This is a genomic window from Pseudomonas lundensis, from assembly GCF_001042985.1.
Taxonomy (GTDB): domain Bacteria; phylum Pseudomonadota; class Gammaproteobacteria; order Pseudomonadales; family Pseudomonadaceae; genus Aquipseudomonas; species Aquipseudomonas lundensis.
The window spans coordinates 57,672-99,557 of sequence record NZ_JYKY01000020.1; the positions used below are offsets into that span (position 1 = coordinate 57,672).

Consider the following 41,886-nt stretch of genomic DNA (forward strand, 5'->3'; position numbering starts at 1 on the left):
GTTTGCGCTCACGGCCCAGATCATAGAGGCCAATGGCACCCCGCACCCGGTCCTCACCAAGGACTACATCAAGACGCTGGTCCGCCAGTTGGATGTGGGCGACAGCTATATCAAACACTTGAATCATGTGTTGGTGACGTCGTCACAAGCCGGCTGGCGTAAAGAACGCTACGTAGCGCTAAAGCGGGCACAACTGAGCCTGGACCTGCTTGAAGCCAAATTGGCCGGCACCCTGAACGCCACGCAAGTGGCCATCGTACAAGCCGTGCTCGATCAGCCCGATGACGCAACACGTGCAAAGGTCGAGGGTGCGCAGGTCAGGGCACAGCTATTGATCGTGAATAAGAACGTGCTGCCCGGCGTGATGGTGTTCAGTTCGACCGCAAGCACCGAGCTGCTCTGTTACCTGCCTGATGCGCCCGACAATAGCCGGTTTCTGGTGGCGAACGCTCGTCAGGCGCTGGGGCAGTTAATGTCCCGCGAGCATTTGCACAGCTATGTGCAACAGCGTGTGACATCCGCTCGCCAGCCTTACCTCACGCCCGTGTTGAAAGCAGGCCTGGATGAATCCAGCACCCAGCTGCAGATCATCTATGACCATGCGTTCGAAGCGTCATACAACAATGAAGTGTCCTACGCGTTCCGGGACGCGGATGAGCAAACGACCTCCACCTACGAAAGTAACGTCAACACTGCCAAGGACGCGGTGCTGGCCGTCGTTGATGTGGTGTCCTTCGTATTGCCTGTCCGCGTGCTGCTGCCCATTGTGGCGCTGCGCTTCATTTATCAAATCACGCTGGGGGTGGACGCACTCGCACGCGAAGAAGAACACGAAGCCTTTTTGCACTTCATGGGGGCTATCGCCCATGTGACCGATGGCGCTTCAGATTTCGCGGGCTCCTCTGTTTTCGCACGCGCCATCCGCCAGCGTGTCAAACCCCCAACGGCAACACTCAGTCCCGGCGCGGCATGCGCGAAGCCCGGCAGCGACCTGCTTCTGAAAACGGGCGGGGCCTATGGCGGCGGTGTGTATGAGTCAGTTGCAAGCGCAACCGGGCCAACGCGGCACTATATAAAGGACGAAGCCGGCAACGTGTACCGCGCTCGCTACGACACGCTGGAGAACACCTGGCGCGTGATTGATGAACGCAACCCCAACGCACCGTATCAGGCGCCTGTGCGGGAAGTCTCGGCCGGGCGCTGGGGCGTTAATGTGGTGGCACCATTCTTCCAACGAAAGAGCGCCCCTGTACGCCTCGTGGAAAGTGCACGGGTGACTGGCGTGAACCTGTCAGCTCATACGGCTGACAGCCAGGGCATCTATCACCTCAATAACAAGCGTTACATACAGGAAAACGGCCATGTATATGAGGTGTACAAAGGTTGGCTGGGCCGCAACGTGTATGTGCAAACACCCGGCGGATCAGCACAGCGTGCCGGCCCGTACAAACTGCGTAAAACTGCGGAGCACTGGGAGATCAAGCTGGGGCCAAACTGCTGGCGGTCACTGCGAAACCCCGATATCGAACTGCCTGCTGCCCTGCCCGTAGTGCCTGAAGGTCATTACGACGTACCTGCTCAATACAACAAAGCCCTGCAACTTCATATTGAAAACACGCCCAAGTTTCTGGACAGCCACTATATTTTTCCCAATCCCGAAATCGCACGGCTGGCTAAGTTCTTCACTGAGTTTCGGCTTAAGTTGCTGGCCGACGCTCAACACTTTTTCGCAAGCAACCCTATAAAGCCACGACCTGCACGCCCCACGTTGCCGGCGCCCATGGCGCCACAGGATTTTTTCAAGCGGTTACATGAAGACTTCAACGGCATCGTGGTCGGTGAATGCCACTCGGACATCGGCGCCAAAAAGATTCTTATCGAGAGCATGAAGTCTCTGTCTAAAAACAAGGTGAAGGTGATTTATCTCGAACACCTTCAAACCGACGCGCATCAACCGTTGCTCGATAAATACTTTAAAACCGGAAAGATGGATCGACCGTTAAAGCAGTTTCTTAAAAACCAGGATGCGGGTCACCAATTGCCCGAGGGCACCCCCTATACCTATAGCAACCTGATACGAGAGGCGAGGCGTTACGGGATTGAAATGAAAGCCCTCGATTGCATGGCCAGTTACTACTCGCAGGACTTGCCAATAACCGCCTTTAATCTGGAACGGTATGAAATGTTCAGTTACGTCGCTTCTCGTGTTATCCAAAAACATATGGCAGACACCGGCGGACACAAATGGATCGCCTTGACAGGCAATTCACACGCCAACACGTTCAAAGGTGTACCGGGCCTGTCAGAACTTGAAGGGGCTGTTGGAATACGAGTGACCGATGCCGCTTGCGGCACACCCTACACCCTTCGCCAAGACATCAGTGACCTGATAAAGAACAGGCCCGGCGCTGACTATAAATTGCTGAAAAACGATTATTGGCTTGAAGTAAACATCCAAGGTGCCCAGCCCAACAGGCCACCCTTGAGCGTAGAGCAGCTTGAACATCAACTGGATAAACCCGGCACATTCCTGCTCGACAACTCCCCGCAAGGCGCACGGTTAATACATCGATCCACTTCCAATGAAATCGTTTACACGCCTTTGAAAACAACCGAATCAGGGCACTTTTTTATCGAGCGCCCTCGCTGGCAACCCGTTCATGAAAAGCGCTACGTTTTCGTCAAAGATTTGATAGAAGACCTTCACGCTATCGGCCTGCGGCATGCCCCGTAAATTAACTACATAGCAGTCTGGCACGGCGCCTGTCTGTCAGGCTCCGCCGAAAGGGGCGGGGCCTTGCAGAGGGGCGCGCGGGTCAACCCACATCGATCAGCACGTAGGCAGGCGCTCGTCCAGCAAACGATGCAACGCTGAAGCCTGCGGCCAGTTGCGCATAAAACGCGCCCTGTCACGGGCGTAGGCCGCGGAGAAGCTGGCAGTGCTGCGGTGCTGGCACATTGAGTCCAGATCAATCAGCGCCCAACGTCCGGGCGCCCGTGATGGGTCCCAAAACACGTTATGCCCCTTCAGATCACCATGGCTGATGCGCTCACGAATCAAGTCAGCAAACAGCTGATCCAGCGCCTGCAACTCGGCTTCTGGGGCATCGCCGCTCTCAACGTAAGGCGCAAAACGCTCAATGATGTCCGGCCCGGGCAAGTATTCAGTGACCAGATAGGCCTTGGTGCGCAACCACAAAAACCGGGTTTCCAGCAGTGCCAGCGGCTTGGGCGTGGCGATACCGAGAAACGCCAGCCGATTGCCTTCACGCCATGAGTGCCAGGCGCGGCTCGGGCGCCAGAAGCGTTTAAGCCAATGGGCAACGCCCTTGATGTTGTAGCGTTTGATCACCAGCGTGCGACCGTCTACTTCAACCTTGCCGACACTCGCTGCGCCGCCGGTTTTGTAGAGATGGCCCTGATCGAGCAACGCATCAGCCCTGGCCAGCACCGGCAGCATCGCGGCCTCTTCTTCACGTCGCACAGCTTGAAAGGCCATCGTCCCACGTTGCACGCTGAACAACGAACAGTCGCGGCCGACCTTGTCGAGAAAGTCGTTCAGACGCCAGGCGCGCACTTTTTCGACGTGCTTGAGCAATGCTTCCAGCGGCAAGGCGTGCTCACCGTTACTGAGCAGGTAATGCACCAGCAACTCTTCGATAAACGGCTCAAGGTTTTTGGGCAACTGAGCGAAGAACACCCCCAGGTTTTCCAGTACCTTTTGTCGAGACAACGGCGTGCCCGCGGTTTCAACGCAAATACCGCCACCGTCGATGACGAACAGTTTGCCGTTTTGACGCAACAGGTTGTCCAGATGCAGGTCTTGCTGCCACACGCCTTTGAGGTGCATCCGGGCAATGGCTTCCAGGGCTTGCGCCAATACAGCTTGTTGCTCGTCTGCCAGCACCGGCAAATCCTCAACGGCGCGCCACGCGTCGCCCAGGCTCTCGGCGTGCTCCAGAAACTCAAACAGCAACCAGCCGCCCTCACCTTCCTGCAACCCGTCTGCCAGCAACAGCGGTGTAGTCAACCCCTGCTCGGCCAGCACGCGGACACCCGTCAGCTCACGTTCAAAGTTGCGCGCAGCCTTGCTGCCGACCATCAATTTGGCCAGCACGGTGCGACCACGCCAGACACCGGCGCCGACATAGCGCTGGCCCGGCAAGACGCGCAACAACGTCAGCAGTTGCAAGTGCGCGGGCCCGGCAGCGTCCGCCAGCTCAATACTCAGCGGCAATCCCGGGGCACGCCCGGTTTTTTGCAGTTCGGATAGACGCATCAGCGGTTCTCCTTTTGATTACGACGCACATTCAGACGTTGATACCACGCCTCGACCAAACCGCTGTCCAGGGGCTGATCGAGATAAGCCGCCAGCATCGTGCGCACGTCTGTTTCAGTCCAGACCTGCGCGCGGCGCAGTAACGGCTCAATATCCTTGACCCGGTCGCGCTGGCCCAACAGCAACGGCCGGGTTTTTTCAAGGTCGATCAACTGCGCGCGGTACGCCGGGCCATCAGGCTGCAAAAAGATGTGCTTGGGGTAGAAACAGCCATGCACCTGACGCACCTCGTGCAGACGCCGCGCCAGTTGGCCGCAGGCCTGCAAGATCGCCTGGCGCTGGGGTGCGCTCAACTGGGGCCATTGCTCCAGCAACGAGTCGAGGTCATTCCAGCCATCCAGCGCACGGGTCATCAGAATGGCCCGACGCTCGCCCCCGACTTTGCGCTCACCAAAAAACACCGCTTCCAGCGCGGGAATGCCTAACTGCTGATAGCGCTGAATATTACGGAACTCGCGGGCGAAACTCGGCTCACCCAACGGGCTGTGCAGCGTGCGGGTCAGGTAGTTGCTTTGACGTTTGAGGTAAAACCCCTGACCGTCGAGGTCCATGCGAAACACGCTGCTCCAGCCACCGCGACTGGTGTTGGGTTCGTCCACCGCATCGAGTTGCAGGTTCCACAACGCATCGAAATCCGCCAGTCCATTGCGTTCCAGCAAGGCGCGATCAGCGTCTGCCACAAAATCAGTCATTCCCGGCCCTCAAAAAAACGCACGATATGACGGACGCGTTCCTTGTCCGCCCCAGTGAGCGTCGTCCGCCCGGTGTATTGGAAATAAAAGCGCAGGCGCTGGGTGGCCGACAGGTGGTATTTGGCCACTTTGTCGAGGCAGGCCAGGTCTTTGGTGATGCGGTACTTGAGCCAGAAACCGCGCCAGAAGTCGCCGTTGGGGCAATCGATCAAATACAGCTGCGCCTGATCGTCGATCAGCAAGTTGCGCCACTTCAAATCGTTATGGGTGAAGCGGTGGTCATGCATGGTCTTGGTGTAACGCGCCAACTGGCGGCTGACTCCATCGACCCAACGCCGGTCCTTGAGCAACGGGTCATTGTTGTCGGCCAGCTCCGAGAGGTCGCGGGTGTTCGGCAGTTCGCGGGTAATCATGGCGCCACGGGCGTAGGCGAGGCCTTTACGCTCAAGGCCCCAGGCCACCACGTCAGCCGTCGGAATGCCCCACTTGGCGAACCGCTTGAGGTTCTGCCATTCGGACTTCACGCGCGGGCGGCCCAGATAGCGACGCAGCCCTTTGCCCGCCCCGGTGTAGCGCTTGACGTAATAATTCACGCCCTCGCGCTGAACGCGGATCACCTCCGACAGCGGATCGCGGGTCAGGTGTTCGCCCTTGAGCGCAAACACCGCGTCCAGGGTGCCAAAGTCTCGGGCCAGCGCGCTGTAGGCCGGGTCCAGATTCCAGCCCGCCATTACAGTGCATCCCCATAACGCACTTTGCGTTCGTAGAGTTTTTTCGCCTTGCCTTCCAGCCAGGCCAACAGACGGGCTTCATCGCGCAAGATCTGGCGCAGCGGCATCTGGAAATAACCACGCAAAAAACGCAGCTTGTCGCGCGGGGTCAAGCCGATGTCCAGCGCCGAAAAATACAGCGCTGCCAAGTCTTTGTTGCGCCAGCGGCGGCTGATGACCGGGCGGGTCTGGGCGCGGTGCAAATCGATGATCGACAGACGGAAATTGTCCGGCGTCACCGGTTGGTCGGTGTGCAGCAAAAAGTGGCAAATGTAGCAGTCGCGATGGTTGACGCCTGCGCGGTGCATCATGCCGGTCATGCGCGCCACTTCAGCGATCAGCGCGTGCTTGAGCCGGGGCTGAGGCGGTTGCTTGACCCAGTTGATGCTGAAATCTTCAAGGCTGACCGTGGGCGCCAGTTCTTCGGTGATGATGAACGAGTGCTGTGCGGCCGGGTTGCTGCCTTTCTCGCCATAGGCCACGGCGGTCATGGTCGGAACGCCGACCTCATGCAGACGATTGATCGCCCGCCACTCCTGACCTGCGCCGAGCACGGGCAATTTGGCGGTCAGCAGGTTCTTGAACACTTCGCCCCAGCCAATGCCCCGGTGGATTTTGACAAAGAAACCACGCCCGTCGACCTCAGTACGCAACGTGCGTCGGCCTTCCAGCTCGCGGTAAACCTCGCCTTCCAGACGCTCGACTTCGGTGAACGCATCGCGCCCGGCCCATAAGCGCTTGAACGGTTCGGCAAGTATCAATTTCATCAGTGTTGCTCCGCCAGAATCACATCCGCAGCGTGCTGCGGCATGCTATAGAGGTCGGCCGTCTGCGCGAAGGCCAGGCCGTTTTGGCTCCAGGCCGCGCGCGCAGCATCATCGGACAACATGTGGGTCAGGTACTCATTGAGTTGCGCCTGCTCGAACGGCTCATCCAGCACACGCCCCGCATCCGCTTCGGCAATGTAATGGGCGTAACCGCATACCGCGCTGACCAGCACCGGCAAGCCGGCCACCAGCGCTTCAAGCAGTACGGTGCCGGTGTTTTCGTTGTAGGCCGGGTGAATCAGCACGTCCGCGCCCAACAAAAAGCGCGGGATGTCGCTGCGTCCTTTCATGAACTGCACGTGCTCGCCCAGCCCCAACGTGGCACTTTGCAATTGAAAGACTTTGGGGTCGTCCTGACCGATGACAAACAGGCGGGTGCGTTTTTTAAGGTCCGCGGGCAATGCCGCCAGCGCTTTAAGGCTGCGATCCACGCCTTTGGTCTTGAAGCCAGAGCCGATCTGCACCAGCAACAAATCATCGTCTGCCAGCTTGAACTCACGCCGGAAATCCGCCCGAATGTCAGCCGCATTCGGCGGCGCACGGCGATCCAGCGCAATCCCCGGCGGCAGCAAATGGAAGCGCTCGATCGGGGTGCCGTAGTGCTTGATGAACAACGGTTGCTGGACTTCGGAAATCATCAGGATGTCGGTTTTAGCGTGCTTGTCGAACACCGCGCGCTCGTACTCGGCAAAGTGCCTGTAGCGCTTGAAATAGCGGTACATCGAGTGCCGCAGGTTTTGCGCCTTGTCTTCAAAACAACCGTCAGCGGCGTAATAGACGTCCAGCCCTGGCATTTTGTTGAAGCCAATCAGACGATCCACCGGGCGCTTGGCCAGGTCAGCCTGCATCCAGGCGAGCATTTTTTCATTGCGCGTGTGGTTGAAGAACGCCTTGACCGGGGCCACCAGCACTTCAAAACCCGGCGGGATATCGCCTTCCCAGATCATGGTGTAGACGCGGATCTGGTGCCCGCGTTTCTGGCACTCCAGCGCAATGCGCATGAAGTCCCGTTGCAGACCGCCAAACGGAAAGTATTTGTACAGGACAAAAGCCAGTTGCATCAGCGCAGTTCCTCAGCCAGTAACAACGTGCTTAATCGACTTGCGACACGCTCAGGGTTCAAACGAGTGAAGCACAAGGGCCACTCGGTTTTCAGGTCAAACCGCTGCTGGTCCTGTGCAGTCGGTGGGTATGTGCATTTTTTCTGCAGGCAAGGCGCGCACGGGAAATCGCTGGCGAGGTGGATTTGCGACTTGCCATAGGCGCCCGTCAGACCGGGGTTGGTCGGCCCGAACAGGGAAATGGTGGGCACATCCAGTGCCGCCGCCAGATGCCCGAGGCCCGTGTCCACCGCCACGCAGGCACTGGCGCCGGCCAGCACTTTGGCGACGCCTGCCAGGTTCAACTTGGGCAGTACCACCACGTGAGGCAACTCCCTGGCGATACGTTCCGCGCGGGCCTTCTCGGCCGGGTTGCCCCACGGCAAACGCACCTGAACGCCCAAGTGCCCCATGCGAATGGCCAGGTCGCGCCAGTACACTTCGGGCCAGTGTTTGGTGTCCCACGTGGTGCCGTGCAGGAACAGGACAAACGGCTTCTGACGCGGCAACTCGACCAAGCGGTCGACATCCAGCCCGTAATCGCCCAAGCCTTTGGGCAAGTCGTAACCCAGCGCAACGGCAAACAGCTGACGCAAACGTTCGACGGCGTGCTGGCCGCGCGCCACAGCCAGGCGGCGCTGGTAAAAACGGCTGGCCAGCGGCTCCCGGGCCGAGTCGCGATCAAACCCTGCGACGGGCGCCTTGACATAGCGGGTCAGCCACGCACTTTTGAGCAAACCTTGCGCGTCGATGACCAGGTCGTATTTTTCAGCGCGCAAGCGTTGCTTGAAACGTCGCCATTCGCCGCTTTTGATGGTTTCCCAGAGGTTCTTGCGCCAGCGGCGGATGGCCACGGGAATCACGTTGCCCACTGACGGGTGCCAGGTCGGAATCTCGGCAAAGCCTTCTTCCACCACCCAGTCAAACGTGATGCCCGGAATCGCCCGCGCGGCGTCGGTCAGCGCGGGCAATGCATGAATCACGTCCCCAAGGGATGAGGTTTTCACCAACAGGACGCGCACCTAGTGAACCTCGACCGGTGAGCCCTGCAAACGCTGCAAGGCGTCTACGACGAGTTGCGGCATCAGTTCGCGCAGGCAGTTGTAATGACCGAAACGGCAGGTGCGTTCAAAGCACGGGCTGCATTCGAGCCCCAGGCGCACGATCTCGACCTTGTCGGCCAGCGGCGGGGTGAAACCCGGCGAGGTTGAACCATACACGGCCACCAGCGGGCGATTCAGCGCAGCCGCCACGTGCATCAGGCCCGAATCGTTGGACACCACGGCGTCGGCACAAGACAACAGATCAATGGCCTCGGCCAGCGAGGTGTCGCCGCTGAGGTTGACGGCCTCTTCACGCAAGCCGGGGATCAAGCGTGCGCGGATGTCTTCGCCCACCGCGTGATCGTTTTTCGAACCGAACAGCCACACCTGCCAGCCTTCGCGGATCTTCTGTTCAGCGACGTTGGCGTAGTGTTCAGACGGCCAGCGCTTGGACTCACCGAATTCCGCACCTGGGCACAGCGCCAGCACCGGACGGTCGAGGGTCAGGCCAAAGGTGTTGAGTGCGGCGTCGCGGCTTTGCGGGTCAATTTGCAAGGCCGGGCGCGGGTACGGCGTGGGCAACGCGGCGCCCGGCGCATACGCCAGCGCCATGAAGCGCTCGATCATCAGCGGGTAGCGTTCTTTGTCGAGCGTGCGCACGTCGTTCAGCAGGCCGTAGCGAAATTCGCCGCGCCAGCCGGTGCGCTTGGCGATCCCGGCGAAAAACGGCACCAGCGCCGATTTCAATGAATTGGGCAGCAGGATGGCCTGATCGTACTGACCCTTGAGGGACTTGCCGATCTTGCGCCGCGTGACCAGTTCCAGTGCGCCGTGGCCGAGCGGAAAGCTCAAGGCCTGGCGAACTTCAGGCATGCGCTCGAGAATCGGCCGGCTCCACTCAGGCGCCAGCACATCGATTTCGCACTCTGGGTGACGCTGTTTCAGGCACTGGAACAGTGTCTGCGCCATCACCATGTCACCGACCCAGCTGGGCCCAACGATCAAAATTTTCATAAGTTTCCATAAACAAGCAAGGGAGGCATTCGCCTGATGCTCGCCAGTCAAGGGCCATCAGCCGCAAGAGTGAGCGAACTCGCTCGTGCAGGGGCAGCCTGTTCTTAACTGGCGGGTCTCAGGCTTTCGCCTCCCCGCTGTGATGCCATTTCGCTTTATTTGACCAGTGTACGCCACTCGGCGTGGGCCGACGTTTTGCCGGTAACCAGATCAAAGTAAGCCTTTTGCAGTTTTTCAGTGATCGGACCACGACGGCCGATCCCGATTTGACGCCCGTCGACTTCACGAATCGGCGTCACTTCAGCGGCCGTGCCGGTAAAGAACGCTTCGTCGGCGATGTACACCTCGTCGCGGGTGATGCGTTTTTCAACAAATTTGTAACCCAGCTCGGTGGCCAGGGTCAGGATCGTGCTGCGGGTGATGCCATTGAGGCACGCGGTCACGTCCGGGGTGTAGATGACGCCATCCTTGACCAGAAACACGTTCTCGCCCGAGCCTTCGGCCACGAAACCTTCCGGGTCCAGCAACAGCGCTTCGTCGGCACCGCCGGAAATCGCTTCCTGCAGGGCCAGCATCGAGTTGATGTAATGACCGTTGGCCTTGGCACGGGTCATGGAAATGTTCACGTGGTGGCGGGTGAAGGAGCTGGTACGCACCTTGATCCCGACTTCCAGTGCTTCGGCGCCCATATAGGCACCCCAGCTCCACGGCGCGATGATCACGTGGACTTTCAGCCCGGTGGCACGCAGGCCCATGGCTTCAGACCCGTAGAACACCATCGGGCGAATGTAGGCGCTGTCGAGGTTGTTTTCACGCACCGCCACGCGGGTCGCTTCGTTGATTTCGTCTTTGCTGAACGGGATCTTCATGCCCATGATATGGGCCGAATCGAACAGGCGGTCAGTGTGCGCCTGCAGGCGGAAAATCGCGGCGCCCTGCGGGGTTTCGTACGCACGCACGCCTTCAAACACGCCCATTCCGTAGTGCAGGGTATGGGTCAGCACGTGGGTTGTTGCGTCACGCCACGGCACCAATTTGCCGTCATACCAGATCACACCATCACGATCAGCCATCGACATCATTACGCTCCTCAAAGAATCCAGCACCTGCGCCTTGAGACGACAGGCAAATTGGACGGACCTTATGGGCCCGCCGGATACGTTTTACAGCTTTAACTCTGTGTTCTGGCTGACCGGGCCCAGGCCCAGCTCAGACCAAATGCGCCGTACGTTCTGACGTTCGACGACAAACTGATCGCCCGTGACCACCCCGGCTTCCTTCTGCAAGGCCTGGCGGTGGGCAACAGCACGAAAGGCCTTGTAAGCCTCACGCAGCAGGCTGGCATCGGCGGCGGGCATTAACCCGGCCTCTTCCAGCCCTTCCAGAATGCGGATGTTATCGGTGAAACGAAGCAACTGCGGGTAGTCCCGCGCCCATGCAAGGGTCGCGTATTGCACCATAAATTCAATATCGACGATACCTCCGGCGTCCTGCTTGAGGTCGAACGGCACCGTGGCCTCGAAGGCGTTTTCACCCAGGCCGGCGGCGGTTATGCGCGTGCCGAGGTTGTCGCGCATCTTGGCCCGCATCTCGCTGACCTCCTGACGCAACGTGGGCAAGTCCCGCTCGCGGCCCAGCACGCTGGCGCGCACTTGCTCGAATGCACTGCCCACTTGCTTGCAGCCCACCAGCACACGGGCGCGCACCAACGCCTGATGCTCCCAGGTCCAGGCTTCGTTTTGCTGATAGCGCTCAAAAGCACCGAGGGAGCTGACCAACAACCCGGAAGCGCCTGACGGACGCAAGCGCATATCGACGTCATACAACTGGCCAGAGTTGGTTTGCGCGGTGAGCAAGTGAATGATCCGCTGCCCCAGGCGGGTGAAAAACTGTGCGCTGTCGATGGGTTTTGGCCCGTCGGTATCGGCGTTCGGGTCGCCATCGTGGATAAACACGAGGTCCAGATCAGAGCCGTGCCCCAGTTCGATACCGCCCACTTTGCCGTAGCCGACAATAATAAAGCCGGGGTCGCACAGGCTGCCGTCGGTGCGCTGCGGCGTGCCGTATTTGGCAACCGTCTGACGCCAGGCCAGCGCCAGCACTTGTTCCAGAATGGCCTCGGCCAGCCATGTCAGGTAATCGCTGACCTTCATTAAAGGCAGGCTGCCCGCGATTTCCGACGCCGCCACGCGCAAACGGTGCGCCAGTTTGAAATTACGCAGCGCTTCCATCTGCTGTTCCAGGTCATCTTCCGGAATGCGCGTCAGGCGCTCACGCAACTCCGCAGCCAGCTCCGGTGCCAGGGGCGGCTTGAACAGACGGCCTTCATTCAGCAACTCATCGAGCAGCAGCGGAAAGCGCGTGATTTGCTCAGCGATCCACGGGCTGGCCGCACACAAGGTCAACAGACGGCGCAGCGCGTCGGGGTTTTCGGTCAACAACACCAGATACGCCGAGCGACGGGCCACGGCTTCCACCAGCGGCAACACCCGTTCCAGCACCAAATCCGGGTTGGCGTGTTCAACCGCCTGGGCCAGCAGGCGCGGGATAAACGCGTCGAGACGTTCTCGCCCCAAGCGCTGCATCGCGCGCAATTGCGGACTGGAACGCAGACTGGCCAGTTGTTTCAGTGCCTTGGGCGCGTCGACAAACCCGGCCTCTTCAAGTTGAACGCACGCCGCTGCATCGTCCTGAACTTCTTCCCACAGCGGCAACCATTCCCCGCCGACAATCAGCTCACCGTCATCGATGTCTTCTTCGTCGTCCGGGTCGGCAATCACCTGACGGAAATGCCAGTCAATTCGCCCTCGCCACGCCATCAGTTGCGCGTGAAACGCGGCCCAACTGTCAAACCCCATCATGAACGCAATGCGCGCTTGGTCCAGCTCGCTGTCGGGCAGCATCTGGGTCTGGCGATCGGCAATCGCCTGAATCGCGTGCTCGGTGTAGCGCAAAAATTCATAGCCTTCGCGCAATTCAGCGACCACAGCGGCAGGTAAATAGCCTTGCCCCTCCAGAATGCTCAGCACTTTGAGCAGCGGGCGCTGTTGCAGGCTCAGGTCTCGCCCCCCGTGAATCAACTGGAAGGCCTGAGCAATGAATTCAACCTCGCGAATCCCGCCCGCCCCCAGCTTGATGTTGTCGGCCATGCCTTTGCGCCGCACTTCCTGCTGAATCAGCTGCTTCATGGTGCGCAGCGCTTCAATCGCCGAAAAATCGAGATAGCGCCGGTACACGAACGGGCGCAACAGATCGAGCAATTGCGCGCCCATGACTTGATCGCCTGCCACCACGCGGGCCTTGATCATCGCGTAACGCTCCCAGTCGCGGCCCTGATCCTGGTAATACTGCTCCAGCGCATTGAAGCTCAGCACCAACGCCCCGGACGAGCCATACGGGCGCAAACGCATGTCGACGCGGAATACAAAACCGTCGACGGTCATGGGGTCCAGCGCTTTAATCAGGCGCTGGCCCAACCGAATGAAGAACTCCTGATTGTCCAGCGGGCGCTTGGCGCCGACCGTTTCGCCCCCTTCGGGGTAGGCGAAGATCAGGTCGATGTCCGACGACAGGTTCAGCTCCACCGCCCCGAGCTTGCCCATGCCCAGAATCACCATCGGCTGGGGCTCGCCGCTGCGCTGCCCGATCGGTGTGCCGAACTGCTGGCAATGACGTTCGTACAGCCAGCGATAAGCCTGATCGATGCAGGCATCGGCCATGTCCGACAGGTCGCGGCAGGTTTCGATCAAATCCGCCTGGCGGGTCAGGTCGCGCCAGATGATGCGCACTTGCTGCCGCGTGCGCTGGCGACGCAACACGCGAGCCAACTCCTCATCGGTTTGCGCCTGCTGCACAGCGGCAGCAATTTGCCCGCACAGCTCGCCAGGCGCGAAGTTACGGTCCAGCTCACCGAAGCTCGCCAGCTCCAGCAACATCAACGGGTCGCGCAACGCCTGCTCAATAAAGAAGTCGCTGGCCGCACTGACGCGACTGAACGCTGCCCAACGCGCGTCAGACCAATCGTCCAGCCCCGGCCCGCCGTCAAGCCCGGCCACTGCAGCGCGCCAGGACTGTTCGGCACGGTTCGCAACGGGCATTAAAAGGGAGGGGATTGGAGCAAGCGACGGAAGGCTCATGGTCTATCCTTGATCGGCGAAGGGAATGCCGGGTACGGTGACAGGAAGAAACAGCGGTTTAATCCGACTGTCGAACAAAGGTTATAAATAGCTGACAATTGTTTTTTATTGGCACAAAACCTGCGACAACTCGGCAAAAAGATAAATTTCGCACCAACAGTATCGATTTTTCACACAAGCAAACAGGGGGCCGTTGAAGCCTATCCTGTAGTTTTACTACTGACTCACCCATTTGAAAGGCTGAAATGGCCAACGATTTGTAGTAAAACTACACAACCCCGGAATCTACTTCCGGCTATCCAAGAATTTATGTCGTCTGCCCACAAGGCCAGTCGCAAACTCAGGCAACCGATTCTGGAAGCCTTTCCGCCCTGGAGCAAGCCATGCAAGACCTCGATCCCGTCGAAACCCAGGAATGGCTGGACGCCCTGGAATCGGTTCTCGACAAAGAAGGCGAAGACCGTGCTCACTATCTGATGACCCGTATGGGTGAGCTCGCTACTCGCACCGGTTCGCAGCTGCCGTACGCCATCACAACGCCATACCGCAACACCATTCCCGTGACCCACGAAGCACGCATGCCTGGCGACCTGTTCATGGAACGCCGCATTCGCTCGTTGGTTCGCTGGAACGCCATGGCCATGGTTATGCGCACGAACTTGAAAGATTCTGACCTGGGCGGTCACATCTCCAGCTTCGCTTCCAGCGCAACCCTGTATGACATCGGCTTCAACTACTTCTTCCAGGCCCCGACCGAAGAACACGGCGGCGACCTGATCTACTTCCAGGGCCACACCTCCCCGGGCGTTTACGCCCGTGCGTTCATGGAAGGCCGCATCACCGAAGAACAAATGAACAACTTCCGCCAGGAAGTCGACGGTCAGGGCCTCTCGTCCTACCCGCACCCTTGGCTGATGCCTGACTTCTGGCAGTTCCCGACCGTTTCCATGGGTCTGGGTCCGATTCAGGCGATCTACCAGGCGCGCTTCATGAAGTACCTGGAAGCCCGTGGCTACATCCCGGCCGGCAAGCAAAAAGTCTGGTGTTTCCTGGGCGACGGCGAGTGTGACGAGCCGGAATCCCTGGGCGCCATCTCGTTGGCAGGCCGCGAAAACCTCGACAACCTGATTTTTGTCATCAACTGCAACCTGCAGCGCCTCGACGGCCCGGTTCGCGGCAACGGCAAGATCATCCAGGAACTCGAAGGCGTGTTCCGCGGTGCTCAGTGGAACGTGACCAAAGTCATCTGGGGCCGTTTCTGGGACCCGCTGCTGGCCAAAGACGTCGACGGCATCCTGCAACGCCGCATGGACGAAGTCATCGACGGCGAGTACCAGAACTACAAAGCCAAAGACGGCGCGTTCGTGCGTGAACACTTCTTCAACACGCCTGAACTCAAGGCGATGGTTGCAGACCTGTCCGACGACGAAATCTGGAAACTCAACCGTGGCGGCCACGACCCGTACAAGGTCTACGCGGCGTACCACGAAGCGGTCAACCATAAAGACCAGCCAACCGTCATCCTGGCCAAGACCATCAAGGGTTATGGCACCGGTGCCGGCGAAGCGAAAAACACAGCGCACAACACCAAGAAAGTCGACGTCGACAGCCTGAAGTTGTTCCGCGACCGCTTTGACATTCCGGTCAAAGACGAAGAAATCGAAAACCTGCCGTTCTTCAAACCCGAAGAAGGCAGCGCTGAAGCCCGCTACCTGAGCGAGCGTCGTACGGCACTGGGCGGTTTTGTGCCTCAGCGTCGCGCCAAGAGCATGAGCATTCCGACTCCGCCACTGGACACCCTCAAGGCCATCCTTGACGGCTCCGGCGAGCGTGAAATCTCCACCACCATGGCGTTCGTGCGCATCCTGGCCCAGTTGGTCAAAGACAAAGACATCGGCCAGCGCATCGTCCCGATCATCCCGGACGAAGCCCGTACCTTCGGTATGGAAGGCATGTTCCGTCAGTTGGGCATCTACTCGTCCGCCGGCCAGCTCTACGAGCCCGTCGACAAAGACCAGGTGATGTTCTACCGCGAAGACAAGAAAGGTCAGATCCTCGAAGAAGGCATCAACGAAGCAGGCGCCATGAGCTCCTTCATCGCCGCCGGTACTTCGTACTCCAACCACAACCAGCCAATGCTGCCGTTCTACATCTTCTACTCGATGTTCGGCTTCCAGCGTATTGGCGACCTGGCCTGGGCCGCTGGCGACAGCCGCACCCGTGGCTTCCTGATCGGCGGCACCGCCGGGCGCACCACGCTCAACGGTGAAGGCCTGCAACACGAAGACGGTCACAGCCACATCCTGGCTGCAACCATCCCGAACTGCCGCACCTACGATCCGACCTACGGCTATGAGCTGGCGGTGATCATTCAGGACGGCATGAAGAAGATGACCGAAGAGCAACAGGACGTCTTCTACTACATCACCGTGATGAACGAGTCCTACCAGCAGCCAGCCATGCCGGCCGGTGTCGAGCAAGGCATCGTCAAGGGCATGTACCTGCTTGAAGAAGACACCAAGGAAGCCGCTCACCACGTTCAACTGATGGGCTCCGGCACCATCCTGCGTGAAGTGCGTGAAGCTGCGAAGATCCTGCGTGACGAATTCAACATCGGTGCCGACGTCTGGAGCGTTACCAGCTTCAACGAACTGCGTCGCGACGGCCTGGCCGTTGAACGTGCCAACCGCCTGCACCCTGGCCAGAAGCCACAGGTCAGCTACGTTGAAGAGTGCCTGAGTGGCCGTAAAGGTCCGGTTATCGCGTCGACTGACTACATGAAGCTGTTCGCTGAGCAGATTCGCCAGTGGGTGCCGGTCAAGGAATTCAAAGTGCTGGGCACTGACGGTTTCGGCCGCAGCGACAGCCGCAAAAAACTGCGTCACTTCTTTGAAGTAGACCGTCACTTCGTGGTGTTGGCAGCCCTTGAAGCGCTGGCTGACCGTGGCGATATCGAACCCAAGGTGGTGGCTGAAGCCATCGTCAAGTTCGGCATCAACCCGGAAAAACGCAACCCACTGGACTGCTGAGGAGAATATTTGTGAGCGAACTCATTCGAGTACCTGACATCGGCAGCGGTGAAGGTGAAGTCATCGAACTGTTTGTAAAGGTCGGCGACCGCATTGAAGCCGACCAGAGCATCCTGACGCTGGAATCGGACAAGGCGAGCATGGAAATCCCTGCGCCCAAGGCCGGTATCGTCAAGAGCCTGAAAGTTAACCTGGGCGACCGCCTCAAAGAAGGCGACGAACTGCTGGAGCTGGAAGTCGAGGGCGCCAGCGCGGCGCCTGAAGCCGCCGCTCCGGCCGCCGCTGATGAGCCTGCCAAAGCCCCTGCCGCACAAGCGCCAGCCGCCCAGGCACCCGCCGCTGCGGCCCCGGCAGAAGCCACCGTGCAGGACATTCACGTCCCGGACATCGGCTCGTCGGGCAAAGCCAAAATCATCGAGATTCTGGTCAAGGCTGGCGACACCGTTGAGGCCGATCAATCGCTGATCACCCTCGAATCCGACAAGGCCAGCATGGAAATTCCATCGCCAGCTGCCGGTGTGGTGGAAAGCATTTCGGTCAAGCTCGATGACGAAGTCGGCACTGGCGATTTCATCCTCAAGCTCAAGGTTCAAGGCGCGGCGGCACCTGCTGCACCTGCGCCAGCCGCCACGGCGCCGGCCAAAACTGAAGCGCCTGCTGCTGCAGCCCCTGCGCCAGCCGCCAAAGCCGAGGCAGCCCCTGCCCCGGCCGCCGCGCCTGCGCCAAAAGGCGCCAAAGTTCACGCAGGCCCTGCTGTGCGTCAGCTGGCCCGCGAGTTCGGCGTCGAGCTGAACGCCGTGAGTCCGAGCGGTCCGCACGGGCGCGTCTTGAAAGAAGACGTGCAAGCCTACGTCAAAGCCATGATGCAGAAGGCCAAAGACGCTCCGGCCGCCGGTGCAACCGGTGGTGCTGGCATTCCGCCGATTCCGGCTGTCGATTTCAGCCGTTTCGGTGAAGTCGAAGAAGTGGCCATGACCCGCCTGATGCAAATCGGCGCGTCGAGCCTGCACCGCAGCTGGCTGAACATCCCCCACGTGACGCAGTTCGATCAGGCTGACATCACTGAGCTGGAAGCTTTCCGCGTCGCGCAAAAAGCCGTGGCTGAAAAGGCCGGCGTGAAACTGACCGTACTGCCCCTGCTGCTCAAGTCGTGCGCCCACCTACTCAAGGAAATGCCCGACTTCAACAGCTCGCTGGCGCCAAGCGGCAAAGCCATCATCCGCAAGAAATACGTGCACATCGGCTTCGCCGTGGACACACCGGACGGCTTGCTGGTCCCTGTGATCAAGAACGTTGATCAGAAGAGCCTGCTGCAACTGGCTGCCGAAGCCGCTGCGCTGGCTGCCAAAGCCCGCGACAAGAAGCTCACCGCTGACGACATGCAAGGCGCCTGCTTCACCATTTCCAGCCTCGGCCACATTGGCGGCACCGGCTTCACGCCGATCGTCAACGCGCCGGAAGTGGCGATCCTGGGTGTCTCCAAGGCAACCATTCAGCCTGTCTGGGACGGCAAAGCCTTCCAGCCCAAACTGATGCTGCCCCTGTCGCTGTCCTACGATCACCGTGTGATCAACGGCGCTGCCGCTGCACGTTTCACCCAGCGTCTGAGCCAGTTGCTGGCCGATATCCGCACCATCTTACTGTAAGCCAGACCCCGGTCTTCTTCACCGAAGACCGGGGCCGCGCACTGTTTTCCGAGCGCCACGCTCGTACCTCAACCCCGCCCATTTGGCGGGGCTTTTTTTGCCCGAAAAACACCCCCCATTACATAATAGCTAAAGGCCATTATGCGCAACTTTTTGCACACCTCACTGTGGGTAAGTGTGTGGATACATCGCTGAAGCCCTTACTGTTCAATACATACAAGCAAGTGCGCAAGAAGTTGCACAGTACTGCGCAACTTCTTGCGCACTTTTTCGAGCTTTCCCTAACTTTTCACGGGTAAATTACCCCTCTAAAAATCCAAAAAAAAATAACTACCGTATAAACAAGGCTTTAAAAAACAGTGGCATGAAAGTTGATTACCCACTTAGTTCCCATTCAGGCCTGCGGGGCTGAATTCACTCTTTTCATGGGTAAAAAACATGTTCGCGCAGGCCAATACAGCTCACTTTTCCTTGCTCATCCCGAACGTGCGTAACGACTTCAAAGTCTTGGCATTCAACGGCAAGGAAGCGATCAGCCAGCTGTACGCCATTCGCATCGAGTTGGTCAGCGAAAGTTCGAATATCGATCTCGAATCATTATTGTGCCAGCCCGCTTTTCTACAGTTCGGCCATAAAGGCGAAGGGCTCCACGGCCATATCGAAGAGGTATACGTCGGGGAATCCGGCAAGCGCCTGACGCGTTATAGCGTCAGCCTTGTACCCGCTCTGCACTACTTGCAGTTCAGCCAGAACCCGCGCATTTTCCAGCACCTGAGCGTGCCGCACGTGCTGGCCAAGGTGCTTGGGGGCCATGGCATCCAGGCAGATGCTTACGCCTTCAACGTCCACCACAGCCCGGTGCGTGAATACTGCACGCAATACGCCGAGACTGATTTTGAGTTCTTGCAGCGCCTGTGCGCCGAAGAGGGTATCGCCTGGCATCACCAGCACAGTAAAGACGGCCACTTGCTGGTCTTCACAGACACCCAGACCTACTTCCCTCTTTTGGGAGAAACGCCTTACCAACAAGGCACTGGCACCGTGGCTGACCACCCAGTGATTCAGCAGTTCTCCCAGCGCCTGAGCACCCGGACCAGCACCGTCACGCGTCGCGACTACGACCTCAAGCGCCCCAGCCTGCTGCTGCAAAGCGATTTCACGGCAGACTTTGCCCCCGCGCTTGAGGACTATCAGTACCCGGCGCTGATCGACAGCGAGAAGCGCGGCAGGCAACTGGCCCGGCAAGCCCTGGAGCGCCATCGCAGCGACTATCGCCTGGCTGAAGGCCATAGCGATCAGCCCGTGTTACGCAGCGGCCACTTCTTCACCCTGACCCAACACCCGCGTAAAGCCTGTAACGACTTGTGGTTGCTGCTCAGCGTCCATCATGAAGGCCTGCAGCCCCAGGCGCTGGAAGAGTCCGTCAGCAGCGATGTGCAACCCGCAGACGGCTTCACCCAGGGTTATCGCAACCAGTTCAGCGCCATCCCGTGGGACGTGTTCTACCGCCCGCCCCTGACACCCCCGCGCCCTCCGCTCGTGACCCAGACCGCCCGTGTGACCGGCCCGGAGGGCCAAGAGATTTTTTGCGATGAACTGGGACGCGTGCGGATCGAGCTGCCATGGGACCGGGCCGAACTGGACAGCGACAAAAGCAGTTGTTGGGTACGCGTGTCATCGAGCTGGGCGGGCAAGCATTTCGGGGCCAGTACCCTCCCCCGCGTCGGCATGGAGGTGGTGGTCACCTATGTCGAAGGAGACCCCGACAAACCGCTGATCACCGGCTGCGTGCCCAACACATCAACACCTGTGCCCTACCCGCTGCCGGCCAATAAAACCCGAACAGTGATGCGCAGCCACAGCTCGCCGCACACCGGCGGTTACAACGAACTGTCAATTGAAGACCGTGCCGGGCAGGAAAAAATCTTTCTGCGGGCACAGCGCGATCTCGAACACATCGTGCTGAACGACAGCGACACAACAATCGGCCGTGACCGCGCCGAACACATCACCCGCGACAGCCGCAGCCTGATTGATAACGACCGTTTCGAGCAGGTTGGCGGCAACAGCACCAGCCTGATCAAAGGCAACGAACAGCACACCACCCAAGGGCTGCGCGACACCGTGATCGAAGGCAACGAGCAACTGTCGGTCACCGGCAACAGCAGTACCCAGGTCGACGGCACGTGGGTGATGCAGGGGGGAGCCCACGCCCATGTCACCGCGACCCACGTGGTCATCAACGCCGGGGCCAGCTTGACCCTGAGCGCGGGCGGCCAACACATCGTGATCAATGGCGGGGGGATTTTCAGCAGCGTGCCGATCGTGGTCGGCGGTGCGCCCGTGCCCGGCGTCGCGCCATTACAGGCAGCCCAGGCGCAGGCCATCGCTGCCAAACCTCTGATTGCGCCCACACTGGCGGCCCTGATGAAGGCCAGTAAAGCCAAGGGGACTGACTTCTGCCCCCTCTGCGAGGCGTGCAAAGACGGCGTCTGCCTGCCGCAAGGAGCCACATCATGAGCCTCACCACCGTCGTGCAATGGATGAGCGAACAGCGTCAACTCGGCCAGGCCATTGCCCTGGTGCTGGACTCCGAAGACGAGCGCGAGACCCGTCAACAGTTGTTGCGAAGCTGCGATTACGAACGCTACTGCGGGGTCTATCACCAGACCCCGGTCAGCGAACTGGCCGATGCCGGGCCCTTTATCTTCATCATCGAGCCCCGGGAATACGCCGTGCTCGAAACACTGCTGGCCGAGCCGCAGCGCCACTGGGGCTGGCTGGCCAGCCTGCCCCAACAGCAACTGCCCGCCCTGACCCGGCACTGGCGCGAACGCATCATCACCGGCACCCGCCCGAATCAGGCGCTGTACCGTTTCCACGACAACCGGGTACTGGCCCGGGCGCTGGCGTTCATGCCAGAAGACGCTCGGCCCGGCTACCTGGGGCCTGTCACCAGCGTGTGTTACTGGGCCCAATCGCGCTGGGACGTCACCCACAACCCCGCGCCCGGTGAACACCCCGTGCCCGACCAACCGGCGTGGCTCAACGTCCCGGCCCCGCCGTTGCTGGCCATCGACATCCTGCACACCAATATCTACCGCTACCTGTGGGCCGAACGCAGCGATGAAATGCTCGCACTCAGCCAGCATCGAGACCCGGACGAGTGGCTGGCCGAGCAACTGACCCAAGCGCGGCACTGGAACTGGAACACGCCCGAACAGCTGCACTTTTTAGTGCTGCACCGTTTAGAGACCCTGGAGCGGCCGCTGATAAAAAACTGGTCCCCCCGCGACCACGAAACACCCCAGGCCCACTTTGAGCGACTGTTGAGCGAAGTGCAGTTCTGGGCGGGAGAAACTCCCCTATGAAGCCTAACCTGCGTGCATGGCTCTTGAGCACCAGCATGAGCCTCCTAACCGGCTGCTCACTGACCCCACCCAAAACCTTCAACTTTCAGGCTGACGTACCTGAAAACTTTACGGTGACGGGCACTGCCAACTACAAACCCGCGCCCGGTGAAACCTGCATCGCCCCCACCGGCGAAGCGTTCACGACAGGCAGCCTGTTTTTCAAGCCGGAGCAACCCAAAACAGCCCATCAGGTTGAGTTCAAAGTCCCACTGACAGACGACGACCATGGCTGCTCGATGATACTGCGAGGGCTGAAGCTGACTATTGAGGGGCAATGGGGGCCCCGCGAATTAGATATGGGACAAGAAACAGCCAGTTTTTCTGTTTCAGACGAACCCTCAGAACAAACGCCCGTAGTTCAAGTGTTCAAAGGGCAATGCCAGTGGTTATTCAGAACTATGGGTCCATATCGCTACATCGTAAAAATTCCAAAGTGCAGAGCCTTGAATACAAACGGCGACATGGAAAAACGCATGATCGGCGGTCGTTTGCACCGCGATCAGTTGGCGGACTCAACGGTCAAGTTGGTGTTGTCTGTGGCGAAGGAAGAAGAACCAGCAGTTGGAGATAACTGGGTTAAGTTTCCGACGGGTTGGAAGCGATGTATGGGGAAAGGTCTGGATGATCGCTATGGCTTTTGCCGAGGAAACACCACCGATTTCAAACCCTTCAAAATGCCTGACGGTCGTGACTGCACTATTTACCCCTACTGCACTGAATAAGGACATTAAAAAATGAAAAAACATGTAAGCACGGAAAATTGTAAGCAGCTTCTACCCACCATCAAATGGGGGCAGGCTTTATGCCTAGGAGCTTTTACTTTGGTGGTATCGGGCTGCTCCGTCACCCCACCCAAAACCTTCACTGTTCGGGCTGAAGTACCTGAAAACTTCACTGTAACGGGTACTGCAGATTACGTACCCGGGCCAGGCGAGTCCTGCACGGGCCGATCCGGAAAACCATTCCGCATAGGTCGTCTTCACTTTAAACCAGAACAACCTAATACGGCACATCAGGTTGAATTCAAAGTGCCATTGACTGACACCGAACATGGTTGCCCGACAGTGCTTCAGGAACTCACGATGAATATTGAGGGACAGTGGGGCAAGCGTGAACGAGACATGAGTTTGGCGTCTGCCGGCTTTTCTATCAGTCAAGAACCCTCCGCGCTGTCCCCCGCCACGTCAACACCACAGGCCCAGGTTTTTAACGGGCAATGCCAGTGGCTGTTTCGCACAGTTGGGTCCAAGCGTGTGATCAGAAAAATACTGCAATGCAGGGCCGTGGGTGCAAATGGCGAAATGGAAAAACGCATGATTGGTGGCAGGTTACACCGCGATCAGTTGGCGGACTCGACAGTCAAGTTGGTGTTAAGTGTGGCGAAGGAGGAAGAGCCTTATTTTAACCGCTACTGGATTAAGACAGCCGCTGGCTGGAAACCCTGCAAAGGAAATTGGGGTAGGGATATAGAAGAGCTGTGTGTGACTCCGCCGCAATTCAAAAAATTCAAAATGCCCGATGGTCGTGATTGCTCTGTCTATCCCAATTGCACTGAATAAGGATGCTCGTTATGAGTACATACGAAAAAAAAACCGATTGGGAAGAACCCGTATTCAGTGCGGATATGCTCGCGTGTCCTTTGAAAGAAAACTGGGTAAGTTTTCAACTCGTTGACGAACAAGGGAAGGGAGATGCCTATGCAGGGCTGAGCTATACCTTGAGAGATAGTGCAGATCAAATATACCGAGGCACTCTGGATTCTGAGGGCTTCGCGAAAATCAAAGAGTGTTATAAGGGCCCTGTAATTTTATGCCTTGATACTTCCTACGCTGGCAGTGAGGTGACGTATAACGACCTGAAAATTAGAAAATCTTACCCGCTCCCCATCACCGAACTCCAAGTCCGAGCAGAAAAAACCCAATTTTTTCACAAAGACGGCTTCCGTACCGAACACAACCCTGCCAATAAGAACGACGGCAATTTCATTCAGGTGGAGGTTCGCGACCTGGTTAAAAACGGCGCGCATTTACCGCCGGTGGTTGACCGTCACTACCCGCCCAAAAAAGCACTGCTTGACGCCGTGGCCCAGTTATCGCCGGGGCAAGACGCGTCCGACCTGTACGGTGTCGGGCTAATGCCTAATCGCCATAGCGTGCTGGAAGTTCGCCCTCTGCGTGCCTTCAGGCCCCTGCTTTCAACCGCGAATGAATTCAGCGCCTTGAATTTGTATCAGCTCTCCATCATGGCCGGGCTGAGTTATTCGGATTTCGGCCAAAAGCCGCCCGTCAGGCCTACCCATACAGTCGAATTCAAATTTAACCCCAGTGTTGGCAACTTTTTCGGGGATGCCCTGGCAAACTTCCGCCAAAGCTGGAGGGTCGAAAAAGACCAATCTTCGGTCACCCGCTATTACCCCCTTTATGAAGAGGTGCCCTACTCCAAACGCTTCGAAATCCTGCCCTTCGACCCCACGCTTTATGAAATGAATTTGCCGGAGAAAGAAAAGAAACAGGAGCACCCGGCAAAGCTTCATTTTTTCAACGATCATGATGAGTTCATTTTGAGTGGTAAAAGCACCCAGGCCTATATCACGCACCATGATGAAATCATCCTGATCGGCATACGTGGCACGCTTGAAAAGGCAGACTGGTGGCGTGATGCCGATGCTGTACAAGTGCCTTTTGAAGAGGGTGCTGGTCATGTTCACCATGGTTTTTACGATGCCTACAAGGCGATGAAAAACTTCATTAAGGAATACCTCGATCGCTTTCACACGGGGCAAAAAGTCATCATCTCGGGGCATAGTCTGGGCGGGGCAATCGCTTTGCTGCTAGCCGAAGCATTAAGAAACTCCCCGGATGACGACTACGACATCCTCCTCTACACCTACGGCGCGCCACGCGCGGGTGATGCGGCTTTCGTCGAGGCCGCCAGGCCGCTGGTTCACCATCGTATGGTCAACAACGACGACGTGGTGCCCAGCGTACCCGCGCCCTGGATGAATGCCCGGCGTACCATCTGGCTTCCGGGGCTCGCTTCGCTGTTTGTGATCAACCCGGTGATGGCCATTTTGATTTTTGTCGGAGGCCTGGTGCGGGTCGGCGGCAAACCGTATGAGCATCACGGCACGTTGCACCACTTCATGCCCGTGCGTTTCGGCGCCGAGGAAAAATCTTCCATTCTCTGGAACCCCGGTTGTGCCTCTATCGAAGAGGCCGCTTGCACCCGCGCCCTGGCCAAGGACGGGGACCTTCCTTGGCGCGGTGGTTTAATCCAACAGTTCATGAGTTTTGGGGATCACAGTTTGGCGGGCGCTTACATCCCGTTCTCATGGGCCACCTTGCGGCGCTGGCAGCAAACCGAGAAAGACAGTCAGACGGTGGTCACCAACCGTGAGTACAGGCTGGTCAGTGAGGCGCTGCAAACCATGCGCAAACAGGTGTTGAACAAGAGCAGAGAAGCCGCCGACACCAAGGGGTATGCCAATAACGAGCCCGACTACATTCAGACCGTCAACGACTATTCAGGCGAGTACGGCAAGCTGGGCACGGCCCTGCAACGCCTCAAAACCCAGAACGATCGTTACCTGACCCTTAAGGATGTCTACGGCACCGCCGCGCAGTCTGACCAGTTGCAACCCACGCTGGATCGCTGGATGGCCCAGCGCGAGAACCAGGTGCAGGTGCAAATCGCGATGATCCCTCAGCTCACGGGGTATGACTTGGAGGTCGCTTCAGCCGGGAAGCCATATTTCCTGGACTTAGACTCCATTGTGTAACGCCTCGCCAGCAGCCCGGTTGCGCCAGTCACCGGGCTGGAAGTTGTGTTTTGCGGTGTTCATATCGATAGGGTCACACAGGCGCTGATCGCTGCGGCCTACAGTTCGCGTCGAACACACGGACAGGTCATCCCGTGGGGCCACTTCTATGTTTAAAAAAGGATTTTTTTAAACATCAGAAAGGATTTCGATGTGAATGGACCCACTGTCGGCCCGATTCTGGGCTACACCACTGCTCACCATGCGCGCATTTTTCTGCGCGGCGCCCCCAGCCAGGATGACCCGGTTTTCGCAGGCATTCGGCATCGTAAACGCGGCGAACCGCTGTGGTCTTCGGGTGTTTACTCAAAGCTCGATGACGCCTACGACATGTCCGACACCCTGGTGCTGGACAACCTTGAAGCCGACACGCCCTACGAATACCAGGCGGGCTGGTTCAACACCACGCACCCCGACCACACCGCCGAAACCGTGGCAAAGATACCGCTGCAATGGCCACAAACCGTTTACACCTTCAAGACTGCAAGCACCGAACGCAATCGGGCACGTCGTTATATCGTGGGGTCTTGTCGCTACCTCAGGCTCACCTTGGGCGTGCCGTCTGCGCCCGAACTCGGGGACGCCATTTTCAGCGCGATTCAGTCGCTGTCAGCCCACCAACCGCTCGATGCGCTGCTGATGATCGGCGATCAGGTCTACGTTGATGATTTGAACATCGTGGCGCCCGACCGTGATTACCCCTCCATCGCGCACAAATACCGCTGCGCCTTTTCTCAGCCTCACATCCGCACCTTAATGTCGGGCACACCGACGTACATGATTCTCGATGACCATGAAATCGAGGATAACTGGCCCGCCAATCAAAGCAGCACCGACAAAGCGCTTTATCAAAATGCCATCCGTGCTTATGAAATCTATCAGTGCAGCCATGGCCCGGCGCTTGAGCGGCTGCCCGACGGACACATCAACCGAAAGGCATCGCGCTATTGGTACTCGTTTGCCGACGGCGACAGCGACTGGTTTGTCATGGATTGCCGCACGCAGCGCACACTGAAGGGCAGCGACAAACGCATGCTGGGCGTCGAGCAAGAAAACGCGTTACTTAAATGGCTGATCCAGAGCCCGGCCAACGTGAAATTCATTGTCAGCAGCGTGCTGGTCTTCCCCGACCAAAACAAACATGGCGACGATGGCTGGCAGGCTTACTCAGCCCAGCGCACACGTCTTCTTGAGACCATTCGTACCAACAAGATCAAAAACGTCATTTTTGTATCCGGCGATATTCATGGCTCATTGACCAGCCAATTGCGGCATAGCCAAGACCCTGACTTCCTCGTACACAGCATCGTTTCTTCGCCGCTGTGCAATTCAAAAATGCTGCCCTACGCCAAAGCCAACAACCTGATCTTCGACCGCCCCTTGGCCACCAACAGTGCCGGCGCTTATGAGGTCTCAATGACCAGCCGCATGATCAGCGAAGACAATTTCGCTTGCCTGACGCTGCAAGCGGACCAGTTAACCGTGGACTTTCACGATAAAAAAGGCAGAAAAATCGAATCCGTGACCCTCGCCCTGATGTGAAAGTCATAAATCTGAAACGTACGACAGTCGGCATGCAGGAATGGGACTGCCTGCCGATAACCCCATATAGCACTTAGCCTGCATGCTCACTTGTCAGCGCAGTGAGCATGATGCAACCTTGCTCAAACCGCAGTAACAGGCGCCAGCCCATGCGTAAACAGCATTTGTGAAGCGAGTTTCCCGATGAAAAGCCAACCCGATGCTGTCCCGCGAGCGGCAGCCGAGGTCGTCACGCAGTTACCTGTGCCTTCCCGGCTCGGGATGCTGCGTTTCGAGCGGCTTAATGACGCCAGCTGGGCACTGCTTTACCTGGACCCTAATTGCGAGCGCCAATTCGGCTTGCCGGCCGTGGAGCTGTGTTCGTTGCTGGGGTCGCCTTATGCCAGCCTGATGGAACCGCAAGCACGCTACCGGTTGCACGACGCAATCCAACTCCAGTTGGGGGTCAACCCGTATTACGTGGTGCATTACACCCTGCACACCTCCTTGGGCGCGCTGAGCCTGATGGAACTGGGCGAAGCCTACAAACAACATAATCGGCACCTGTTACGTGGCTACCTGCTGGTGGTTGAGTCGGCCGTCAACAGCGCGCCCCCGGTGCCGCTGGATGATCTCGAAACCCAGAACTCCCGCTTGCAGATTGCCCTTGAACTCAACCAGCGCGCCCAGCAAGAGCAACTTCAGCACCTGGAGCGTGTCCGCGCCCAGCAAGACTTGATTCTGCGCCTGGCCCGCCATCGTTATAGCCAGAACAACTCCCTGCAAGAAGCCGCGGAGCTGATCACCCGCAGCGCCTGCGACATCTATCAAATCGACGGCGCCAGCCTGTGGAACCTCGAAGGCAACCGCCTGCTGCCTATTTCCGCTTACGAGCGCGAAAGTAATGCCTACGTCGCCCACGATATTTTCGATGCCAGCGACTTCCCGGATTACCTCGAAGCCCTGCACACCAGCCGCTCGATTGACGCGCAAAACGCCACCTGTGACCCACGCACCCGCGAACTGGCTGCCAGCCTCAGCCGGAGCGATGTTAACGCCATGCTCGACGCCAGTATCCGCATCGATGGTCAGGTGGTGGGCGTGCTATGCCTTGAGCAAACAGGTAGCACCCGCGTGTGGCAGGCCGATGAAATAGCCTTTGCCGGAGAGCTGGCCGACCAGTTCGCGCAGGTCATCAACAACCACAACCGGCGCACGGCCACCAATGCGCTGCATCTGTTCCAGCGGGCCGTGGAACAAAGCGCAAATGCCTTCTTGCTGGTCAATTGCGATGGCGTGGTGGAGTACGTAAACCCCAGTTTTACAGCCATCACCCAATACAGCACCGAAGAAGTGCAGGGTCACAAACTGTCCGAGCTGCCCGCGCTGGAGAACCTCAGCGAACTGCTGTTCGACGCGCAATCAAGCCTGAGCAAAAGCAACAGTTGGCAAGGCGAATTCAAAAGCCGACGTAAAAACCTGGAACCCTACTGGGGGCAACTGTCGATTTCCAAGGTCTACGGCGACAACCGCGAGTTGACGCATTACATCGGTATTTATGAAGACATTACCGAGTCCAAACTGGCCCAACAGCGCATCGAGCGCCTGGCCTATACCGACAACCTGACGAATCTGGGCAATCGCCCCGCCTTCATTCGCAACCTTGATGAACGCTTCAACCGTCACGATGACGCCCCGCTTTGCCTGCTGCTGGTGGACATCGACAATTTCAAACGCATCAACGACAGCCTCGGTCACCAGACCGGCGACAAACTGCTGATCAGCCTCGCACGCCGCCTGCGCAATAGCCTGAGCCCTAGCGGCAGTCTGGCGCGGTTTGCCAGTAATGAGTTCGCGGTGTTGCTCGACGACACGGACCTTGAAGCCGGCCAGCAGATGGCCTGCCAGTTGTTGATGACCCTCGACAAACCCATGTTCGTCGACAACCAGTTAATCAGCGTGACCGGCTCGGTAGGCGTGGCCAGCGCACCGCTGCACGGCCGCGACCCGCAAACCTTGATGCGTAACGCAGGCCTTGCCCTGCACAAAGCCAAAGCCAATGGCAAACATCAGGTTCAGGTGTTTACCGAAGCGCTGAACGCCGAAGCCAGCTACAAGCTGTTCGTCGAAAACAACCTGCGCCGCGCCCTGACCCAAAACGAGCTTGACGTCTTTTACCAGCCCAAACTGTGCCTGCGCACAGGCCGGTTGCTGGGGATGGAAGCGTTGCTGCGCTGGAACCACCCGGAGCGCGGCATGATCCGCCCTGACCAGTTCATCAGCGTGGCCGAAGAAACCGGCCTGATCATCCCTATCGGCAAGTGGATTGCACGTCAGGCCTGCCGCATGAGCAAGCAGTTGAGCGCCGAAGGCCTGGGCAACCTGCAAGTCGCCATTAACCTGTCGCCCAAGCAGTTTTCCGACCCCGACCTGGTTGCCTCGATTGCCAGCATCCTCAAGGAAGAACAACTGCCCGCGCGTTTGCTGGAGCTGGAACTGACCGAAGGCCTGCTGCTCGAAGCCACCGAAGACACTCACCTGCAGCTCGACCAACTGAAAAAACTGGGCCTGACCCTGGCCATGGACGATTTCGGTACGGGCTACTCATCGCTCAGCTACTTGAAGAAATTCCCGATCGACATCATCAAGATCGATCGCAGCTTCATCAATGAGATCCCGGACAACCAGGACGACATGGAAATCACCTCAGCTGTGATCGCCATGGCGCACAACCTCAAGCTCAAAGTCGTGGCCGAGGGCATTGAAACCGCCGAGCAACTGGCCTTCTTGCGCCGCCATCGCTGCGATGTGGGCCAGGGCTACCTGTTTGACCGACCGATTCCTGGCAGCGAACTGGTGGAAAAACTCAAACGCTACCCGCGTGGCCCTCTGGACTGACAGCGCCGCAACACTCGGGCACACTGGCGGTCTACATTTTTACAAACTGACTGAGAGGGCTTGAAACATGGTCTTGCGCTCGGAAATCCTGGTGAATAAAAACGTGCTACCTACCCCTGAACAAGCCCTGCCGGGCCGTGAAACGCCTATGGTGCTGCCCGAAAAGCATTTCGTGTTCGAAAACACCCCGCTGCTGGGCCCTTTTATTGGCAATGTCGGCTTTGCCATTTTCGGCCTGGGTTGTTTCTGGGGCGCGGAACGCAAGTTCTGGCAAAAAGATGGCGTGGTCAGCACCGTCGTGGGCTATGCGGGCGGCTCGACCCCCAACCCGACGTACGAAGAAGTGTGCTCGGGCCTGACTGGCCACACTGAAGTCGTGCTGGTGGTCTACGATCAGGACAAGGTCAGCTATGAAGCACTGCTGAAAATGTTCTGGGAGCTGCACGACCCGACTCAGGGCATGCGCCAGGGCAACGACATCGGCACCCAATACCGTTCGGTGATCTATTGCACCACGCTTGAACAACTCGCAGTCGCCAAGGCCAGCAAAGAGGCCTACCAGGCCGAACTGACCAAAGCAGGTAAAGGCACCATCACCACTGAAATCGATGAGGCCCCGACGGTGTACTTTGCCGAGGCTTATCACCAGCAATACCTGGCCAAAAACCCTGAGGGTTATTGCGGGATTGGCGGCACAGGCGTGACCTGCCCGATTTAACGCCATAACGCGTTAACCGTGTCACACCCGTCGCAGTATCACGCAGCGCGTCACCGACTACAGAAACCCGTCACCCTGTGGTCGCTGCCACGCTACGTGAGGCTGTGATTCGATACCGCCGCCGACTGCGCCCACCCACAACACACCGCCCTGGCCGTCAGGGTGTGATGGCAATGCCTTATTCCGCGATCAACCATTCCATCTGCCAGCCGCCCTGGGTTTGCCCCAGTTTTTTGGCCAACCACGGCAACAGCTCGCGCAGCTCTTCTTCCAGACCCCAAGGCGGGTTGGCAATCGCCAAGCCCGAGCCATTGAGGCTATTGGGCGTGTCGAGCGGGTGGACAAACAACTCCACCTGCAAGAGCTTCGGCGCGCCTGAACCCGCCAGGTCCTGATAAAAACGACGCAGCTGACGCTTGTCCTTGATCGGGTACCAGATCGCGACAACGGTCTGACGCATCCGACTGATGGCATCTTTGAGCGACTCTGCGCAGCGTTTCATTTCGTCGAGCTTTTCAAACGGCGGATCAATCAGCATCAGTCCGCGCTTTTCGGCCACGGGCAGCAGCGCACGCGGCACGTGCCAGCCTTCACCCAAATGCACCGCAACGCGGCGATCGCCCTTCATGTTGTCTTTGAGCAACACACCATCTTGCGGGTGTTTCTCGTTCAATAACACGCGGTCCTGAGAGCGGGTCAAACGCCGCGCCAATTCAGGCGAACCCGGGTAGTAACGCAACTCACCGTCCGGGTTCATCTTGTGCAGCACGTGCATGTAATCCGCTGTCACGGCGGGCAAGTCTTTCTGCCCCCACAGGCGTGCAATGCCCTCCAGGTACTCGCCGGTGCGAGTGGCCTGATCCCCTTGAAGGTCGTACAAACCAATGCCCGCGTGGGTATCCAGGTAGGCAAAGGGCTGCTCTTTACGCGACATCAAGGCGATGAGGCGGGTCAAAACAATATGTTTAAGGACGTCAGCATGGTTGCCGGCGTGGAAGGCGTGACGATAGTTCATGGTTGCTCCTGCGCAGGGGGCGAAGTTTACCCTGTGCAGCCCCTACCGTCAGGCGTTATGCCCAATACAGTGCCAGACGGTTTAGCAGGTCAAATCGCCTGAGGCTCCAGCACCAGATGTTGCGTGCTTGGGGCATCGTTTTGCCAGGCAGCCGAGAAACTGTGATCCGCATCTGCAACCAGCGCACTTCCATCGAGCACCTCTACGCGAATGACGTAGTGTGCAACGCTTTCAGGGACATGGTCATCGTCGAAATGAAACGCAAAATCCCACGGTTCCCTGATGGAGGTGGGCTCACTGATAAAACCAATCTGCTTTCGAACACCGTCAGCCTGGAGAATAAATAGCTGGATCGTCCAAACGTAATGGCGTTGAAACTGAAACGGTATTTTATGAAGTGAAATATCACCGCGAAGTACTTTAGTGCTCATCTGCTAACTCCTGAATGAAGGCGCTCAAAAGCGAGCGCTGATGAGAGGCTAGTCGAGATCATTCGGGCAAAAACAGTCTCAGACGCTTCCCGGCAGTCACCCGGATTTTTCATACGGCAAGCCGGTCTGTGCGCCTTATCCGCAAAGCCCACTGCAAAAAAAACCGCCTCCAGAGAGGCGGTTTTTCAGGTGTCGACACTTGAGCAAAAGCTCGATGGACTTATTGGTTCAGCTTGAAGTCTTTCTCGGCAGCATCAAAGCGCTCAATCATCTTGCTGCTTGGGCCTTTGCCCATGGAGCTGACCGCCAGAATGGCGATGCTGGCGAAGATGAAGCCCGGGATGATCTCGTACAGGCCCAACAATTCGAAGTGCTTCCACACGATAACCGTGACAGCGCCGACCACAATACCGGCCAATGCGCCGTTACGGGTCATGCCTTTCCACAGCACAGAGATCAGAACCACGGGGCCGAACGCGGCACCGAAGCCTGCCCATGCGTAGCTCACCAGGCCCAGAACGCGGTTGTCAGGGTTGGCCGCCAGTAAGATGGCGATCAACGCAACCACCAGCACCATGGCGCGACCGACCCACACCAGTTCTTTCTGCGAAGCATTTTTGCGCAGGAAGGCTTTATAGAAGTCTTCGGTCAGGGCGCTGGAACATACCAGCAACTGGCAGCTCAAGGTGCTCATCACGGCAGCCAGAATAGCCGACAGCAACACACCAGCAATCCATGGGTTGAACAGCAACTTGGCCAGCTCAATGAATACACGCTCAGGGTTTTCGGTCACGGGACCAGCCACTTCAGGGTGTGCCGAGAAGTAAGCGATACCGAAGAAGCCCACGGCAACCGTACCGGCCAGGCACAGGATCATCCAGGCCATGGAAATGCGACGCGCCTTGGCGATCGATTTCACGGAGTCGGCAGCCATGAAGCGCGCCAGAATGTGCGGCTGGCCGAAGTAACCCAGACCCCAGCCCATCAGCGAGATGATGCCGATGAAGGTCGTGCCTTTGAGCATGTCGAAGTTGCTTGGGTCTTGCGCTTCGATCGCCAGGAAGGTGGTATCCACGCCGCCGGTCGCCAACAGCACAATGATGGGCGTCAGGATCAACGCGAAAATCATCAGGGTGGCCTGAACGGTGTCCGTCCAGCTGACCGCTAGGAAACCGCCGACGAAGGTGTAGGCGATGGTCGCTGCAGCGCCCGCCCACAGTGCGGTTTCGTACGGCATGCCGAAGGTGCTTTCGAACAGGCGGGCACCGGCCACGATGCCGGAAGCACAGTAGATGGTGAAGAACACCAGAATCACGATGGCAGAGATGATCCGCAGCAGGCCGCTCTTGTCTTCAAAACGGCTGGCGAAGTAATCCGGAAGGGTCAGTGCATCGCCGTTGTGCTCGGTCTGTACCCGCAGGCGACCTGCCACAAACAGCCAGTTCAGGTAGGCCCCGGTCACCAGACCGATGGCAATCCAGCTTTCCGACAGGCCGGAAACATAAATCGCACCCGGTAAACCCATCAACAACCAGCCGCTCATGTCGGAGGCGCCAGCGGACAATGCCGTCACAACGCTACCCAAACTACGGCCGCCAAGAATGTAATCAGACAGGTTATTGGTGGAGCGATAGGCCATGAAGCCAATCAGCACCATTGCCACGATATAGATCACGAACGTGATCAGGGTTGGGTTACTAACACTCATTGAATTAAGCCCTGGCATTGTTTTTATGTTTAGCAGCGGTCTGGTGGGACGCTCACAAACGTCCTGTTTGAGACGAAGAACATAGCCGCGCATTTATAACTGACGTTTCCCCAGGAAAATCATCAGCCGATGAACCAAACAGTGAAGCGGTTGCACCTTAGCGGCGAATGCTATGCAACAAAGCAAATCAGGTGCAACCAGTTTTTGTCTGACAAGTTGCACCTTGTCGCCTTTTCATCTCAATTCGGTTTTTTTGCTCCTTTTCGGAGCAAGAACCGCACATAAGCAAAGAAAAAGCACCAACGCTGTGCAAAAAAATCCAGCCAAGGAAAATTCCTGACGAAGTGTCGAACAATCCTCAAAAAAACGGGTTGCACTAGGTTGCACCTCGTTGTGCGCGGAGCTAATCTTGCCGCCAGCTGCTGCCGCGCAAATGCGGCACCCATGAGGATAAAAATATGGCTACCACCACCCTTGGGGTCAAACTTGATGACCCGACCCGCGAGCGCCTGAAGGCCGCCGCGACTTCGATTGATCGCACGCCCCACTGGCTGATCAAGCAGGCAATCTTCAATTACCTGGAAAAACTCGAGGGTGGTGCAACCCTGACCGAGTTGAGCGGTATCCCTGGCGCGGCCAGCGATGACGCCGACGACGTGCAAACCGATCACGCGCACCAGTGCTTCCTGGAGTTCGCAGAAAGCATCCTGCCACAGTCCGTACTGCGCGCCGCGATCACCTCGGCGTATCGTCGCCCGGAACCTGAGGTGGTGCCGATGCTGATCGAGCAGGCCCGTCTGCCTGCGCCGATGTCCGAAGCCACGCAAACCCTGGCGGCCTCGATTGCCGAAAAACTGCGCAATCAGAAGAGCGCCGGTGGCCGTGCAGGCATCGTTCAAGGCCTGCTGCAAGAATTCTCCCTGTCGTCTCAGGAAGGCGTGGCCCTGATGTGCCTGGCCGAAGCGCTGCTGCGCATCCCGGACAAAGGCACCCGCGACGCGCTGATTCGCGACAAGATCAGCACCGGCAACTGGCACCCGCACTTGGGCAACAGCCCGTCGCTGTTCGTCAACGCCGCGACCTGGGGCCTGTTGCTGACCGGCAAACTGGTCTCGACCCACAACGAAGCAGGCCTGACCTCCTCCCTGAGCCGCATCATTGGTAAAAGCGGCGAGCCGATGATCCGTAAGGGCGTCGACATGGCCATGCGCCTGATGGGCGAACAGTTTGTAACCGGCGAAACCATCGCTGAAGCCCTGGCCAACGCCACGCGCTTTGAGGCCAAAGGCTTCCGTTATTCCTACGACATGCTGGGTGAGGCAGCACTCACCGAGCTTGACGCGCAAAAATACCTCGCGTCCTACGAGCAGGCGATCCACTCCATCGGCAAAGCGTCGAATGGCCGCGGCATTTATGAAGGCCCTGGCATTTCGATCAAGCTGTCGGCCCTGCACCCGCGTTACAGCCGCGCCCAGTACGAGCGTGTGATGGACGAGCTGTACCCGCGCCTGCTGTCGCTGACCTTGTTGGCCAAGCAATATGACATCGGCCTGAACATCGACGCCGAAGAAGCCGATCGCCTTGAGCTGTCGCTCGATCTGCTGGAGCGTCTGTGCTTCGAACCACAACTGGCGGGCTGGAACGGCATCGGCTTCGTGATTCAGGCTTACCAGAAGCGCTGCCCGTACGTGATCGACTACGTCATCGATCTGGCACGCCGCAGCCGTCATCGCCTGATGATCCGCCTGGTAAAAGGCGCCTACTGGGACAGCGAAATCAAACGCGCCCAAGTGGAAGGCCTGGAAGGCTATCCGGTCTACACGCGCAAGGTGTACACCGACGTGTCGTACCTTGCCTGCGCGAAAAAACTACTGGCCGTGCCAGAAGCCATCTACCCGCAATTCGCAACCCACAACGCCCAGACACTGTCGGCCATTTACCACATCGCGGGTCAGAACTATTACCCCGGACAGTACGAGTTCCAATGCCTGCACGGCATGGGCGAACCGCTGTACGAGCAAGTGGTGGGCAAAGTCTCCGAAGGCAAGCTGAACCGTCCTTGCCGCGTGTACGCACCGGTCGGCACCCACGAAACATTGCTGGCGTATCTGGTGCGTCGTCTGTTGGAAAACGGCGCTAACACCTCGTTCGTGAACCGCATTGCCGACCACAGCATTTCGATTCAGGAGCTGGTGGCCGACCCGATCGCGCAGATCGAGCAAATGGCTGCGCAGGAAGGTGGCTTCGGCTTGCCACATCCGCGCATCCCGTTGCCGCGCGACCTGTATGGCAGCGAACGCGCCAACTCCAGCGGCATCGACATGGCCAACGAACACCGCCTGGCGTCGCTGTCCTGCGCCTTGCTGGCCACTGCACACAATGACTGGAAAGCCGCGCCGATGCTCGGTTGCGCGTCCAGCACTGAAACCCCGGCCCCTGTGCTCAACCCGTCCGATCTGCGTGACGTGGTTGGCCACGTGCAGGAAGCCACGGTTGAAGACGCCGATAACGCGATCCAGTGCGCCCTGAACGTTGCGCCGATCTGGCAGGCCACCCCGCCCGCCGAACGCGCGGCCATTCTGGAACGTGCTGCTGACTTGATGGAAGCCGAGATCCAGCCACTCATGGGCCTGTTGGCACGTGAGGCGGGCAAGACCTACGCCAACGCCATCGCTGAAGTCCGCGAAGCCGTCGACTTCTTGCGCTACTACGCCGTACAGGCACGCAACGACCTGACCAATGATGCCCACCGCCCACTGGGCCCAGTGGTGTGCATCAGCCCGTGGAACTTCCCGCTAGCCATTTTCAGCGGTCAAGTGGCTGCCGCGCTGGCTGCCGGTAACCCGGTACTCGCCAAACCTGCCGAGCAAACGCCGCTGGTGGCGGCACAAGCAGTGCGCATCCTGCTGGAAGCCGGTATCCCGGAAGGCGTCTTGCAACTGCTGCCGGGCCGTGGCGAAACCGTGGGTGCCCGTCTGGTCGGCGACGATCGCGTCAAAGGCGTGATGTTCACCGGCTCCACCGAAGTCGCCCGTCTGCTGCAACGCAACATCGCGGGCCGTCTGGATGCCCAAGGCCGTCCAATCCCGCTGATCGCTGAAACGGGTGGCCAGAACGCCATGATCGTCGACTCCTCGGCGCTGACCGAACAAGTGGTCATCGACGTGGTGTCCTCGGCCTTCGACAGTGCCGGTCAGCGTTGTTCGGCGCTGCGTGTCTTGTGCTTGCAGGAAGATTCGGCTGATCGCGTCATCGAAATGCTCAAAGGTGCCATGGCCGAATCGCGCATGGGCAACCCTGAGCGCCTGTGCGTGGACATTGGCCCGGTGATCGACGCCGAAGCCAAAGCCGGCATCGAAAAACACATCCAGGGCATGCGCGACAAGGGTCGCAACGTGTACCAGATGGCCATTGCCGACATCGAAGAGTGCAAGCGTGGCACCTTCGTCATGCCGACCCTGATTGAACTCGAAAGCTTTGACGAGCTGGAGCGCGAAATCTTCGGCCCGGTGTTGCACGTGGTTCGCTACAAGCGCAAAGACCTCGACAACCTGATCGCGCAAATCAACGCGTCGGGCTACGGCCTCACGCTGGGTGTACACACGCGCATCGACGAGACCATCGCCAAAGTGGTCAACAGCGTCAATGCGGGCAACGTCTACGTGAACCGCAACATCGTCGGCGCCGTGGTCGGCGTGCAACCGTTCGGTGGTGAAGGCCTGTCAGGCACTGGCCCGAAAGCCGGTGGCCCGTTGTACCTGTTCCGCCTGCTGTCGACCCGTCCGGCCGATGCCATTGAGCAATCGTTCGCGAAAGTTGACGCCATCAGCGCGCCAGACACCCAGGCCCGCGAAGCCTTGAGCAAACCCCTCAAAGCGCTGCAAAGCTGGGCACAAAACAATCAGCAAGCGGCCTTGGCCGAACTGTGCAGCGAGTTCGCCGCCCATTCGCAAAGCGGTATTACCCGCCTGCTGAATGGCCCGACGGGCGAGCGCAACAGCTACGCCATCCTGCCGCGCGAACACGTGCTGTGCCTGGCCGACACTGAAAGCGACCTGCTGACTCAACTGGCTGGCGTTCTGGCCGTGGGCAGCTCGGCGGTCGTGCCGGACAGCGAATTGGCCAAAGCCTTGCTGACCCGCCTGCCCAAAGAAGTACAGGCACGCATCAAACAGGTCGCTGACTGGACCAAGGACGAGGTGGTGTTCGATGCCGTGCTGCACCATGGCGACTGCGACCAATTGCGCGATGTGTGCCAGCAAGTGGCCAAACGTGCGGGCGCTATCGTCGGCGTGCAAGGTCTGTCCCAAGGCGAAACCAACATCGCACTGGAACGCCTGGTGATCGAGCGCGCTCTGAGCGTCAACACCGCTGCAGCGGGGGGTAACGCCAGCTTGATGACCATCGGTTGATGCCGTAACCGTCAGCTGAAAAAAACCGGGCACCTGTGAAGGTGCCCGGTTTTTTATGGCCTGCGAACAATCAATCCCGCAGGCGCGTTTATTCAATGGGCATGTCAATCACAAGTGACGACGTCACGATCAACAACACCCACATAACGCCCCCACCGACTGCGCACACGCTTTCGCCAAGACTCAGTGCCTGGTTCTGTTTGCCTTGAAGGTCGTTGTGCAGAAAATTAATCGCCTTCTGAGCCCCTGCCAGTCCCCAGCAGCAGAGCGCCAACACCCCTGCGTGAAGCACAAACAGGACGGGTTCCGGCTCCATCAACAGGGTGGCGTTCGAGACGATCCAAGCGGTAAACAGCACGATGGCGCGGGCGGTCGGAAACCACTCATAGTCGCGACCGGACTCAACGAGTGCGCGCTGCACTTTGCTGAAGAGTGAAAAAACATACAACAAACCGATACCACTTCTGAAGGCAGGCCACACATTAACGCCGGTCGAACGCTTGTACTGCCTCCACTGCAAATAGAACCAAATTATCAAGTACCACCCCATGGTGATGGCGTACATGAAGATGAACTTTTTGATCGACATCACATGAAACTCGGCGGGCTTAACGCCCGCGAGTGCTGTGTCCTGTGTCATAGGGGAGTTCCAGACGAATGAAAGCGGCGACATTGCTCCCTTCCACAGCGCCGAAACATCATCCTGTTCCGAGTTTTATGCAGGACAAATCTCAACCATATGAACGACTCAGTCGTTAATCAAACCCGATCCGGGACTTCAATATTGAAATACCCCAGCACGTTTATGCCCTTGCCATAGGCCTCGTGCACCTGCGCACTTTTTTGCAGCAACTCGGCGCTGGGCTTGGCATGGTGTTTCGGTGGGAGTGATGTCGACCATTCAACAATGGACTTCGGAAACGTCGCCTTGGGCCGCGTTTTTAGCCATTGAGCCAGTCGGCAGGGCAAGGTCCAGCCGCTACACCACTGAACCATCAAAAATCCAAAGCAGTACGCCAGCGCCGAGTGGGTGTCGCGGTATACCCGGCGGCACTGATGGAAGTGGGCAACAGTGCCGGGGGTGCATGCTTCATCCGTCAACAACGTGTCCCGCATCCCCCGCAGCTGCCCTTCTTCCATATAAACCCGAAGTGCTTCCCACTCGCTGATCGCCAGTTTCAGGTTATCCCTGGGAATGCTCATCCATTGCAGGGCGCCACTGGCGCGGTCATGCAATCCGATCATCAACGAAGCAGTCACCTTTACGTGCTCATTGACAGTCCGGCTGAGCGTAACCCCCGCAACCACTTCCTCCCACGGCACGATAAACGGCGGCTGGCCGTGTTTGGGCGCATACGCCACTTCGCGGCGCTGGCGATTAAAACGCATGCAGGGATGAGTCATATCGCGTTTGACCCACTTATAGAGAAACATCCCAACGGCGATCAACAGGAACCCTGCACCCCCCAGCACATAGGCATTGTTAACGTTATCGATCAGCACACGCCTGAAATCATGCCCTTGGGCGTAAGCGCCTAAAGAAATAATCACATTCAAAATCGTAAAAATTAAAGCCACACTCACTAAGAATCCCGCAGCCAGTCGAAACTCAAACTCGAAATTACGGACGCCAGGTCCCACATCTATAAACACATCACTCGTGTGTCGATTTATCTTCTGAATACTAAAGGGCGTAAACCCCGTTGGAACCGGCTGGGGCGCTAGAAACAACATTTCACAATCAGCGGCTTTAGCATGGTCGCCCGCGCGCGGTGTGTGCTCATATCGATCTTCATTCATTTAAATCACCCTTTTTGACTGCTGCCGCAGGCCCTCACGTCATGACGAGCCCGTACTCCAAACCGGAGGGTTAACCCTGCGACTTGGCTCTCTACCCCATCAACCTCCAGCGCCTTCGCCGCCTGTTTGAACCCTTGTTGTTTAATCTCGGGATGCACTGTCGCCTTCACCCAACAGGGGACATAGGCCTGCCAGCACCAAGGGTATGGGCTTTATCTCGCCCTGCGCTCATGCCGTGAGGTCCTCAACGCAGTGGCTGCGAGAGAGCGCCAGTTCGGCGGCGTGTGTAATGCGCTGGGCAGGCGTGAGCGAGGACGGTCGGGTCAGCAATTCGACGATGTCGGGATGCTGTGTCACCCCGTCATGCCCTAATAACACTTGCACGTTGGCGTACAGGCAGATGTCGTGTTCACTGCTGAATCCCAACCCATACGCCTCCTCGGTGATTTGGCGAATCCACGCCCAGCGCGCTGGCGCGTCCTGACCGATCGGCGCATGCGGGAATGTTCCACGCACGTGCTGATGCAGGTTGATCCAGGTAGACCGCAGACGAACCTCATCAAGCAAGGCCACCTGGCGATCACACAGCGCATACGGTTGAGGCCCCAAGGGCTGAGGCAGATCACCGTTGCGCACATGGTGGTGCCACGCATCGCTGACCACATCCGGCAGCACCACCTGCTCCATCGGGCCGAACATGTGTGGCGTGTGCGCGCTGGCGGCATGGGTGAGCAAGGCGTGCATCACGGCGGGGTCAGCCACCCGCAACCAGACATTCGGCCCTTGCGGGTACTGCGCATTGAGCAGCGCGCGCAAATGACAGATGACCTCATAGGCGCTGGCCTGGCTGAAAATCAGGTAGCCCCATTCTTCAGCAATCTGCTTGAAATAAGGCTGCAAGCCCGACGTTTGCAGGCCGTTGAGCGTAACCAGGCAGGGAGAAACGGCATTGCAGGACGCCAGCGGTGTGTTGGCATACAACAGCTGGAAATCCGGCGCGTCGAACCACTCGTGCAACCGGACGCGTAGGTTGCTCACACTGATACCGTCCAGAAACAAATAGGCATTGCGCTGCCAAGGCAGGTCGCGAGGCAAGGCGTCAGGCGTCAGCATGAGCGCCTCCCACTGCAACGGTCTTTTTCAAGGTTTCGCACTGCGGACACGCCGGTGCCTTGAGGTTCAACGCCTGTATCTGGGTCGCCGGGTCCAGCTCAACACTGTGCAAGACTTCCACCGCGCCCGGTGTTAACGGCATCGCCGGCGTGCCCGGTATTGGCACGCCTCCCAGTTGGATGGGCGAACTGCAATAAATCCCCGCCGCACTGATGACGATATGCTGCCCGCCCGCCTTCAGCGTCAGCGCTGCGCCCGCTTCCAGCACCACCATGGCGCCCGCCTTGAGGTGGATTTCCTGCCCGGCTTCGGCCAGCACGCTCTGTCCGGCACGGGTATGGGCGCTGGTTGCAATGTGCAGATGATCGCTGCCCAGGATCTGCACTTTGCGGTCCGCGCTGACGGTGCGCTGTTCTTCGGCCTGGAGCACGCTGATGCTGTTGC

General features: G+C 58.5%; 27 protein-coding genes and 1 pseudogene (1 of these 28 cut by a window edge). 12 read left to right on the forward strand and 16 right to left on the reverse strand.

Annotated elements, in window-relative coordinates:
- On the forward strand, positions 1-2,734 hold the 3' portion of the coding sequence (locus tag TU74_RS16015; RefSeq protein ID WP_048377068.1) for a membrane-targeted effector domain-containing toxin. It extends 1,496 nt beyond the left edge of the window; the window shows 2,734 of its 4,230 coding nt (coding positions 1,497-4,230); the start codon falls outside the window, past its left edge; its stop codon occupies positions 2,732-2,734.
- Between the two features lie 96 nt (positions 2,735-2,830).
- Here the strand turns inward: TU74_RS16015 and TU74_RS16020 are convergent, their stop codons facing one another.
- The 9 genes from TU74_RS16020 to glnE all read right to left on the reverse strand — a co-directional run bounded on the left by TU74_RS16020 (position 2,831) and on the right by glnE (position 13,921).
- The gene (locus tag TU74_RS16020; protein ID WP_048377069.1) at positions 2,831-4,279 is read right to left on the reverse strand and encodes a lipopolysaccharide kinase InaA family protein; all 1,449 of its coding nucleotides are present in this window, start codon (positions 4,277-4,279) and stop codon (positions 2,831-2,833) included.
- Positions 4,279-5,031, reverse strand: coding sequence for a lipopolysaccharide kinase InaA family protein (locus TU74_RS16025; protein WP_047273072.1), 753 nt, complete (start codon positions 5,029-5,031; stop codon positions 4,279-4,281). The genes TU74_RS16020 and TU74_RS16025 overlap by 1 nt, the downstream gene beginning before the upstream one ends.
- A complete protein-coding gene (locus TU74_RS16030) occupies positions 5,028-5,762 on the reverse strand; it encodes a lipopolysaccharide kinase InaA family protein (protein ID WP_047273071.1) in 735 nt (244 codons plus the stop codon). The genes TU74_RS16025 and TU74_RS16030 overlap by 4 nt, the downstream gene beginning before the upstream one ends.
- Positions 5,762-6,568, reverse strand: coding sequence for a lipopolysaccharide core heptose(I) kinase RfaP (rfaP, locus tag TU74_RS16035; protein WP_047273070.1), 807 nt, complete (start codon positions 6,566-6,568; stop codon positions 5,762-5,764). Before rfaP ends, TU74_RS16030 begins: the two co-directional genes overlap by 1 nt.
- Positions 6,568-7,689 carry a glycosyltransferase family 4 protein gene (locus TU74_RS16040; protein ID WP_047281983.1) on the reverse strand — a complete coding sequence of 374 codons (1,122 nt, stop codon included), beginning with the start codon at positions 7,687-7,689 and terminating at the stop codon, positions 6,568-6,570. The genes rfaP and TU74_RS16040 overlap by 1 nt, the downstream gene beginning before the upstream one ends.
- Positions 7,689-8,750: a lipopolysaccharide heptosyltransferase I gene (gene waaC / locus TU74_RS16045; RefSeq protein WP_047291591.1), complete on the reverse strand. Its 1,062-nt coding sequence runs from the start codon at positions 8,748-8,750 to the stop codon at positions 7,689-7,691. Before waaC ends, TU74_RS16040 begins: the two co-directional genes overlap by 1 nt.
- On the reverse strand, positions 8,751-9,785 hold the full coding sequence (waaF, locus tag TU74_RS16050) for a lipopolysaccharide heptosyltransferase II (protein ID WP_048377070.1): 1,035 nt from the start codon (positions 9,783-9,785) through the stop codon (positions 8,751-8,753). It abuts the gene before it with no gap.
- Between the two features lie 155 nt (positions 9,786-9,940).
- Positions 9,941-10,864 carry a branched-chain amino acid transaminase gene (locus tag TU74_RS16055; protein ID WP_047273066.1) on the reverse strand — a complete coding sequence of 308 codons (924 nt, stop codon included), beginning with the start codon at positions 10,862-10,864 and terminating at the stop codon, positions 9,941-9,943.
- 84 nt (positions 10,865-10,948) lie between these two features.
- Positions 10,949-13,921, reverse strand: a complete 2,973-nt coding sequence (glnE, locus tag TU74_RS16060; RefSeq protein WP_048377071.1) for a bifunctional [glutamate--ammonia ligase]-adenylyl-L-tyrosine phosphorylase/[glutamate--ammonia-ligase] adenylyltransferase — start codon at positions 13,919-13,921, stop codon at positions 10,949-10,951.
- 383 nt (positions 13,922-14,304) lie between these two features.
- On the opposite strand from glnE, the gene aceE reads away from it, so the two are divergent.
- The 10 genes from aceE (at position 14,305) to msrA (ending at position 30,963) form a co-directional block, all read left to right on the forward strand.
- Positions 14,305-16,950, forward strand: a complete 2,646-nt coding sequence (aceE, locus tag TU74_RS16065) for a pyruvate dehydrogenase (acetyl-transferring), homodimeric type (RefSeq protein ID WP_047291585.1) — start codon at positions 14,305-14,307, stop codon at positions 16,948-16,950.
- An 11-nt stretch (positions 16,951-16,961) separates the two neighbouring features.
- Positions 16,962-18,596, forward strand: a complete 1,635-nt coding sequence (gene aceF, locus TU74_RS16070; RefSeq protein ID WP_048377072.1) for a dihydrolipoyllysine-residue acetyltransferase — start codon at positions 16,962-16,964, stop codon at positions 18,594-18,596.
- 438 nt (positions 18,597-19,034) lie between these two features.
- Entirely contained in the window at positions 19,035-21,116 is a 2,082-nt protein-coding gene (gene tssI / locus TU74_RS16075) for a type VI secretion system tip protein TssI/VgrG (RefSeq protein WP_048377073.1), read from the forward strand.
- Positions 21,113-21,967: a DUF4123 domain-containing protein gene (locus TU74_RS16080; RefSeq protein WP_047273061.1), complete on the forward strand. Its 855-nt coding sequence runs from the start codon at positions 21,113-21,115 to the stop codon at positions 21,965-21,967. Before tssI ends, TU74_RS16080 begins: the two co-directional genes overlap by 4 nt.
- Positions 21,964-22,731, forward strand: coding sequence for a hypothetical protein (locus tag TU74_RS16085; RefSeq protein WP_048377074.1), 768 nt, complete (start codon positions 21,964-21,966; stop codon positions 22,729-22,731). Before TU74_RS16080 ends, TU74_RS16085 begins: the two co-directional genes overlap by 4 nt.
- A 12-nt stretch (positions 22,732-22,743) precedes the next feature.
- A complete protein-coding gene (locus TU74_RS23610) occupies positions 22,744-23,568 on the forward strand; it encodes a hypothetical protein (protein ID WP_241485579.1) in 825 nt (274 codons plus the stop codon).
- Positions 23,569-23,579: 11 nt separating this feature from the next.
- Positions 23,580-25,787 (forward strand): lipase family protein, encoded by a 2,208-nt coding sequence (locus TU74_RS16095; RefSeq protein ID WP_048377075.1) that lies wholly within the window; start codon positions 23,580-23,582, stop codon positions 25,785-25,787.
- Between the two features lie 192 nt (positions 25,788-25,979).
- Positions 25,980-27,368, forward strand: coding sequence for an alkaline phosphatase D family protein (locus tag TU74_RS16100; RefSeq protein WP_048377076.1), 1,389 nt, complete (start codon positions 25,980-25,982; stop codon positions 27,366-27,368).
- 183 nt (positions 27,369-27,551) lie between these two features.
- The gene (locus TU74_RS16105) at positions 27,552-30,245 is read left to right on the forward strand and encodes a putative bifunctional diguanylate cyclase/phosphodiesterase (protein WP_048377077.1); all 2,694 of its coding nucleotides are present in this window, start codon (positions 27,552-27,554) and stop codon (positions 30,243-30,245) included.
- 67 nt (positions 30,246-30,312) lie between these two features.
- Positions 30,313-30,963 carry a peptide-methionine (S)-S-oxide reductase MsrA gene (gene msrA, locus TU74_RS16110; protein WP_048377078.1) on the forward strand — a complete coding sequence of 217 codons (651 nt, stop codon included), beginning with the start codon at positions 30,313-30,315 and terminating at the stop codon, positions 30,961-30,963.
- 178 nt (positions 30,964-31,141) lie between these two features.
- On the opposite strand, the gene TU74_RS16115 is transcribed toward msrA, so the two are convergent.
- The 3 genes from TU74_RS16115 to putP form a co-directional block, all read right to left on the reverse strand.
- Positions 31,142-31,978, reverse strand: a complete 837-nt coding sequence (locus TU74_RS16115) for a 23S rRNA (adenine(2030)-N(6))-methyltransferase RlmJ (protein ID WP_047291535.1) — start codon at positions 31,976-31,978, stop codon at positions 31,142-31,144.
- An 89-nt stretch (positions 31,979-32,067) separates the two neighbouring features.
- Positions 32,068-32,409 carry a hypothetical protein gene (locus TU74_RS16120; protein ID WP_048377079.1) on the reverse strand — a complete coding sequence of 114 codons (342 nt, stop codon included), beginning with the start codon at positions 32,407-32,409 and terminating at the stop codon, positions 32,068-32,070.
- Positions 32,410-32,629: 220 nt separating this feature from the next.
- Positions 32,630-34,117 (reverse strand): sodium/proline symporter PutP, encoded by a 1,488-nt coding sequence (gene putP / locus TU74_RS16125; RefSeq protein ID WP_047291531.1) that lies wholly within the window; start codon positions 34,115-34,117, stop codon positions 32,630-32,632.
- 458 nt (positions 34,118-34,575) lie between these two features.
- Here putP and putA point away from each other — a divergent pair, with 458 nt between their 5' ends.
- Positions 34,576-38,529, forward strand: coding sequence for a trifunctional transcriptional regulator/proline dehydrogenase/L-glutamate gamma-semialdehyde dehydrogenase (gene putA, locus TU74_RS16130; protein WP_047291529.1), 3,954 nt, complete (start codon positions 34,576-34,578; stop codon positions 38,527-38,529).
- 88 nt (positions 38,530-38,617) lie between these two features.
- Here the strand turns inward: putA and TU74_RS23170 are convergent, their stop codons facing one another.
- The 4 genes and pseudogenes from TU74_RS23170 to TU74_RS24940 all read right to left on the reverse strand — a co-directional run.
- Positions 38,618-39,202, reverse strand: a complete 585-nt coding sequence (locus TU74_RS23170) for a hypothetical protein (RefSeq protein ID WP_139048367.1) — start codon at positions 39,200-39,202, stop codon at positions 38,618-38,620.
- Positions 39,203-39,288: 86 nt separating this feature from the next.
- Positions 39,289-40,329, reverse strand: coding sequence for a hypothetical protein (locus TU74_RS23175; RefSeq protein WP_053070026.1), 1,041 nt, complete (start codon positions 40,327-40,329; stop codon positions 39,289-39,291).
- A 228-nt stretch (positions 40,330-40,557) separates the two neighbouring features.
- Positions 40,558-41,442: a DUF4123 domain-containing protein gene (locus TU74_RS16145; RefSeq protein ID WP_053070027.1), complete on the reverse strand. Its 885-nt coding sequence runs from the start codon at positions 41,440-41,442 to the stop codon at positions 40,558-40,560.
- A pseudogene (locus TU74_RS24940) lies at positions 41,429-41,886 on the reverse strand (type VI secretion system tip protein VgrG); the annotation flags it as partial. The gene TU74_RS16145 and the pseudogene TU74_RS24940, both read right to left, overlap by 14 nt.

What these genes read in the sequence shown, in the direction of transcription:
- TU74_RS23175 (WP_053070026.1), bottom strand. Translation starts at nt 40,329, where the DNA reads ATGAATGAAGATCGATATGAGCACACACCGCGCGCGGGCGACCATGCT.
- TU74_RS16085 (WP_048377074.1), top strand. Translation starts at nt 21,964, where the DNA reads ATGAAGCCTAACCTGCGTGCATGGCTCTTGAGCACCAGCATGAGCCTC.
- TU74_RS16120 (WP_048377079.1), bottom strand. Translation starts at nt 32,409, where the DNA reads ATGAGCACTAAAGTACTTCGCGGTGATATTTCACTTCATAAAATACCG.
- TU74_RS16080 (WP_047273061.1), top strand. Translation starts at nt 21,113, where the DNA reads ATGAGCCTCACCACCGTCGTGCAATGGATGAGCGAACAGCGTCAACTC.
- TU74_RS16020 (WP_048377069.1), bottom strand. Translation starts at nt 4,279, where the DNA reads ATGCGTCTATCCGAACTGCAAAAAACCGGGCGTGCCCCGGGATTGCCG.
- glnE (WP_048377071.1), bottom strand. Translation starts at nt 13,921, where the DNA reads ATGAGCCTTCCGTCGCTTGCTCCAATCCCCTCCCTTTTAATGCCCGTT.
- TU74_RS16040 (WP_047281983.1), bottom strand. Translation starts at nt 7,689, where the DNA reads ATGCAACTGGCTTTTGTCCTGTACAAATACTTTCCGTTTGGCGGTCTG.
- tssI (WP_048377073.1), top strand. Translation starts at nt 19,035, where the DNA reads ATGTTCGCGCAGGCCAATACAGCTCACTTTTCCTTGCTCATCCCGAAC.
- TU74_RS23170 (WP_139048367.1), bottom strand. Translation starts at nt 39,202, where the DNA reads ATGTCGCCGCTTTCATTCGTCTGGAACTCCCCTATGACACAGGACACA.
- TU74_RS16095 (WP_048377075.1), top strand. Translation starts at nt 23,580, where the DNA reads ATGAGTACATACGAAAAAAAAACCGATTGGGAAGAACCCGTATTCAGT.
- putA (WP_047291529.1), top strand. Translation starts at nt 34,576, where the DNA reads ATGGCTACCACCACCCTTGGGGTCAAACTTGATGACCCGACCCGCGAG.
- TU74_RS23610 (WP_241485579.1), top strand. Translation starts at nt 22,744, where the DNA reads ATGAAAAAACATGTAAGCACGGAAAATTGTAAGCAGCTTCTACCCACC.
- TU74_RS16055 (WP_047273066.1), bottom strand. Translation starts at nt 10,864, where the DNA reads ATGTCGATGGCTGATCGTGATGGTGTGATCTGGTATGACGGCAAATTG.
- aceE (WP_047291585.1), top strand. Translation starts at nt 14,305, where the DNA reads ATGCAAGACCTCGATCCCGTCGAAACCCAGGAATGGCTGGACGCCCTG.
- waaF (WP_048377070.1), bottom strand. Translation starts at nt 9,785, where the DNA reads ATGAAAATTTTGATCGTTGGGCCCAGCTGGGTCGGTGACATGGTGATG.
- putP (WP_047291531.1), bottom strand. Translation starts at nt 34,117, where the DNA reads ATGAGTGTTAGTAACCCAACCCTGATCACGTTCGTGATCTATATCGTG.
- TU74_RS16025 (WP_047273072.1), bottom strand. Translation starts at nt 5,031, where the DNA reads ATGACTGATTTTGTGGCAGACGCTGATCGCGCCTTGCTGGAACGCAAT.
- TU74_RS16030 (WP_047273071.1), bottom strand. Translation starts at nt 5,762, where the DNA reads ATGGCGGGCTGGAATCTGGACCCGGCCTACAGCGCGCTGGCCCGAGAC.
- rfaP (WP_047273070.1), bottom strand. Translation starts at nt 6,568, where the DNA reads ATGAAATTGATACTTGCCGAACCGTTCAAGCGCTTATGGGCCGGGCGC.
- TU74_RS16145 (WP_053070027.1), bottom strand. Translation starts at nt 41,442, where the DNA reads ATGCTGACGCCTGACGCCTTGCCTCGCGACCTGCCTTGGCAGCGCAAT.
- TU74_RS16105 (WP_048377077.1), top strand. Translation starts at nt 27,552, where the DNA reads ATGAAAAGCCAACCCGATGCTGTCCCGCGAGCGGCAGCCGAGGTCGTC.
- TU74_RS16115 (WP_047291535.1), bottom strand. Translation starts at nt 31,978, where the DNA reads ATGAACTATCGTCACGCCTTCCACGCCGGCAACCATGCTGACGTCCTT.
- msrA (WP_048377078.1), top strand. Translation starts at nt 30,313, where the DNA reads ATGGTCTTGCGCTCGGAAATCCTGGTGAATAAAAACGTGCTACCTACC.